At 67.2% G+C, this 55,029-nt stretch carries 59 protein-coding genes and 1 pseudogene (2 of these 60 only partly in view); 41 read left to right on the top strand and 19 right to left on the bottom strand.

Annotated elements, in window-relative coordinates; genetic code table 11:
- Positions 1-103, bottom strand: the 5' portion of a protein-coding gene (locus tag HBE64_RS19965) for a cupin domain-containing protein (protein WP_167106102.1). The gene continues 248 nt to the left of window position 1, outside the view; only the first 103 of its 351 coding nucleotides appear in the window; it begins with the start codon at positions 101-103; its stop codon lies off the left edge, out of view.
- Positions 104-153: 50 nt separating this feature from the next.
- On the opposite strand from HBE64_RS19965, the gene HBE64_RS19960 reads away from it, so the two are divergent.
- From HBE64_RS19960 to HBE64_RS19945, 4 genes are all read left to right on the top strand, one after another.
- Positions 154-1,782: an acyl-CoA dehydrogenase family protein gene (locus tag HBE64_RS19960; protein ID WP_167106099.1), complete on the top strand. Its 1,629-nt coding sequence runs from the start codon at positions 154-156 to the stop codon at positions 1,780-1,782.
- A 103-nt stretch (positions 1,783-1,885) separates the two neighbouring features.
- Entirely contained in the window at positions 1,886-2,776 is an 891-nt protein-coding gene (locus tag HBE64_RS19955; RefSeq protein WP_243841698.1) for a crotonase/enoyl-CoA hydratase family protein, read from the top strand.
- 2 nt (positions 2,777-2,778) lie between these two features.
- Positions 2,779-3,516 carry a PaaX family transcriptional regulator C-terminal domain-containing protein gene (locus HBE64_RS19950; protein WP_243841392.1) on the top strand — a complete coding sequence of 246 codons (738 nt, stop codon included), beginning with the start codon at positions 2,779-2,781 and terminating at the stop codon, positions 3,514-3,516.
- Positions 3,513-4,370, top strand: a complete 858-nt coding sequence (locus HBE64_RS19945) for a crotonase/enoyl-CoA hydratase family protein (RefSeq protein WP_167106093.1) — start codon at positions 3,513-3,515, stop codon at positions 4,368-4,370. Before HBE64_RS19950 ends, HBE64_RS19945 begins: the two co-directional genes overlap by 4 nt.
- On the opposite strand, the gene HBE64_RS19940 is transcribed toward HBE64_RS19945, so the two are convergent.
- From HBE64_RS19940 to HBE64_RS19930, 3 genes are all read right to left on the bottom strand, one after another.
- Positions 4,367-5,494, bottom strand: a complete 1,128-nt coding sequence (locus tag HBE64_RS19940; RefSeq protein WP_243841391.1) for a glycosyltransferase — start codon at positions 5,492-5,494, stop codon at positions 4,367-4,369. The two genes, HBE64_RS19945 and HBE64_RS19940, sit on opposite strands and share 4 nt — an antisense overlap.
- Complete coding sequence (locus HBE64_RS19935) at positions 5,491-6,081, bottom strand: TetR/AcrR family transcriptional regulator (RefSeq protein ID WP_167106090.1); 591 nt, start codon at positions 6,079-6,081, stop codon at positions 5,491-5,493. The genes HBE64_RS19940 and HBE64_RS19935 overlap by 4 nt, the downstream gene beginning before the upstream one ends.
- A gap of 83 nt (positions 6,082-6,164) precedes the next feature.
- Entirely contained in the window at positions 6,165-6,569 is a 405-nt protein-coding gene (locus tag HBE64_RS19930; RefSeq protein ID WP_167106087.1) for a DUF3060 domain-containing protein, read from the bottom strand.
- A 119-nt stretch (positions 6,570-6,688) separates the two neighbouring features.
- On the opposite strand from HBE64_RS19930, the gene HBE64_RS19925 reads away from it, so the two are divergent.
- The 5 genes from HBE64_RS19925 to tuf all read left to right on the top strand — a co-directional run bounded on the left by HBE64_RS19925 (position 6,689) and on the right by tuf (position 11,960).
- Complete coding sequence (locus HBE64_RS19925; RefSeq protein WP_167106083.1) at positions 6,689-7,321, top strand: TetR/AcrR family transcriptional regulator; 633 nt, start codon at positions 6,689-6,691, stop codon at positions 7,319-7,321.
- A gap of 319 nt (positions 7,322-7,640) precedes the next feature.
- Positions 7,641-8,015, top strand: coding sequence for a 30S ribosomal protein S12 (gene rpsL, locus HBE64_RS19920; protein WP_036343468.1), 375 nt, complete (start codon positions 7,641-7,643; stop codon positions 8,013-8,015).
- Complete coding sequence (rpsG, locus tag HBE64_RS19915; RefSeq protein WP_167106080.1) at positions 8,015-8,485, top strand: 30S ribosomal protein S7; 471 nt, start codon at positions 8,015-8,017, stop codon at positions 8,483-8,485. The genes rpsL and rpsG overlap by 1 nt, the downstream gene beginning before the upstream one ends.
- 140 nt (positions 8,486-8,625) lie before the next feature.
- The gene (gene fusA / locus HBE64_RS19910; protein WP_243841697.1) at positions 8,626-10,677 is read left to right on the top strand and encodes an elongation factor G; all 2,052 of its coding nucleotides are present in this window, start codon (positions 8,626-8,628) and stop codon (positions 10,675-10,677) included.
- 92 nt (positions 10,678-10,769) lie between these two features.
- Entirely contained in the window at positions 10,770-11,960 is a 1,191-nt protein-coding gene (tuf, locus tag HBE64_RS19905) for an elongation factor Tu (RefSeq protein ID WP_167106073.1), read from the top strand.
- 77 nt (positions 11,961-12,037) lie between these two features.
- Here the strand turns inward: tuf and HBE64_RS19900 are convergent, their stop codons facing one another.
- The gene (locus HBE64_RS19900) at positions 12,038-12,184 is read right to left on the bottom strand and encodes a hypothetical protein (protein WP_167106070.1); all 147 of its coding nucleotides are present in this window, start codon (positions 12,182-12,184) and stop codon (positions 12,038-12,040) included.
- A gap of 146 nt (positions 12,185-12,330) precedes the next feature.
- On the opposite strand from HBE64_RS19900, the gene HBE64_RS19895 reads away from it, so the two are divergent.
- From HBE64_RS19895 to HBE64_RS19885, 3 genes are all read left to right on the top strand, one after another.
- The gene (locus HBE64_RS19895; protein WP_167106067.1) at positions 12,331-13,191 is read left to right on the top strand and encodes an SHOCT domain-containing protein; all 861 of its coding nucleotides are present in this window, start codon (positions 12,331-12,333) and stop codon (positions 13,189-13,191) included.
- Positions 13,192-13,295: 104 nt separating this feature from the next.
- Complete coding sequence (locus HBE64_RS19890; RefSeq protein WP_167106063.1) at positions 13,296-14,741, top strand: basic amino acid/polyamine antiporter; 1,446 nt, start codon at positions 13,296-13,298, stop codon at positions 14,739-14,741.
- An 18-nt stretch (positions 14,742-14,759) separates the two neighbouring features.
- Positions 14,760-16,007 (top strand): arginine deiminase, encoded by a 1,248-nt coding sequence (locus tag HBE64_RS19885; RefSeq protein WP_167106060.1) that lies wholly within the window; start codon positions 14,760-14,762, stop codon positions 16,005-16,007.
- Positions 16,008-16,054: 47 nt separating this feature from the next.
- On the opposite strand, the gene HBE64_RS19880 is transcribed toward HBE64_RS19885, so the two are convergent.
- Positions 16,055-16,420 (bottom strand): DUF2834 domain-containing protein, encoded by a 366-nt coding sequence (locus tag HBE64_RS19880; RefSeq protein WP_167106057.1) that lies wholly within the window; start codon positions 16,418-16,420, stop codon positions 16,055-16,057.
- A 125-nt stretch (positions 16,421-16,545) separates the two neighbouring features.
- Between HBE64_RS19880 and HBE64_RS19875 the strand changes: the two genes are divergently transcribed.
- Positions 16,546-17,400 carry a mycofactocin-coupled SDR family oxidoreductase gene (locus HBE64_RS19875; protein WP_167106055.1) on the top strand — a complete coding sequence of 285 codons (855 nt, stop codon included), beginning with the start codon at positions 16,546-16,548 and terminating at the stop codon, positions 17,398-17,400.
- A 10-nt stretch (positions 17,401-17,410) separates the two neighbouring features.
- Here HBE64_RS19875 and HBE64_RS19870 read toward each other — a convergent pair whose 3' ends face one another.
- Genes HBE64_RS19870 through ddaH form a run of 4 tightly spaced genes read right to left on the bottom strand, consistent with a single transcriptional unit; the run spans position 17,411 to position 21,908 of the window.
- Positions 17,411-18,292 carry a universal stress protein gene (locus HBE64_RS19870; RefSeq protein WP_167106052.1) on the bottom strand — a complete coding sequence of 294 codons (882 nt, stop codon included), beginning with the start codon at positions 18,290-18,292 and terminating at the stop codon, positions 17,411-17,413.
- The gene (locus tag HBE64_RS19865) at positions 18,289-19,785 is read right to left on the bottom strand and encodes an amino acid permease (RefSeq protein ID WP_167106050.1); all 1,497 of its coding nucleotides are present in this window, start codon (positions 19,783-19,785) and stop codon (positions 18,289-18,291) included. Before HBE64_RS19865 ends, HBE64_RS19870 begins: the two co-directional genes overlap by 4 nt.
- 36 nt (positions 19,786-19,821) lie before the next feature.
- Positions 19,822-21,036, bottom strand: coding sequence for an ornithine--oxo-acid transaminase (rocD, locus tag HBE64_RS19860; protein WP_167106047.1), 1,215 nt, complete (start codon positions 21,034-21,036; stop codon positions 19,822-19,824).
- 23 nt (positions 21,037-21,059) lie between these two features.
- Positions 21,060-21,908 carry a dimethylargininase gene (gene ddaH, locus HBE64_RS19855; RefSeq protein ID WP_167106044.1) on the bottom strand — a complete coding sequence of 283 codons (849 nt, stop codon included), beginning with the start codon at positions 21,906-21,908 and terminating at the stop codon, positions 21,060-21,062.
- A 123-nt stretch (positions 21,909-22,031) separates the two neighbouring features.
- On the opposite strand from ddaH, the gene HBE64_RS19850 reads away from it, so the two are divergent.
- On the top strand, positions 22,032-22,478 hold the full coding sequence (locus HBE64_RS19850; protein WP_167106041.1) for an Lrp/AsnC family transcriptional regulator: 447 nt from the start codon (positions 22,032-22,034) through the stop codon (positions 22,476-22,478).
- 71 nt (positions 22,479-22,549) lie between these two features.
- A complete protein-coding gene (locus tag HBE64_RS19845) occupies positions 22,550-23,728 on the top strand; it encodes an NAD(P)/FAD-dependent oxidoreductase (RefSeq protein ID WP_167106038.1) in 1,179 nt (392 codons plus the stop codon).
- A 13-nt stretch (positions 23,729-23,741) separates the two neighbouring features.
- Here HBE64_RS19845 and HBE64_RS19840 read toward each other — a convergent pair whose 3' ends face one another.
- Genes HBE64_RS19840 through mftR form a run of 3 tightly spaced genes read right to left on the bottom strand, consistent with a single transcriptional unit; the run spans position 23,742 to position 26,191 of the window.
- Complete coding sequence (locus HBE64_RS19840; RefSeq protein ID WP_167106035.1) at positions 23,742-25,001, bottom strand: VOC family protein; 1,260 nt, start codon at positions 24,999-25,001, stop codon at positions 23,742-23,744.
- Positions 24,998-25,513 (bottom strand): RNA polymerase sigma factor, encoded by a 516-nt coding sequence (locus HBE64_RS19835; protein ID WP_167106032.1) that lies wholly within the window; start codon positions 25,511-25,513, stop codon positions 24,998-25,000. The genes HBE64_RS19840 and HBE64_RS19835 overlap by 4 nt, the downstream gene beginning before the upstream one ends.
- Before the next feature lie 48 nt (positions 25,514-25,561).
- The gene (gene mftR, locus HBE64_RS19830) at positions 25,562-26,191 is read right to left on the bottom strand and encodes a mycofactocin system transcriptional regulator (protein WP_167106029.1); all 630 of its coding nucleotides are present in this window, start codon (positions 26,189-26,191) and stop codon (positions 25,562-25,564) included.
- Between the two features lie 92 nt (positions 26,192-26,283).
- On the opposite strand from mftR, the gene mftA reads away from it, so the two are divergent.
- The 8 genes from mftA (at position 26,284) to HBE64_RS19790 (ending at position 33,519) form a co-directional block, all read left to right on the top strand.
- Positions 26,284-26,379 (top strand): mycofactocin precursor MftA, encoded by a 96-nt coding sequence (mftA, locus tag HBE64_RS19825; protein ID WP_167106026.1) that lies wholly within the window; start codon positions 26,284-26,286, stop codon positions 26,377-26,379.
- Positions 26,380-26,381: 2 nt separating this feature from the next.
- Entirely contained in the window at positions 26,382-26,696 is a 315-nt protein-coding gene (gene mftB / locus HBE64_RS19820; protein ID WP_243841390.1) for a mycofactocin biosynthesis chaperone MftB, read from the top strand.
- A complete protein-coding gene (gene mftC / locus HBE64_RS19815) occupies positions 26,693-27,862 on the top strand; it encodes a mycofactocin radical SAM maturase (protein ID WP_167106020.1) in 1,170 nt (389 codons plus the stop codon). The genes mftB and mftC overlap by 4 nt, the downstream gene beginning before the upstream one ends.
- A gap of 2 nt (positions 27,863-27,864) precedes the next feature.
- The gene (gene mftD / locus HBE64_RS19810; RefSeq protein WP_167106017.1) at positions 27,865-29,055 is read left to right on the top strand and encodes a pre-mycofactocin synthase MftD; all 1,191 of its coding nucleotides are present in this window, start codon (positions 27,865-27,867) and stop codon (positions 29,053-29,055) included.
- Positions 29,056-29,181: 126 nt separating this feature from the next.
- Positions 29,182-29,928, top strand: a complete 747-nt coding sequence (mftE, locus tag HBE64_RS19805) for a mycofactocin biosynthesis peptidyl-dipeptidase MftE (protein WP_167106014.1) — start codon at positions 29,182-29,184, stop codon at positions 29,926-29,928.
- Positions 29,925-31,337, top strand: coding sequence for a mycofactocin biosynthesis glycosyltransferase MftF (gene mftF / locus HBE64_RS19800; RefSeq protein WP_167106011.1), 1,413 nt, complete (start codon positions 29,925-29,927; stop codon positions 31,335-31,337). Before mftE ends, mftF begins: the two co-directional genes overlap by 4 nt.
- Before the next feature lie 16 nt (positions 31,338-31,353).
- The gene (mftG, locus tag HBE64_RS19795; protein ID WP_167109462.1) at positions 31,354-32,784 is read left to right on the top strand and encodes a mycofactocin system GMC family oxidoreductase MftG; all 1,431 of its coding nucleotides are present in this window, start codon (positions 31,354-31,356) and stop codon (positions 32,782-32,784) included.
- A 78-nt stretch (positions 32,785-32,862) separates the two neighbouring features.
- Complete coding sequence (locus tag HBE64_RS19790; RefSeq protein ID WP_167106008.1) at positions 32,863-33,519, top strand: TetR/AcrR family transcriptional regulator; 657 nt, start codon at positions 32,863-32,865, stop codon at positions 33,517-33,519.
- On the opposite strand, the gene HBE64_RS19785 is transcribed toward HBE64_RS19790, so the two are convergent.
- Positions 33,485-34,735, bottom strand: a complete 1,251-nt coding sequence (locus tag HBE64_RS19785; protein ID WP_167106005.1) for a cytochrome P450 — start codon at positions 34,733-34,735, stop codon at positions 33,485-33,487. The two genes, HBE64_RS19790 and HBE64_RS19785, sit on opposite strands and share 35 nt — an antisense overlap.
- 189 nt (positions 34,736-34,924) lie before the next feature.
- Between HBE64_RS19785 and HBE64_RS19780 the strand changes: the two genes are divergently transcribed.
- Positions 34,925-36,487, top strand: coding sequence for a carboxylesterase/lipase family protein (locus HBE64_RS19780; protein WP_167106001.1), 1,563 nt, complete (start codon positions 34,925-34,927; stop codon positions 36,485-36,487).
- Here the strand turns inward: HBE64_RS19780 and HBE64_RS19775 are convergent.
- Genes HBE64_RS19775 through HBE64_RS19755 form a run of 5 tightly spaced genes read right to left on the bottom strand, consistent with a single transcriptional unit; the run spans position 36,484 to position 39,914 of the window.
- Complete coding sequence (locus tag HBE64_RS19775; protein ID WP_167105998.1) at positions 36,484-37,083, bottom strand: TetR/AcrR family transcriptional regulator; 600 nt, start codon at positions 37,081-37,083, stop codon at positions 36,484-36,486. The genes HBE64_RS19780 and HBE64_RS19775 overlap by 4 nt on opposite strands.
- Positions 37,080-37,871, bottom strand: coding sequence for an SDR family NAD(P)-dependent oxidoreductase (locus HBE64_RS19770; RefSeq protein ID WP_243841389.1), 792 nt, complete (start codon positions 37,869-37,871; stop codon positions 37,080-37,082). Before HBE64_RS19770 ends, HBE64_RS19775 begins: the two co-directional genes overlap by 4 nt.
- The gene (locus tag HBE64_RS19765; RefSeq protein WP_243841695.1) at positions 37,858-38,271 is read right to left on the bottom strand and encodes a VOC family protein; all 414 of its coding nucleotides are present in this window, start codon (positions 38,269-38,271) and stop codon (positions 37,858-37,860) included. Before HBE64_RS19765 ends, HBE64_RS19770 begins: the two co-directional genes overlap by 14 nt.
- Before the next feature lie 53 nt (positions 38,272-38,324).
- On the bottom strand, positions 38,325-39,386 hold the full coding sequence (locus HBE64_RS19760) for a dihydrodipicolinate reductase (RefSeq protein ID WP_167105992.1): 1,062 nt from the start codon (positions 39,384-39,386) through the stop codon (positions 38,325-38,327).
- A gap of 33 nt (positions 39,387-39,419) precedes the next feature.
- A complete protein-coding gene (locus tag HBE64_RS19755) occupies positions 39,420-39,914 on the bottom strand; it encodes a hotdog fold domain-containing protein (RefSeq protein WP_167105989.1) in 495 nt (164 codons plus the stop codon).
- Between the two features lie 438 nt (positions 39,915-40,352).
- Between HBE64_RS19755 and rpsJ the strand changes: the two genes are divergently transcribed.
- The 17 genes and pseudogenes from rpsJ to HBE64_RS19670 all read left to right on the top strand — a co-directional run.
- Complete coding sequence (rpsJ, locus tag HBE64_RS19750; RefSeq protein WP_003883485.1) at positions 40,353-40,658, top strand: 30S ribosomal protein S10; 306 nt, start codon at positions 40,353-40,355, stop codon at positions 40,656-40,658.
- A gap of 14 nt (positions 40,659-40,672) precedes the next feature.
- On the top strand, positions 40,673-41,326 hold the full coding sequence (gene rplC / locus HBE64_RS19745) for a 50S ribosomal protein L3 (protein WP_167105986.1): 654 nt from the start codon (positions 40,673-40,675) through the stop codon (positions 41,324-41,326).
- A complete protein-coding gene (gene rplD / locus HBE64_RS19740; protein WP_167105983.1) occupies positions 41,326-41,979 on the top strand; it encodes a 50S ribosomal protein L4 in 654 nt (217 codons plus the stop codon). Before rplC ends, rplD begins: the two co-directional genes overlap by 1 nt.
- The gene (rplW, locus tag HBE64_RS19735; protein ID WP_167105980.1) at positions 41,979-42,281 is read left to right on the top strand and encodes a 50S ribosomal protein L23; all 303 of its coding nucleotides are present in this window, start codon (positions 41,979-41,981) and stop codon (positions 42,279-42,281) included. The genes rplD and rplW overlap by 1 nt, the downstream gene beginning before the upstream one ends.
- Before the next feature lie 30 nt (positions 42,282-42,311).
- Positions 42,312-43,151, top strand: coding sequence for a 50S ribosomal protein L2 (rplB, locus tag HBE64_RS19730; protein ID WP_167105977.1), 840 nt, complete (start codon positions 42,312-42,314; stop codon positions 43,149-43,151).
- A gap of 17 nt (positions 43,152-43,168) precedes the next feature.
- Positions 43,169-43,450 carry a 30S ribosomal protein S19 gene (gene rpsS, locus HBE64_RS19725; protein ID WP_010908582.1) on the top strand — a complete coding sequence of 94 codons (282 nt, stop codon included), beginning with the start codon at positions 43,169-43,171 and terminating at the stop codon, positions 43,448-43,450.
- A 2-nt stretch (positions 43,451-43,452) separates the two neighbouring features.
- Positions 43,453-43,884, top strand: a pseudogene (gene rplV / locus HBE64_RS19720) (50S ribosomal protein L22); the annotation flags it as partial.
- Positions 43,885-43,916: 32 nt separating this feature from the next.
- A complete protein-coding gene (rpsC, locus tag HBE64_RS19715; RefSeq protein WP_167105971.1) occupies positions 43,917-44,744 on the top strand; it encodes a 30S ribosomal protein S3 in 828 nt (275 codons plus the stop codon).
- 2 nt (positions 44,745-44,746) lie between these two features.
- Positions 44,747-45,163: a 50S ribosomal protein L16 gene (rplP, locus tag HBE64_RS19710; RefSeq protein ID WP_115321961.1), complete on the top strand. Its 417-nt coding sequence runs from the start codon at positions 44,747-44,749 to the stop codon at positions 45,161-45,163.
- Entirely contained in the window at positions 45,163-45,396 is a 234-nt protein-coding gene (gene rpmC / locus HBE64_RS19705; protein WP_167105968.1) for a 50S ribosomal protein L29, read from the top strand. The genes rplP and rpmC overlap by 1 nt, the downstream gene beginning before the upstream one ends.
- Positions 45,396-45,704, top strand: coding sequence for a 30S ribosomal protein S17 (rpsQ, locus tag HBE64_RS19700; RefSeq protein WP_167105965.1), 309 nt, complete (start codon positions 45,396-45,398; stop codon positions 45,702-45,704). Before rpmC ends, rpsQ begins: the two co-directional genes overlap by 1 nt.
- Positions 45,705-45,890: 186 nt before the next feature.
- Positions 45,891-47,840 carry a cellulose biosynthesis cyclic di-GMP-binding regulatory protein BcsB gene (locus tag HBE64_RS19695; protein WP_243841388.1) on the top strand — a complete coding sequence of 650 codons (1,950 nt, stop codon included), beginning with the start codon at positions 45,891-45,893 and terminating at the stop codon, positions 47,838-47,840.
- 32 nt (positions 47,841-47,872) lie between these two features.
- On the top strand, positions 47,873-49,360 hold the full coding sequence (locus HBE64_RS19690) for a hypothetical protein (RefSeq protein WP_167105962.1): 1,488 nt from the start codon (positions 47,873-47,875) through the stop codon (positions 49,358-49,360).
- Complete coding sequence (locus tag HBE64_RS19685) at positions 49,357-50,832, top strand: glycosyltransferase (RefSeq protein WP_371744017.1); 1,476 nt, start codon at positions 49,357-49,359, stop codon at positions 50,830-50,832. The genes HBE64_RS19690 and HBE64_RS19685 overlap by 4 nt, the downstream gene beginning before the upstream one ends.
- Entirely contained in the window at positions 50,829-52,502 is a 1,674-nt protein-coding gene (locus HBE64_RS19680; protein ID WP_167105959.1) for an ABC transporter, read from the top strand. The genes HBE64_RS19685 and HBE64_RS19680 overlap by 4 nt, the downstream gene beginning before the upstream one ends.
- A gap of 72 nt (positions 52,503-52,574) precedes the next feature.
- A complete protein-coding gene (locus tag HBE64_RS19675; protein ID WP_167105956.1) occupies positions 52,575-54,923 on the top strand; it encodes an arylsulfatase in 2,349 nt (782 codons plus the stop codon).
- 21 nt (positions 54,924-54,944) lie between these two features.
- On the top strand, positions 54,945-55,029 hold the 5' end (the start) of the coding sequence (locus HBE64_RS19670) for a hypothetical protein (protein WP_167105953.1). It continues 623 nt past the right edge of the window; the window shows 85 of its 708 coding nt (coding positions 1-85); it begins with the start codon at positions 54,945-54,947; the stop codon falls past the right edge of the window.

Raw genomic sequence — 55,029 nt, 5'->3', positions numbered from 1 at the left:
TGTGCGGGGTACCGGCCAGCGCTTGCTCGGCCGGCACCGGCTGGTGCTCGAGCCACTGGGTGGACGCGTGGACGGCGGTGTTCGGCTGCACGGCTAGCAGCATGCCATATTACGTATCTTGTGCAGTTGTCCAGAAAGTGTAACAGTGGAGGTATGTCGGACACCCACGTCGTCACCAATCAAGTCCCGCCGCTGGTCGATCACAATCCGGCGAGTTCGCCGGTGCTGATCGAGGCGCTGATCCGCGAAGGCGGCCAATGGGGCCTCGACGAGGTCACCGAACTCGGGGCGCTCTCGGGCAGCGCCACGGCCCAACGCTGGGGTGACCTGGCCGACTGGAACCGGCCGGTGCTGCACACCCATGACCGGTACGGCCACCGCGTCGATGAGATCGAGTACGACCCCGCCTACCACGAACTGATGCGCACGGCGATCGCGCACGGACTGCATGCCGCCCCGTGGGCCGACCCGCGTCCCGGCGCCCACGTGGTCCGCGCCGCGAAGATGTCGGTGTGGACGCCCGAACCCGGTCATGTGTGTCCCATCTCGATGACCTATGCCGTGGTTCCGGCGCTGCGCCACAACGCCGAGCTGGCCAAGGTCTACGAGCCGCTGCTCACCAGCCGCGAATACGACCCGGAGCTGACGGTGCCCACGTCCAAGGCAGGGATCACCGCCGGGATGTCGATGACCGAGAAACAGGGCGGCTCCGACGTTCGGGCCGGCACCACCCAGGCGGTGGCCGCCGGGGACGGCAGCTACCGGATCACCGGGCACAAGTGGTTCACCTCGGCAGCGATGAGCGACATCTTCCTGGTGCTCGCCCAGGCACCGGGTGGGCTGAGCTGTTTCATGCTGCCCCGGGTTCTGCCCGACGGCACCCGCAACCGGATGTTCATCCAGCGGCTCAAGAACAAACTGGGCAACCACGCCAACGCCTCCAGCGAGGTCGAGTACGACGGCGCACACGCCTGGCTGGTCGGCGAGGAGGGCCGCGGCGTGCCGACGATCATCGAGATGGTCAACCTCACTCGGCTGGACTGCACGCTGGGCAGCGCCACCTCCATGCGCAGCGGCCTGACCCGGGCCATTCACCACGCCCAGCATCGAAAGGCGTTCGGCGCCTACCTGATCGATCAACCCCTGATGCGAAATGTGCTGGCCGATCTGGCCGTCGAGGCCGAGGCCGCCACCATCGTGGCGATGCGGATGGCCGGTGCCACCGACGGCGCGGTCCGCGGCGACGAACGCGAGACGCTGCTGCGCCGCATCGGCCTGGCGGCATCCAAGTACTGGGTATGCAAGCGTGCTACCCCGCACGCCGGTGAGGCGATGGAATGCCTGGGCGGCAACGGGTACGCCGAGGACTCCGGCATGCCGCGGCTCTACCGCGAGGCGCCGCTGATGGGTATCTGGGAGGGCTCAGGAAACGTCAGCGCGCTGGACACGTTGCGCGCCATGGCAACCCGGCCGGAGTGCGTGGCGGTGCTCTTCGACGAACTCGGCACCACCGCTGGGCAGGATGCCCGACTCGACGTTCACGTCGCGACGCTGCGGGCGGAGCTGGAAGACACCGACGCTGTGGAGTACCGGGCCCGCAAGGTCGCCGAGGACATCTGTCTGGCACTGCAGGGTTCGCTGCTGGTACGCCACGGCCACCCCGCGGTCGCCGAGGCGTTCCTGGCCACCCGGATGGGCGGCAACTGGGGCGGCGCGTTCGGCACCCTGCCCACCGGGCTGGACCTCGCCCCGATCCTCGAGCGCTGCCTGGTGAAGGGATGACGTCCGCGCCTCGAGTGTGCGATCTGATCCGCTTCGGGCGGCGCGTTGCGGATGAATCCGCACAGTGGACGGGGAGGTCGGCGTGACCGACGACCTGAAGACGATGACCTACGAGGTCACCGACAGGGTCGCCCGAATCACTTTCAACCGCCCCGAAAAAGGCAACGCGATCGTCGCCGACACTCCACTGGAGCTGGCTGCCCTGGTCGAGCGGGCCGATCTGGATCCGAAGGTCCACGTGATCCTGGTGTCCGGCCGCGGCGACGGCTTCTGCGCGGGCTTCGATCTGAGCGCCTACGCCGACGGCACCGGGTCGGCGGGTGGCTGCGACCGCGCAGGTACCGTGCTCGACGGTAAGGCCCAAGCCGTCAACCACCTGCCGAACCGGCCGTGGGATCCGATGGTCGACTACCAGATGATGAGCCGCTTCGTGCGCGGCTTTGCCAGCCTGATGCACGCCGACAAACCCACGGTGGTCAAGATCCACGGCTACTGCGTGGCCGGCGGCACCGACATCGCCTTGCACGCCGACCAGGTGATCGCCGCGGCCGACGCGAAGATCGGCTACCCCCCGACGCGGGTGTGGGGAGTGCCTGCGGCGGGGCTGTGGGCGCACCGGCTGGGCGATCAGCGCGCCAAACGCCTTCTGCTGACTGGAGATTGCATCACCGGTGCGCAAGCCGCCGAATGGGGGCTCGCCGTGGAGGCGCCGGATCCGGCCGATCTCGACGAGCGCACCGAACGTCTCGTCGAGCGAATCGCCGCGGTTCCGGTCAACCAGCTGATCATGGTCAAGCTCGCGATGAACACCGCGCTGTACCAGCAGGGCGTGGCGACCAGCCGGATGGTCAGCACCGTCTTCGACGGCATCGCCCGCCACACCCCCGAGGGCCATGCATTCGTCGCCGACGCCCGCGAACACGGCTTCCGTGACGCGGTGCGCCACCGCGACGAGCCGTTCGGCGACCACGGCCGCCGGACATCCGGGGTGTGACGATGACGCCGTCGCTGTCCCGGATGACCGCGCGCTCGGTGGTGCTCTCCGTCATGCTCGGTGCCCATCCGGCGTGGGCGACATCAGCCGAATTACTGCGTCTGACATCGGATTTCGGTATTCGTGAGCAGACGCTTCGGGTCGCCCTGACGCGGATGGTCGGCGCCGGTGACCTGGTGCGTTCCGAAGACGGCTACCGGCTCTCGGACCGTCTGCTGGCCCGGCAACGCCGACAGGACGATGCGCTCGACCCTCACATCCGGGAGTGGGACGGAACCTGGACGACCCTGGTGATCACCGCCGTCGGCCGCGACGCCCGTGCCCGCGCGTCCCTGCGTCATGCTCTGCAGGGCAACCGCTTTGGGGAACTTCGGGAAGGGGTGTGGCTGCGGCCCGACAACCTCGACCACCGGCTGCCCGCCGAGATCGTCGACAGGGGGCGGATTCTGCGGGCCCGCGATGACGACCCGAGCCAGCTTGCCGCGCGGCTGTGGGACCTCGCTGCTTGGTCGGAGACCGGCCGTCAACTGCTCGGCGATATGGCGATCGCCGGTGACATACCCGCCCGCTTCGTCGCGGCCGCGGCCATTGTGCGCCACCTGCTCACCGACCCGGTGCTTCCCGGAGAACTGCTGCCGCCGGACTGGCCCGGCGCCCAATTACGCACGGCTTATGTGGATTTCGCCGCCGAACTGGTGGCACGGCGCGACGAGGGACGACTGGTGGAGGCGATACGATGAGTGGTGTTCCGGAGGGCAGGAGCGAAGCGACCCGGGAAGGGGTACGGATCGAACGCAACGGCCCAGTGACGACGGTGATTCTGGACCGCCCACATGCCCGCAATGCTGTCGACGGACCGACGGCCTTGGCGCTGCGCGACGCCTTCGAGCAGTTCGACAACGACGACAGTGCATCGGTTGCGGTGCTCTGGGGTGACAACGGAACATTCTGTGCCGGAGCCGATCTCAAGGCGATGGGCACCGCGGATTCCAATCCGCTGCACCGACCGCGGGCTGGATCTGATGTCGCCGGCCGGGCGGCTCCGGGTTCTGATGTCGCCGGCCGGGCGGCTCCGGGCCCCATGGGGCCCACCCGGATGGTGCTGTCCAAACCGGTGATCGCCGCGGTGAGCGGGTACGCGGTGGCCGGCGGCCTGGAGCTGGCACTGTGGTGCGATATGCGGGTCGTCGAGGAGGACGCCGTGTTCGGGGTGTTCTGCCGGCGCTGGGGGGTGCCGCTCATCGACGGCGGCACGGTCCGGCTGCCGCGGCTCATCGGGCACAGCCGGGCGATGGACCTGATCCTGACCGGCCGGGCCGTGCAGGCCGACGAGGCGCTGGCGATCGGCCTGGCCAACCGAGTGGTCCCGGCAGGGCACGCCCGCCAGGCTGCCGAGGAACTGGCCGCTGAACTGGCGGCGCTACCGCAGGGATGCCTGCGGTCTGACCGGCTCTCGGCTATCCACCAGTGGGGTCAATCTGAAGCCGAAGCCATCGACGTCGAGTTCGGCAGCCTGTCCCGGGTGGCCGCGGAATCCCTTGCCGGCGCCGCGCGCTTCGCCAAGGGCGAAGGGCGGCACGGCGCGAAAGCTTAGAGCTTGACGACCTGTGCTGATGTCCTGACGTGCTCGTCGATGATGTCGGCCGCCACGACGGCCCCGTCTCGACGCCGGATGTCTTCGCCCAGCCGAGCGGCGCTTTCCCGATATGAAGGATCGCGCAGCACCGCTTCGATTGCAGCCCGGATTTTTCCGGGCTTGGCGTGTTTGGCGAGCAGGATCCCCGCGCCCTGCTCACGTAGCGAGGCCCCGACGCGTTTCTGGTCGATCATCGGGTTGGCGGGCATGATCAGCTGCGGTACTCCGAAGGACAGTGCGCGCATCGCGGTACTGTGCCCACCGTGGCCCACCACCAGTGATGCCGTGGCGAGTACCTCGTCGTGGTCGAGCCACGCGTGCACGTCGGCGTTGCCCGGGACGCGAAGCCCTGAGGCGTCGATACTCGGTCCGACCGTCACGGTTGCCGCGACCGGCAGCGGTGCCAGCGCGTCGAGGATGTTTTGCAGCATCCGACGTTGACCGGCAAAAGCGTTGGTGCTCAAGCTGATCAGGATTCGCGGTACGGTTTCAGCAACGGCGACCGACGGCGGTCCCTGCCAGGTCACCCCGATGTGACTCACCGGCGGCGCACCGCGTAGCGGGTCCAAATCCTCACGTGCCGAGACGATCTGGAGTAGTCCGCGGCGTTCGGCGTATAACGGGTCGATTCCCCGAGCGCGAAGAAACCAGCCCACCGGCCCCGCCGCCAGATCCTGAACCGTCCGGTAGAAGCAGTGGACGAAGGCGATGGTCGGAACACCGGTGCGTTCGACCTCGGGGAGTGCGCCGATCAGCATCATGTCGACGACCACGGCATGGGCACCGTGGCGCCGTGCGGCCTCACCGATGCTGCGTCCCAGATTGCGGTCTGCTGCCATCTGCGCGAAGTCGAGCATCATGGCGGGCAGCGGCCGTGGGGTGGTGGGGTCGAAATGCCTTCCTGTCGAGAAGGTTTCGAACGGCAAGCCGGCATTCTGCACTCGTCCGGCGATGCCGCTGTGGCCGATGATCCGGACGTCGACACCGCGTTTGTGTAACTCCCGCGCGACCGCCAGCTGGGGTGGCACATTGCCGCCGCCGTCGACGATGGCGAACAGGACTCGCATCCCAGGGCCGCTCATGCCGATGCCCCGACCAGCAGTGCGTCAGTCATCAGAACAAATCGGTCGTGGACGTCGTCGGCCGACAGGCCGCGGTCCAGCCGCAACAGTTTCCATGCGTAGACGTCGGTGGCGACGACGAGCACATCGACCGCCCGGGACCGTGCCGAGGCGTCGGCAGGCAGTCGCGCCTCGAAGACGTCCTGCACCCACTCGCGATGCGCCAGGCGGCCGGTGCTGTTCGCGTGAGCCGCTCGGGGATCGTGCTCGTTGGCCAACATCGCCAGGACCACTTCGCCCCGACTCTCGTAGTGCGCGATCAACACCCGTAGCGCTTCGTCGGAATCGCCGGCCGGCGGTGTGCGTTCGTCGACAATCTCGCGGTAAGCCTGCGACCACGCATCGTCGATCAGGGCCTCGCGATTCCCGAAGTGACGGAGCACGGTCTTGACCGTCACGCCGGCGCGGTCGGCCACTGACGGCAAGGTGATGTCGAAGGTGCGCTCGGCCATGAACGCGTCGATTGCGGCCCTGAGAATGGCCTCGCGGGTGGCGTCCTTGGCTATTTGCCGTGCGCCCATGGCATAGCTGCGGGTATCCGATTTCATGTCCACATATGTGTACACGAAATCTAGATTTGGCGTCAATGCCAATGGACATCAATAGCATCGCCGCCGCCGGGCGGTGCAGCTCAGCCCTTGTTGATGGTGTTTCCGGTGCCGAGGTTGTTGACCTTCGGTTCACCGCCCTTGTAGGTGACGGTGTTGTTGAGCCCGACGACGGACAGCTCGTTGTTGATCTTGTCGAAGACGATCTTGTTGTCCGCGCCGCCGATGTTGACTGACGCGCACGAACCCTTGACCGTCAGGGTGTTGTTCGACCCACCGACGTTGAGCGACTTGCCGTCGGCGCAGTCGATCTCGGTCGTGGTGCCGAACGAGCCGTAGTTGATGGTGTTACCGACCTCTACCTGGGCACCCGACTTGCCGGCCGTCGCGGTGGGCGAGTTGGTGTCGGTGCTGCTGGATCCGCAGCCGGCAAGGACCATCGCCGCGGCCAGCGTTCCGATTCCGGCCACCAGGGTGGGGGTATGCATCGGTGCCACTTCCTAACTGATCTCGTCGTCCACGATCACTGCTCGACGCTTGGAGCCTACGTGGAGGTCTCCACGTCAACTAGAGTTCTTCGCTGATCAGAGAACTGAAGGGCGAACGCATGACATCAACACCGGAATCGGCGGGCGGTCGGTCGCGCGCCGGGGCCCGGTCGTCGGCGCGGTCGGCCAAACTCAGCCGCGACATCATCGTCAACGCCGCCCTGAACTTCTTGGATCGGGAGGGGTGGGACGCGCTGACGATCAACGCGCTGGCCACCCAGCTCGGCACCAAGGGCCCCTCGCTCTATAACCACGTGCACAGCCTCGAGGACCTGCGCCGCACCGTGCGCATGCACGTCATCGACGACATCCTGCAGATGCTGAGCACGGTCGGGCAGGGCCGTACCCGGGACGACGCGGTGATGGCGATGGCCAGTGCCTACCGCAGCTACGCCCACCACCACCCCGGCCGCTATTCGGCCTTCACCCGGATGCCGCTGGAGGGCGACGACCCCGAGTTCACCGCCGCTTCGCACGCCGCGGCCGCCCCGGTCATCGAGGTTCTGGCGTCGTATGGCCTCGGCGGGGAGGACGCCTACTACGCGTCGCTGGAGTTCTGGGCCGCCCTGCACGGATTCGTGCTCCTGGAGATGACCGGCGTCATGAACGAGGTGGATACCGATGCGGTGTTCTCCGATATGGTGCTCCGGCTGGCGGTCGGGATGGCGCACCGCAAGGGCGCCACCGGCTGACGCAGTTCAGGGGAGTTCGGGAACCAGTGCCGACATTCCCGCGTTGACCTGCGGTAAGGCCCTCGAAAAGCCCCGTACACCGAGTTTGGAGGGGCGTGCGGAGCCTGGTATTGTGGAAGCTCGTGCCTGGCCAAATAGGGGCGCAAGCGGGGACGCATGCGCGCACGCCGGGCAAATTCGCATGTCCAGTATGCATCGGATTCTCACCGGTGCGCGGTGCGTGCGACACGCCCGGTCGCGGGGTACGCGGCGGGGTGAAAACTGCAGTACAGAGACTTGAAGAACGCTGAAAGACGACGAGAGAACAGAAAGCCGGTACATGCCAACCATTCAGCAGCTGGTCCGCAAGGGTCGCACCGACAAGGTCGCGAAGGTGAAGACCGCGGCACTTAAGGGCAGCCCGCAGCGCCGCGGCGTGTGCACCCGCGTGTACACGACCACCCCGAAGAAGCCGAACTCGGCGCTTCGCAAGGTCGCGCGCGTGAAGCTGACAACCGGCGTCGAGGTGACCGCCTACATCCCCGGTGAGGGCCACAACCTGCAGGAGCACTCGATGGTGCTGGTGCGCGGTGGTCGTGTGAAGGACCTCCCCGGCGTCCGCTACAAGATCATCCGCGGCTCGCTGGACACCCAGGGTGTCAAGAACCGCAAGCAGGCACGCAGCCGTTACGGCGCGAAGAAGGAGAAGAGCTAATGCCGCGCAAGGGCCCCGCTCCCAAGCGTCCCCTCGTCAACGACCCGGTCTACGGGTCGCAGCTGGTCACCCAGCTGGTCAACAAGGTTCTCCTTGATGGGAAGAAGTCGCTGGCCGAACGCATTGTTTACGGTGCGCTCGAGCAGGCCCGCGACAAGACCGGCACCGACCCGGTGGTGACCCTCAAGCGCGCCATGGACAACGTCAAGCCGGCCCTCGAGGTGCGCAGCCGCCGTGTCGGTGGCGCCACCTACCAGGTGCCCGTCGAGGTTCGGCCCGAGCGGTCGACCACGCTGGCCCTGCGCTGGCTGGTCAGCTTCTCCAAGCAGCGCCGCGAGAAGACCATGGTCGAGCGGCTGGCCAACGAGATCCTCGACGCCAGCAATGGCCTGGGTGCCGCCGTCAAGCGACGCGAGGACACCCACAAGATGGCCGAGGCGAACCGGGCCTTCGCGCACTACCGCTGGTGACACCGGGCGCCCGGCCCCAGGGCTGGACGCCTCGGCGCACCGGGCGCAACTGACAGCAATCACGCAAGCGAAAGAGTGGGAAGACTTCTGTGGCACAGGACGTGCTGACTGACCTGAACAAGGTCCGCAACATCGGGATCATGGCGCACATCGACGCCGGCAAGACCACGACGACTGAGCGCATCCTCTACTACACCGGGATCAGCTACAAGATCGGCGAGGTGCACGACGGCGCCGCCACGATGGACTGGATGGAGCAGGAGCAGGAGCGGGGTATCACCATCACCTCGGCTGCCACCACGTGCTTCTGGAACGACAACCAGATCAACATCATCGACACCCCCGGTCACGTCGACTTCACCGTCGAGGTGGAGCGCAGCCTTCGCGTGCTCGACGGCGCCGTTGCCGTCTTCGACGGCAAGGAAGGCGTCGAGCCGCAGTCCGAGCAGGTCTGGCGGCAGGCCGACAAGTACGACGTCCCACGCATCTGCTTCGTCAACAAGATGGACAAGCTGGGCGCGGACTTCTACTTCTCGGTGCAGACCATGAAGGACCGCCTCGGCGCGAATGTCGTCCCGATCCAGCTCCCGATCGGCTCCGAGGGTGACTTCGAGGGCGTCGTCGACCTGGTCGAGATGAAGGCCAAGGTCTGGAGCGGCGAGACGAAGCTCGGCGAGAAGTACGACGTCGTCGACATCCCGGCCGATCTGCAGGAAAAGGCCGAGGAGTATCGCACCGCGATGATCGAGGCCATCGCGGAAACCGATGACGACCTCATGGAGAAGTATCTGGGCGGCGAAGAGCTCACGACCGCCGAGATCAAGGCCGGTCTGCGCAAACTGACCGTCACCAGCGCCGGCTATCCGGTGTTGTGTGGTTCCGCGTTCAAGAACAAGGGCGTGCAGCCCATGCTCGACGCGGTCATCGATTACCTGCCGACCCCGCTGGACGTCGCGGCTGCCGAAGGCCACCGCCCGGGCAAGGAAGACGAGATCGTATTGCGCAAGCCCTCAGCGGACGAGCCGTTCTCCGGGCTGGCATTCAAGGTTGCCACCCACCCGTTCTTCGGCAAGCTGACCTACGTCCGGGTGTACTCGGGCAAGGTCGACTCCGGTGCGCAGGTCATCAACTCGACCAAGGGCAAGAAGGAGCGGCTGGGCAAGCTGTTCCAGATGCACTCCAACAAGGAGAACCCGGTCGAGACGGCGTCCGCCGGCCACATCTACGCCGTGATCGGTCTCAAGGACACCACCACCGGGGACACCCTGAGTGATCTGAACGACCAGGTTGTGCTGGAGTCGATGACCTTCCCGGATCCCGTGATCCAGGTCGCCATCGAGCCCAAGACCAAGAGCGACCAGGAGAAGCTGTCCCTGGCGATCCAGAAGCTGGCTGAAGAGGATCCCACCTTCAAGGTCAACCAGGACCATGAGACCGGCCAGACCATCATCGGCGGCATGGGCGAGCTGCACCTGGACATCCTGGTGGACCGGATGCGCCGCGAGTTCAAGGTCGAGGCCAACGTCGGCAAGCCGCAGGTGGCCTACAAGGAGACCATCAAGCGCGCGGTCGACAAGGTCGAGTTCACCCACAAGAAGCAGACCGGTGGTTCCGGCCAGTTCGCGAAGGTCCTCATCGCCATCGAGCCGTTCGTCGGCGAAGACGGCGCGACCTACGAGTTCGAGAACAAGGTCACCGGCGGTCGCATCCCCCGGGAGTACATCCCGTCGGTGGACGCCGGTGCGCAGGACGCCATGCAGTACGGCGTGCTGGCCGGCTACCCGCTGGTGAACCTGAAGGTCATCCTGCTCGACGGCGCCTACCACGACGTCGACTCGTCGGAAATGGCGTTCAAGATCGCCGGTTCGCAGGTGCTGAAGAAGGCTGCCGCGCAGGCGCAGCCGGTCATCCTGGAACCGATCATGGCCGTCGAGGTCACCACACCCGAGGACTACATGGGTGATGTGATCGGCGACCTGAACTCCCGCCGTGGTCAGATCCAGGCCATGGAGGAGCGCAGCGGTGCGCGCGTCGTCAGGGCGCAGGTCCCGCTGTCGGAGATGTTCGGCTACGTCGGCGACCTTCGGTCGAAGACGCAGGGCCGGGCGAACTACTCCATGGTGTTCGACTCGTACGCCGAAGTTCCGGCGAACGTGTCGAAGGAGATCATCGCCAAGGCGACGGGTCAGTAGTAGAAGAAAGCCTGGCCCGCCGACCTGGCGGACCACAACTGAAAACAAACAAACTGCTTTAACAGCACCAACAAGTCCAGGAGGACAGAGAAGTGGCGAAGGCGAAGTTCGAGCGGACGAAGCCGCACGTCAACATCGGGACCATCGGTCACGTTGACCACGGCAAGACCACGCTGACCGCAGCGATCACCAAGGTTCTGCACGACAAGTACCCCGATTTGAACGAGTCGCGTGCATTCGACCAGATCGACAATGCGCCCGAAGAGCGTCAGCGCGGTATCACCATCAACATCTCCCACGTGGAGTACCAGACCGAGAAGCGTCACTACGCGCACGTCGACGCCCCCGGCCACGCTGACTACATCAAGAACATGATCACCGGTGCCGCCCAGATGGACGGCGCAATCCTGGTGGTCGCCGCCACCGACGGTCCGATGCCGCAGACCCGCGAGCACGTGCTGCTGGCCCGCCAGGTCGGCGTCCCCTACATCCTGGTGGCGCTGAACAAGGCCGACATGGTCGACGACGAGGAGCTCCTGGAGCTCGTCGAGCTGGAGGTCCGCGAACTGCTGGCCGCCCAGGAGTTCGACGAGGACGCCCCGGTGGTCCGCGTCTCGGCGCTCAAGGCTCTCGAGGGCGACGAGAAGTGGGTCAAGAGCGTCGAAGAGCTCATGGACGCCGTCGACGAGTCGATCCCGGACCCGGTCCGCGACACCGACAAGCCGTTCCTGATGCCCGTTGAGGACGTCTTCACCATCACCGGCCGCGGCACCGTGGTCACCGGTCGCGTCGAGCGTGGCGTGATCAACGTGAACGAAGAGGTCGAGATCGTCGGCATCCGCCCGGGTGTCACCAAGACCACGGTCACCGGCGTCGAGATGTTCCGCAAGCTGCTCGACCAGGGTCAGGCCGGCGACAACGTCGGTCTGCTGGTTCGTGGCGTCAAGCGCGAGGACGTCGAGCGCGGCCAGGTCATCGTGAAGCCCGGCACCACCACGCCGCACACCGAGTTCGAGGGCAGCGTCTACATCCTGTCCAAGGACGAGGGCGGCCGGCACACGCCGTTCTTCAACAACTACCGTCCGCAGTTCTACTTCCGCACCACGGACGTGACCGGCGTCGTGACCCTCCCCGAGGGCACCGAGATGGTGATGCCCGGTGACAACACCGACATCTCCGTCAAGCTGATCCAGCCTGTCGCCATGGACGAGGGCCTGCGCTTCGCGATCCGCGAAGGCGGCCGTACCGTCGGCGCCGGCCGGGTTACCAAGATCAACAAGTGATCTGATCTAGCTCTGCTGCGAAGCGGCGCTCACCTTCGGGTGGGCGCCGTTTTCGTATTTCGGACATCGGCCGGGTGCTAGGCTGCGGCAACTCTCGAGGTGGGGGAGACGACGTGGACGATGACGTCCGGGAACGGATCTACTCGGTGCCGGTCATGATCGGCGGTGCCGGTCTGGTTGCCGTGCTGGCCGCGATCGTCACCGCAGTCGTAGTCGTCAGCCACTCCAGTGCCGACGCCGCTGCCGCCGATGCCTGCTGTGGGGCAACTTCTGGCCCCGTAGTTGGGAGCTTCCTGCCGGGGAGTAGCAAACCCGTCGCAGCCGGTGAGATGGCGTTACTCTGTCTCCCGACACAGGAGGACATCGCGAAATGTTGGCGCGCTACATCAAGGCACAGCTCACGGTTCTGGTGTGCGGCGGGCTGGTGGGCCCGATCTTCCTCATCGTCTACTTCGCGCTGGGTGCGATGGCGCAGCCCTATCTCAACTGGATGTTCTGGGTGGGACTTCTCATCACCGCGGCTGACGTCCTGGTCGCCCTGTGGTTGACCAACGCCGGCACCAAGACGGCCGCCAAACACGAGCAGCTGACCCAGACCGGCGTTCTCACCTTGGTGCAGATCAACGGAATCTCCGATACCTCCTGGTTCGTCAACGACCAGCAGATGATCAAGGTCAACCTGCACTTCGAGGTGCCCGGCTACCCCGGGTTCGACGCGCAGGAGACCATGGCCTCCAGCCCGGCGCGAATGCAGATCATCAACGCCCACCACCTGGTGGCGTTGGTCGACCCTGCCACCCAGAAGTACGAAATCGACTGGAATGCAAGCGCATTGATCGCCGGTGTGGTTCCGGCCCAGTTCTCCTCCACCAGCGACAACCGAACCTACGACCTGCGCGGCCAGGTCGGCCCGCTCATGCAGATTCTGCAGATCCTGCGGGCCAACGGAATACCGATGGACGGCACCATCGACATCCGGTCCAATCCGGTGGTCCGTCAGCAGGTGATGGACGTCGTCCGGCGGGCCGCGGCCGACCACCCGGCGCCTGCCGCTCCCGCCGCGCCGACGCCCGCCCCGGCCGCGCCCCCGATGCCCGCGGCGTTCATGCCGCAATCCCCGGAGCCGACGACCGCCCAGCGGCTGCAGGAGCTGGAGACCCTGCGTGCCACCGGAACCATCACCGATGCGGAGTACACCGCCAAGCGCCAGCAGATCCTGTCCGAACTCTGACCGCCTTCTCCGAACCCTGATGCGGCACTTTCGACGCCGTTAGTATCGGGGGCGCTCTGACGGCGGTGCCCGCCGCCTCGGGGCGAAGCGGGAAAGGAGTCGCGATGGCGACCACCGAGACTGCGGCCGTGCAGAGCGACAAGGTCAGCCTGCCGACTCTGACCGCCATGGTGGTCGGGTCGATGATCGGCTCGGGCGTATTCCTGTTACCACGCCGGTTTGGCACCGAGACCGGCGTGCTCGGCGCCGTGATCGCCTGGACGATCGCGGGCAGCGGAATGTTGATGCTAGCGTTCGTCTTTCAGCGGCTGGCCACCCGAAAGCCTGATCTCGATGCGGGTATCTACGCCTATGCCAAGGCCGGTTTCGGCGACTACGTCGGCTTCAACTCGGCGTTCGGGTTCTGGGCGTCGTCCTGTGCGGGCAATACGTCCTATTGGGTCGTCATCATGACCACCACCAGCACGCTGTTCCCCGCGCTCGGTGCCGGTGACACCGTTATCGCCGTGGTGGCCTCATCAGTTGGGGTGTGGCTGTTCTGTGTTCTGATCCTGCGGGGGGTCAAAGAGGCGGCGGTGATCAACCGCATCGCGACGATCGCCAAGGTCGTCCCGATCGTCGTGTTCATCCTGATCGCGCTCGTCGCCTTCGAGGGCGGTGTTTTCGCCGACAACTTCTGGGGAGGTGACGGGAACTACTCGCCCAGCTCGGTGTTCGAACAGGCCAAGGGCACCATGTTGATAACGGTGTTCGTCTTCCTCGGCATCGAGGGCGCCAGCGTGTACTCGCGGTTCGCGAAGAAGCGCGAGGACGTGGGGCGAGCCACGGTCATCGGCTTCCTCTCCGTCCTCAGCGTTTTCGCGCTGGTCACGTTGTTGTCCTACGGCGTGCTGCCGCAACGGGAGTTGGCCGGCGTCTCCCAGCCTTCGATGGCCTCGGTGCTGGAATCGATTGTGGGGCCGTGGGGTTCGACCCTAATCCGGGTCGGCGTCGTACTGTCGGTCCTCGGCGCGTACCTGGCGTGGTCGCTGATGGCCGCAGAGGTCCTCTACATTCCGGCCAAAGCCGACGATATGCCCCGCTTCCTTGCGCGTACCAACGGCAAGGGAGCGCCGGTGGTGGCGCTGGTGCTGGCCGCGGGTCTGGTGCAGCTGTTGTTGATTCTGCTGCTGTTCACCTCCGACGCACTGAACTTCATGTTGGACCTCACCGCGGCGTTGTCGCTCATTCCCTACCTTCTCGCGGCCGCATACGCGGTCAAGCTGACGGTGACCAGGGAGACCTACGACACCGGTCGAGGACGGCGCAGCGATGCCCTCGTCGCGGGTATCGCCACGTTCTATACCGTGTTCCTGATCTATGCGGCAGGCCTCGACAAGCTTCTCCTGTCGTGCATCCTGTACGCGGTGGGGGCCGGGCTCTACGTCATTGCACGCCGGGAACGTCATCTTCGGGTGTTCACCCCTGCCGAGGCCGTGTTGTTCGCGATCATCGTGGCCGGAGCGATCACGGGCGTGGTGTCGCTGGCCGCCGGCACCATCGGAATCTAGCCATCGAGAGGGATCGACATGTCTCAACCGTCCGCCGCCTACGGCGTGCACTCCGAGGTAGGTCAACTGCACAAGGTGCTGGTCTGTTCGCCCGGCCTGGCCCATGAGCGTCTCACCCCATCGAACTGTGACGACCTGTTGTTCGATGACGTGCTGTGGGTGCAGAACGCCCGCCGCGACCACTACGACTTCGTCTCCAAGATGGCTGACCGCGGGGTGGAGGTCGTCGAACTGCACGACGTCCTCGCCGAGACCATGAACATTCCGGCGGCCAAAGCCTGGCTGCTGGATCGCGAGATCGTGCCCAACGAGGTCGGCCTGGGTCTGGTCACCGAGACGCGCGCGTATCTGGAGTCGTTGGAGCCCAGGCAACTTGCCGCGTTCCTGATCGGCGGGATGTCCACCCGCGACCTGCCCACCGAACTCGGGTCTGGGTTCCGCGATTTGGCCGGCGAGGCCGCGGGGGTCACCGAATATCTTCTGCCGCCACTGCCGAACACGCTCTACACCCGCGACACCACCTGCTGGATCTACGGCGGTCTCACGCTGAACCCGTTGTTCTGGCCGGCCCGGCATGACGAAACCATGCTCATGAAGGCGATCTACGAGTTCCACCCTGACTTCGTCGGTTCCAAGGTGTGGTGGGGTGACCCCGAAAAGACTTGGGGGATGGCCACTATCGAGGGTGGCGACGTTCTGGTGCCGGGCAATGGTGTGGTGCTGATCGGCATGAGCGAGCGCACCTCGCGGCAGGCCATCACGCAGGTGGCCGCGACCTTGTTCGCCGAGGGCGCTGCGGAGAAGGTCATCGTCGCCGGAATGCCGAAACTGCGTGCCGCGATGCATCTGGACACCGTGTTCACGTTCGCCGACCGTGACGTGGTGACGATTTACCCCGACATCGTCGACAACATCCAGACGTTCACCCTGGTGCCCAGCGATTCCGCACCGGGTCTCGAGGTCATCGCGGCCACCAAGCCGTTCGTGGAGGTGGTGGCCGACTCGCTCGGTTTGCCCGAGCTGCGGGTGGTCGAGACGGGTGGCTCGGCCTACGACTCCGAACGTCAGCAGTGGGACAGCGGCAACAACCTGGTGGCCGTGTCACCGGGGGTGGTGTTCGCCTACGACCGCAACACCCACACCAACTCGCTGCTGCGCAAGGCCGGCATCGAGGTGATCACCATCGTCGGCGCCGAGCTGGGTCGCGGACGGGGCGGCGGCCATTGCATGACCTGCCCCATCATCCGCGACGGGATCGATTACTGAGATTCAGCTCGGCCGTTGAGTGTGTGATGTCATCCGCGACACGCCGGTCAAGGCGTATGGGGATGCACGCTCGCGGCGGCGCTGGCGGCCAGTGTGCGCTCGCGGGCGATCAGGAACAGCGGGAACGTCACGCTGATCGCGATCAGCATCCCGCCGATGATGTAGGCCCAGACATACGGGATGCCGAGCTTGCGCGCCTCGATCACCATGAAGATGATCGCGGCCAGAGCGAACAGCAGGATATCTGCGGTGATCGAGCGCGACGCGGCCGTCACGTTGAGGTCCCGAAGGAACTCGGTCAGGAAGCTGCCGCGGCTGCCGATGTAGGCCGCGTTCTGGGTCCACGTCGCCACCAGCGCGACGACGGCGATCGCTGCGTAGACACCGCACAAGATCTTTCGGCTGGTCGTCACTGCACACTCCTGGTCGGGGGATCGGCCCGGGGGATGGGCACTGTGCCAACCGTATCCGCGGGGGATCTAGAACACGTTCCAATTGGCTTTGCTAGCCTGACGTGGGCTGATCGAAAGGACCACTGATGGTTGCAGGGACGGGCACCCTCGAAGGACGAGTGGCATTCGTGACGGGCGCCGCCCGGGGGCAGGGCCGCGCACACGCAGTGCGGCTGGCCCGTGAGGGCGCCGACGTGATCGTCTCCGACATCTGCGCGACGGTCTCCGACACCATTCCGTACCCGGGCACCACGGCCGAGGACCTGGCCGAGACCGTGCGGCTGGTGGAGGCCGAGGGCCGCAAGGTGCTCGCCCGCGAGGTCGACGTCCGCGACGACGCCGCCGTGCGCCAGCTGGTGGCCGACGGCGTCGAGCAGTTCGGCCGGCTCGACATCCTGGTGGCCAACGCGGGCGTGCTGTCCTGGGGCCGGCTGTGGGAGCTCACCGACGAGCAGTGGAACTCCGTCATCGACACCAACCTCACCGGCACCTGGCGCACCCTGCGCGCGGTGGTCCCGGCGATGATCGAGGCGGGCAACGGTGGATCGATCATCGTGGTCAGCTCGTCGGCAGGTCTGAAGGCCACCCCGGGCAACAGCCACTACGCCGCCTCCAAGCACGGGCTCACCGCGCTGACGAACTCGCTGGCGCTGGAGGCCGGCGAGTACGGCATCCGGGTCAACTCCATCCACCCCTACTCGGTGGCGACCCCGATGACCGAAAACGACGCGATGCTCGGCGTTTTCGGCGCACACGGCAGCTACCTGAACGCGTTCGCGCCGATGCCCTACCTCCCGGTCGGCCAGAACGCGACCGGCAAGCGGTCGGACTTCATGAGCGTCGACGAGGTCGCCGACGTGGTGGTCTGGCTGGCCGGCGACAGCTCCGCGACCCTGTCCGGTTCGCAGATCAGTGTCGACCGCGGCGTGATGAAGTACTGAGTCGCCGGACTCAGCCCGGTAGCACCAGCACCGGAACGGGGCTGTGCCGCATGATCTTCGTGCCGCGCGAGCCGAGGAACACCCGGGTGATGTCACCGCGCGGTGAGGTACCCAGGGCCAGGATGTCGCCGTCCTGCCACTCGGCGGCGTCGAGTGCCTGATCCCAACCGTTGCCGCTGACCACAGCCAACACGGCGTCATTGCCGACCACACCGTCGGTGCGCAGCTTGGCCAGCATCTCGCGGGCACTGGTCTCCCATGCGGCGAGGATCGAATCCTCGGCGTGCAGGCCGACTTCCGGCGGATACATGGTGCGCCCGCGAACCGCGAACGTGATCACCCGCAGCGGAACGTCGAGCCGGGCGGCCAGGTCGGCGATCCGCTTCACCACGTGAACCGACTCCGGGGTGCCGGGGTAGCCGCACGTGATCCGGGTCAGCACCCCGGTGCGGGCGGCGCGGTAGCCGCGCGGCGCGATCGCCAGCGGCACCGGCGACGAATGCAGCAGCCGGTCGGCGGTCGACCCGACCACCACCTGTCCGAGCTGGCCGTTGGACGACGACCCGAGCACCAGCACCTCGGCGCCGACCTCGGCGATCACGTCGACCAGCCCACCGGACACCGATCGGTGCGCGTGGCTGTGGTAAGCGATCTCGATGCCGTCGGCGACCGTCGCCAGATACCGCTGTGCCTCTTTGGCCGAGTCGGCGCCGAGTTGGTCTGCCCACGAGGCATATTCGGCGTCGATGCGCGCCGGCGACGGTGTGGTCCACGGTTTAGGCACGATGGTCGCGACTGTCAGCGACGTGCGCAGGGTCCGGGCGGCGCCGAGCGCCAGGTTCAGCGGGGCGGTGCCGCTCTTGCCGGCCAGGTAGCCGACGACAACGGTCATGACGCGTCCCTGGGCGGGTTGATGATCTCGACGTCGTCGCCGGGCGCCGCGCCGGCGATCACCCCGTCACCGCCGTCGTTGAGTGCGCTGTGGTGCCGGCCCCACAGCAGGTAGTAGACCAGTGCGACCGCTACCCAGATGCTGAACGCGATCCAGGTGTACCAGTGCAGGCTGTAGAGGATGTAGCCGCAGGCCAGGATGGCCAGTACCGGTGTGACGGGGTAACCGGGAACTTTGAAGCCGCGCGGCAGATCCGGTTCACGTACGCGCAGGATGATGACGCCGAGCGAGACGATCATGAACGCGACCAGGGTGCCGATCGACACCATGTCGGCCAGTTTGTCCAACGGCACGAACCCGGCGAGGATCGAGACCACCACCGCGACGATGACGGTATTCCCCACCGGTGTCATGGTTTTCGGGTTCACCTTGGCGAACCGGGCGGGCAGCAGGCCGTCGCGGCCCATGGCGAACAGGATGCGGGTCTGGCCGTACATCACCACCAGTGTCACCGAGAAGATCGAGATGACCGCTCCCGCAGCGAGAACCGTGCTAGCCCAGGTGCTTCCGGTGACGTTGTCCAGAATGGTGGCCAGCCCGGCCTCCTCCTGGTTCGCGAACTCCTGCCAGGGTTGGGTGCCGAGGGCTGCCACGGCCACCAGGACGTACACGCTGGTGACGACCAGCAGTGCGGCGATGATCGCCTTGGGCATCGTGCGCTGGGGGTCTTTGACTTCGTCGCCGGCGGTCGAGACCGCGTCCAGGCCGATGTAGGAGAAGAAGATGGTGCCCGCCGCCGAGCCGATGCCCGCGACCCCGAACGGCGCGAAATCGGCGAACCGGTCGGCCTGGAAGGCGGTGAACGCGATGATCGCGAACATCGCCAGCACGCCGAGCTTGATCACGACCATCACGGTGTTGACGGCCGCGGACTCGCTGGCGCCGCGAATGAGCAGCAGGGCGCACATCACGATCAGCACGATGGCGGGCAGGTTCACCCAGCCCGGATCGGAATCCCACGGTGCCGCGGTCAGCATGTGCGGGATCTGAATGCCGAAGAGGTTGTCCAGCAGCTTGTTGAGGTAGCCGCTCCAGCCGACGGCGACCGCGGCGATCGACACCCCGTACTCCAGCAGCAGGCAGGCGGCCACACCCATCGCCACGAACTCGCCGAGTGTGGTGTAGGCATAGGAGTACGTCGAGCCGGAAACCGGTACCGCAGAAGCGAGTTCGGCGTAACAGATCGCCGCGAGCCCGGCGGCGATGCCCGCGATGATGAACGAGATGACCACCGCCGGCCCGGCACCCGGCACGGCCACCGACAGCACGAAGAAGATGCCGGTGCCCACGGTGGCCCCGACGCCGAACATCGTCAGCTGGAAGGTTCCGATGGTTCGTTTGAGGTGATCGGACGCGCCGTGCGCGACGGGCGCCCCGATGACGGGCCGCCTGCGCAGCATCTGCTCGGTGAGGGAAATCGACGGGGCCGTCATAGGTGCCTCCTGAGTTGCGGCCGAATCAGCCGATTATCAGCCCGCTTCGCTCAGTGCGCATGCGAACTGCTCAACGGCCCAATCGATCTCTTCGGCGCTGATGACCAGCGGTGGGGCGAAGCGCAGTGTGGACCCGTGGGTGTCCTTGACCAGCACACCACGGTCGGCCAGCGCGAGGCTCAGCTGCTTGCCGGTGCCCAGGCGCGTGTCGATGTCGACGCCGGCCCACAGCCCCATACCTCGCACCCCGAGTACGCCATGACCGATCAGCGAGCGCAGCCGGGCATGCAGATGAAGGCCCAGTTCGGCTGAGCGGGTTTGGAATTCGCCGCGCTGCAGGATGCCCACCACGGTGGTGCCGATGGCCGCTGCCAGCGGGTTGCCGCCGAACGTCGACCCGTGTTCACCGGGGTGCAGCACACCGAGCACATCACGGTCGGCCACCACGGCTGACAGCGCGACCACACCGCCACCGAGCGCCTTGCCCAGCAGGTAGATGTCGGGAACCACGCCCCAGTGGTCGCAGGCGAAGGTGTGACCGGTGCGGGCCAGTCCGGACTGGATCTCGTCGGCGATCAGCAGCACGTTGCTGTCGGTGCACAGCCTTCGCAGCCGCGGCAGATAGTCGTCGGGCGGGACGATGATGCCGGCCTCACCCTGGATCGGCTCGACCAGGACCGCCACGGTGTGCTCGTCGATCGCGGCGGCCACCGCGTCGGCGTCGCCGAAGGGAACCGAGCGGAATCCCGGTGTGAAGGGCCCGAATCCGCCGCGCGCGCTCTCGTCGGAAGAGAAGCTGACGATGCTGATGGTGCGGCCATGAAAGTTGTTGTCGGCGACGATGATGTTGGCCATGCCCTCGGGGACGCCCTTGACATCGGCGCCCCACTTGCGGGCCACCTTGATACCGCTCTCGACGGCTTCGGCGCCGCTGTTCATCGGCAGCACCATGTCCTTGCCGCACAACTGCGCCAGTGCTGCGCAGAACGGTCCCAGCTGGTCGGAGTGGAATGCACGGCTGACCAGGGTCACCGCGTCGAGCTGGCGGTGCGCGGTGGCGATGATCTCGTCGTTGCGATGGCCGAAGTTCACCGCCGAATAGGCGGCCAGGCAATCGAGGTAGCGGCGCCCCTCGACATCGGTGATCCAGGCGCCCTCCGCACTGGCCGCCACGATCGGCAGCGGTGAGTAATTGTGGGCGGCGTAGGTGTCGTCGAGCGCGATGGCGGCCGCGGTCGAGGATGGCAGCATGCTTGCAACGGTATCGGCCACGGTCACGAAAACACCTCCAGTGTGCAACATTTGACTGAGCCGCCGCCCTTGAGCAACTCGGAGAGATCGACACCGATCGGATGGAATCCGGCGTCGTAGAGCTGCTGGGCGAAGCCGGTGGCCTGCGCGGGATGTACGACGTGCTTGCCGTCGGACACCGCGTTGAGTCCCAGTACGTAGGCGTCGGTGCTGCAGACCTCGATGGCATCGGGGAACAGCTGCTGCAGTCGGCTGCGGGCGGCGTCGGTGAACGCCGGCGGGTAGTAGGCGATCGTGGTGTCGTCGAGAACCGTCAGCGCGGTGTCGAGATGGTAGAACCGCGGATCGACGAGTTCCAGCGACACCACCGGCATGCCGGTGTGTGCGGCGACCTCGTGATGCGCCTGCGGGTCGGTGCGAAAGCCGGTGCCTGCCAGAATCATCGAGCCGACGACGAGCAGGTCGCCCTGGCCCTCGTTGACGTGGCGGGTGTGGACCGGGGCGTGTCCGCGCTGGCCCATCCAGTCGGCGTAGGCCGCGGACTCGCCGTGGCGCTCGGCGTGCTTGAAGCGGGCGACGATCGCGGCACCGTTGATGATCAGGCCCGCGTTGGCGGTGTAGACCATGTCGGGCAGGCCGGGCACCGGGTCGACGAGATCGACGGTGTGGCCGAGGTTGCGGTAGGTGTCACGCAGGTTCTCCCACTGGTCGACGGCGCGCTCGACGTCGACCGGGGTGGTGGTGTCCATCCACGGGTTGATCGCGTACTCGACGGTGAAGAACGTCGGTCGGGTCATGACGTAGTGGCGGAGGCGTTGGGTCCGTGCGCGCGGCGCCACGGTGGTGGCGGCGATATCGGGGGACATCGTCATGAATCAACGATATGGTGGCCCTCTTGCGCAATCAATCGATACCTATTGCGTGTACAGGGTGTTTTTCTTGCGCCACAGCTACGATGGTGGCGATCTATTGCGTAGACGGGGAGGAGCGGGCTGATGGACCGTCTCGACGACACCGACGAGCGGATTCTCGCCGAACTCGCCGAGCATGCGCGGGCGACGTTCGCCGAGATCGGCGCCCGGGTGAATCTGTCGGCGCCCGCGGTCAAGCGGCGGGTGGACCGGATGCTCGACAACGGCGTCATCCGCGGCTTCACCACCGTCATCGACCGCAGCGCGATCGGCTGGAACACCGAGGCCTACGTTCAGGTGTACTGCCACGGCACGATCGCGCCAGATCAGTTGCGGGCGGCCTGGATTGACATCCCCGAGGTGATCAGCGCCGCCACCGTCACCGGCACCTCGGATGCGATCCTGCACGTGCTGGCCCGCGACATGCGCCACCTGGAGGCGGCGCTGGAACGGATCCGCTCGAGTGCCGACATCGAGCGCAGCGAGAGCATCGTGGTGCTGTCCAACCTGATCGACCGGTCACCGGCCTGATCAGCTAACCGGTCGGTCGGCAAGGCCGGGCTGGCTGACACATTGCGGCGCTGATCATGTAAGAACAGCACGTGAGCAGTAGCGAGAATGGCATCGTCATCGTCGGCGGCGGACTGGCCGCCGCCCGGACCGCCGAACAGTTGCGTAAGTCGGAGTACGCCGGCCCGGTCACCATCGTCAGCGACGAGGTGCACCTGCCCTACGACCGGCCGCCGCTGTCCAAGGACGTGCTGCACGCTGATCTCGACGACGTCGCACTCAAGCCCGCATCGTTCTACGAGGACAACAACATCACGGTGCGCCTGGGCAGCGCGGCCCAGACGCTGGACACCGCGGCGCGCACCCTCACGCTGGCCGACGGCTCGGTGCTGGCTTACGACGAGCTGGTGATCGCCACCGGACTGATCCCCAAACGCATTCCGTCGTTCCCCGACCTCGATGGCATCCGGGTGCTGCGCAACCTCGACGAGGCGCTGGCGCTGCGCACCCATGCGGCCTCGGCCCGCAACGCGGTGATCATCGGCGCCGGCTTCATCGGCTGCGAGGTCGCGGCGAGCCTGCGCAAGCTGGGTGTCGAGGTGGTGCTGGTCGAGCCGCAGCCGGCGCCGCTGGCGTCGGTGCTCGGCGAGCAGGTCGGCAATCTGGTGACCCGCCTGCACCTTGCGGAGGGGGTCGACGTCCGTACCGGTGTCGGGGTCGCCGAGGTTCGGGGCGAGGGCCATGTCGACACCGTGGTCCTCAGTGACGGCAGTGAGCTGCCTGCCGACCTGGTGGTGGTGGGCATCGGCTCGCGCCCGGCCACCGACTGGCTGGCGGGCAGCGGCGTCGAGGTGGACAACGGCGTGGTCTGTGATGCGGCCGGGCGCACCAGTGCCGCGAATGTGTGGGCGCTCGGCGATGTCGCCTCTTGGCGCGATGCCACCGGACATCAAGCGCGCGTGGAACATTGGAGCAATGTCGCCGAGCAGGCGCGGGTGGTCGTGCCGGCACTGCTGGGTCAGGACCCGCCGGACGTCGTCGTCGTGCCGTACTTCTGGAGCGATCAGTACGACGTGAAGATCCAGTGCCTCGGTGAGCCGGAGGCCACCGACGTCGTGCACATCGTCGAGGACGACGGCCGTAAGTTCCTGGCGTTCTACGAGCGCGACGGGGTGGTGGCCGGCGTGGTCGGTGGCGGTATGCCGGGCAAGGTCATGAAGACCCGCGCCAAGATCGCCGCCGGCGCACCGATCGCCGACGTCCTGGGCTGAGCTGAACCGGCCGCTAGAACTGCCCGAGGTAGAACCGGCCACCTTGATCGTCGGTGCATTCGGCCATCAATCCGTAGGGCTGCTGCGCCGGTTCGCTGATGACCTCGCCGCCGCCCTCGCGGACCCGTCGCACCGCGGCGTCGATGTCGGCCACCGTCCACATCGGGACGGTCGACGGGCGGCGTGCGCCGCCTGCGACACCGGCCATCGGCTGGGTCTGGCTGATCTGCCACCCGTCGGAGACCCGACCCGGCTCGAAGGACCAGCCGAACACTCCCGCGTAGAAGTCCCGGAACCCTGCCGAATCGCCGACCTCGTAGGTGACGTAGGACAGCTCACCCGGTCCGGCACCGTTGAGTGACGGCCGGCGCTGGCCCGGATCGGCGGCGTACACCCCGAACGGGTTGCCGGCCGGATCGGTGGCGCTGAACCCCTCGCCGACGGGGAATCGGCGGTGCTCACCGACCCGGCCACCTGCCGCCGTCACCTGCGCCCGGGCCGACGCCAGGTCGGCCACCGCATAGCAGCAAAACAGGGTGCTGCGTTCGCCGGCCGACAGGCCAACGCGCTCAACGGTATTCGTCACCTCGGAGTGGGAGTCGAACGTCCAGCCCAGGACATGGCCGTAGAACACCGCGGCCCGGTCGACGTCGGGGGTCCACAGGCTGGCGTAGCCGATGTCGCCGGGACGGATCAGCTCGGCCACGGGTCCGCTGATCATCCAGCGATGACCGAACGGGTCACGGATGGTCGCCGAGCGCGACCCGTGCGCCTGGTAGGGCTCGCGCTCCACCCGGGCACCGTGGCTGCGAGCGCGGGTCAGCGCCGCGTCGGTGTCACGCACGTGCAGCATCAGGCTCACCGATGTCCACCCGGGCTCCGGCGCCCGCAGTCCCATCTCGGTGAACTCGTCGGCCAGGTAGAGGACGCCGCCGCCGATCGCCAGCTCGGCATGCCCGATGCGGCCGTCGTCCATCACGATCGGGTCGACGAGCAGTTCGGCGGTTAGTGCGTCGCAGTACCAGTCGATGGCGGCGCGCCCGTCGGCGACCGTCAGGTACGGCAGCGCCGCGGGCCGGGGCGGCTCGCTGGCCGCCGGGGCGTTCTCGGTCAGCGCGGTCAGTGCCGAGGTGGTGGCGCTCATGTCGACTCCTTGTGATCCGGGTGGCAGTGACAGTGCCGACTCCAGCCGTGCCCGCAGCCGCGCGGCGAAGGCCGGATTCGGTGCTACCGGAGGGTCTTCGGCGTTCAGGACTTCCAATGGATCGGTCACCGGTCGCCTCCTTCCGGATAGAGATTTCGGAAGGCCCGGCGAGCCCGGACCAACAGCGCTTCGGTGGCGTGCACGGTGCGCCCCATCAGTTGGGCGCACTCGGGCACCGAGCAGTCGTCCATGTAGCGCAGGGCCAGCACCGTGCGGTGGACGTCCGGGAGCCGGGCGAGCACGCTCTCGGCGACGAGCCGGTCCAGCTCGGCCTCCCAGCCGTCGTCGGCCGCGTTGTCGGGCACGTCGGCGACGGTGATCGTCGGGCGGGTCTGGCGCCGCCGGTAGTGGTCGGCCAGTTTGTGCCTGGCCACGCCGAGCAGCCAGGGCACCGCGATAGGCGGCGGCTGCGGCCGGCGCGCGGCGTCCATCGCGGCCAGGAACGTCTCGGAGGTGAGGTCCTCGGCGGTGGCCCGGTCGGGGCAGCGGCGCACAAAGTAGCCGTACACCACCGGAAGTGCGTCGTCGTACAACTGCAGCAGCCGGCGCGGGGCATCGGTGACGTCCGGATCCGCGCTCACACCTCTATCGTCGTCGCGCGGGGCCGAACTCCGACGGGTCCAGCGCGATTATTTCGGCGAGGGCACCCGGTCGAGGCCGCCGAGGCCGTGTGCCACCGCGTCGAAGGCGTCGCCGAGTGCCCGCGGCAGCGCCACCGACTCGTCGGCCAGCCAGTACTCGTAGGCCGACAGCGCCACCCCGAGCATCAGCCAGGCCACCGACTGTGGCACCAGATCGCCGGCCTTGGCGCCGGTGCGCTCGGCGACGTAGGCCGCGACCACCCCGCGCCAGCCGGCGTACATGGTCATCGAATACGCCTGCAGTTCGGCGGTCCGCAGGATCACCCGCATCCGCTGGCGGTGGCGCTGCGTCTCGGACTCGTCAAAAGTGTTGAACGCCAGCAGGGCTGAGCGCAGCGCGTCGCCGATGGGGGTCTCGGGGTCCACGGCGTCCAACAGACTGCGGAAGTGCTGCAGGTGGGAGTCGAAGTCGCCCCACGGGATGGCGTTCTTCGACGAGTAGTAGCGGAACAGCGTGCGCCGCGCGATGCCCGAGGCCTGTGCGACGTCGTCGACGCTGACCTCGCCGAAGCCGTAGGTGGCGAACAGGTCCAGCGCTACGTCGGTGATGTGGTCCTGGGTGGTGGAGCGCCGACGACCGACCCGGGTCCCCGGCTCACCTGCCGAACCACCCGCCATCAACACACCTCTTCCGTTTCGGCACTCGATGCCATATTCTGGCGACCTCGATCACAATTGTCGAGAACCCAGGCAGAGAAAGGGTGCTTTTGATGGAGCCGAGCCAGAACACCGAGGTTGAGAACGAGCTGGTGACCGAGACTCTCGTCGAAGAGGTCTCGATCGACGGGATGTGCGGGGTCTACTGACCGTGCCCGCCCACGCCGTGGGCGATCCGGCTGTGGCCGGGTCGAGCTTCGACCCGGCCCGCAGCTGGCGTCTGCATCCTCAGGTGGCAGTGCGCCCCGAGCCGTTCGGGGCGCTGCTCTACCACTTCGGCACCAGGAAGCTGTCCTTCCTCAAGAACCGGACCATTCTGGCCGTCGTCGAGTCGCTGTCCGAACATCCGGACGTGCACTCGGCCCTGCGCGCCGCCGGCGTCGAACCCGACGCCGAAGCGCCGTATCTGCATGCCCTCGGCGTCCTCGCCTCCTCGAACATGTTGACCTGCAAGGAAACCCAATGACCTCGGTGGCTCCGGTACCCCGGCTGATCGAGCAGTTCGAGCACGGCTTGGACGCGCCCATCTGCCTGACCTGGGAACTGACCTACGCCTGCAACCTGGCCTGCGTGCACTGCCTGTCCTCGTCGGGCAAGCGTGACCCGCGCGAGCTGTCGACCGACCAGTGCAAAGCGATCATCGACGAGCTCGAGCGCATGCAGGTGTTCTACGTCAACATCGGTGGCGGCGAACCCACGGTGCGGCCGGACTTCTGGGAGCTGGTCGACTACGCCACCGCCCATCACGTGGGAGTGAAGTTCTCCACCAACGGCGTTCGCATCACCCCCGAGGTGGCTGAGAAGCTGGCCGCCAGTGACTACGTCGACGTCCAGATCTCCCTGGACGGCGCGACCGCTGAGGTCAATGACGCCGTCCGCGGCCCGGGTTCGTTCGCGATGGCCATCCGCGCGCTGGAGAATCTCGCCGACGCCGGCTTCGCTGACGCCAAGATCTCGGTGGTCGTCACACGGCACAACGTCGACCAACTCGACGACTTCAAGGCACTCGCCGACCGCTTCGGCGCAACCTTGCGCATCACCCGCCTGCGCCCGTCGGGCCGCGGCGCCGATGTGTGGGACGAGTTGCATCCCACCGCCGACCAACAGGTCCAGCTCTACAACTGGCTGGTGGCCCGCGGCGACGGGGTCCTCACCGGGGACTCGTTCTTCCACCTGTCGGGCCTGGGTGCGCCGGGCGCGCTGGCGGGGCTGAACATGTGCGGTGCCGGCCGCGTGGTCTGCCTGATCGATCCGGTCGGCGACGTCTACGCGTGCCCGTTCGCCATCCACGACCGCTTCCTGGCCGGAAACATCGTCTCCGACGGTGGTTTCGATAACGTGTGGAAGAACGCCCCGCTGTTCCGGGAGCTGCGCGAGCCGCAGTCCGCCGGAGCGTGTGGCAGCTGCGGGCACTACGACAGCTGCCGTGGCGGATGCATGGCGGCCAAGTTCTTCACCGGTCTGCCGCTGGACGGTCCGGACCCGGAGTGCGTCGAAGGCTATGGCGCCTACGGGCTGGCCGCCGAGCGGGACAAGCCCCGCCCCAGCGCCGACCACTCCCGCGGTAAGCCGATCATGCTGACGCTGGCCACCCGCCCCCCGGCCAAGCCCTGCAACGAAAGTCCGATCTAGACATGGCACGTGACACCTGGTTCGAAACCGTCGCAATCGCGCAGGAGCGCGCTAAGAAGCGGCTGCCCAAGTCGGTCTACGCCGCACTGATCGCCGGCAGTGAAAAGGGCCTGACCATCTCCGACAACGTCGAGGCGTTCGGCGAGCTCGGTTTCGCCCCCCACGTCATCGGCGCATCCGCCAAGCGTGACCAGGCGACAACCGTTATGGGACAGGATATTTCGCTTCCGGTCTTGATCTCGCCGACCGGTGTGCAGGCGGTGCACCCCGACGGCGAGGTGGCGGTCGCCCGCGCGGCAGCTGCCCGCGGCACGGCGATGGGGCTGTCCTCGTTCGCGAGCAAGCCCATCGAAGAGGTGGTCGCCGCCAACCCCAAGACCTTCTTCCAGATCTACTGGCTGGGTGACCGCGACGCCATCGCCGCACGGGCCGAGCGGGCCCGGGCCGCCGGTGCGGTCGGGCTGATCGTCACCACTGACTGGAGCTTCTCGCATGGCCGGGACTGGGGCAGCCCCAAGATCCCGGAGAAGATGAACCTGGCCTCCATCGTGAAGCTGTCGCCCGAGGGCCTGGTCCGGCCCCGGTGGTTCCTGGAGTGGGCCAAGACGCTGCGCCCGCCGGCACTGAGCGTGCCCAACCAGGGCCCGCGCGGCGAGAGTGGTCCGCCGTTCTTCCAGGCCTACGGCGAGTGGATGGGCACGCCCCCGCCGACCTGGGAGGACATCGCCTGGCTGCGTGAGCTCTGGGGCGGACCCTTCATGCTCAAGGGTGTGACGCGCGTCGACGACGCCAAACGTGCTGTCGATGCCGGCGTTTCGGCGATCTCGGTGTCCAATCACGGCGGCAACAACATCGACGGCACCCCGGCCGCCATCCGTGCGTTGCCCGCGGTGGCCGAGGCGGTGGGCGACCAGATCGAGGTCCTGCTCGACGGCGGCATCCGCCGGGGCAGCGACGTGGTCAAGGCGCTGGCACTTGGCGCCCGCGCGGTGATGATCGGCCGGGCCTACCTGTGGGGCCTTGGCGCCGCGGGGCAGGCCGGCGTGGAGAACGTCCTGGACATCCTCTCCGGTGGGATCGACTCGGTCCTGCGCGGGCTGGGGAAGGCCTCGATCCACGACCTGACCGCAGAGGACGTCTTGATGCCTCCTGGTTTCGCCCGAGCCCTGGGTGTGCCGCCGACCGCGGACTGAGGCTGCGGGGAGCCGGCCCGGTGTGGCTGGCGTGACGGACGGGACGGCGGTGACCCCGCCGGGCCCCTCCAGACTCTCCAAAGCGAAAGAAATCCGTATCTCTCGCGAACAATTGGCGCATACCAGGTGAATTCGGCCTACCATCGGCGCGTGGCGCTGCGGAGCGAGTTGGGCAACTCGACATCGGGACAACTCCGCGGCATGGCTCCGACGATCTTGATCCCGGTCGGCTCCACCGAACAGCACGGGCCGCACCTGCCGTTGGACACCGACACCCGGATCGCGACGGCAGTAGCGTCGGCCGTCGCCGACGGGCTCGACCGCGAGGCTGCCCCCGGGGAGTATCTGCTGGCTCCCGCGATCGCCTACGGCGCGTCCGGCGAGCACGAGGGTTTCCCGGGCACCGTGTCGATCGGTACCGAGGTCCTGACCTCCGTTCTGGTCGAGTATGGCCGCTCGGCGTGTGGCTGGGCCGATCGGATCGTCTTCGTCAACGGTCACGGCGGCAACCTGGAGGCCCTGCGGTCCGCGGTCACGCTGCTGCGGCGTGAGGGGCGCGATGCGGCATGGAGCCCGTGTGTCGCGCAGGACGGCGATGCTCATGCCGGTCACACGGAAACATCTGTATTGCTACATATTTCGCCGGCCGACGTGCGGACCGAGGCCTGGTGTAGCGGTAACCGGGAGCCACTGGCTACCCTGTTGCCCCAGATGCGCAACGGGGGAGTTGCCGCGGTGAGTGAGGTGGGCGTGCTCGGTGACCCGACGACGGCGACTGCGCTGGACGGCGAACGCATCTTCAGCCAGATGGTGGCCGACTGTCGCCGGCGCGTCCAGGGGTGGAACCCGGCTCCCGACGGAATGCTCTTATGAGTCAGCACCGGCTGCCTGACGGCTTCGCCGTCCAGGTCGATCGGCGGGTGCGCACCCTGGGGTCGGGATCGGCGTTGCTGGGCGGTTCGCCGACCCGGTTGCTGCGGCTGGCCCCCTCGGCGCAGACCCTGCTCGACGGTGGACGGCTGGAGGTTCGCGACGCGGTCAGCGCGCAGCTGGCCCGTACCCTGCTGGATGCCACCGTGGCTCATCCCCGGCCCGCGGGTGGGCCCTCGCATCGTGACGTGACCGTCGTGATCCCGGTGCGCGACAATGCGTTCGGCCTGTACCGACTGGTGATGTCGATGCGCGCCATGCGTGTGGTCGTCGTCGACGACGGTTCCCAGACTCCGGTATCGGCCAGTGATTTCGACGGTGCGCGCTGTGATGTCGAGGTCGTTCGGCATCACCGCAGCAAGGGCCCGGCGGCCGCCCGCAATACCGGATTGTCGCTGTGCACAACTGATTTCGTGGCATTTCTGGACTCCGATGTGGTGCCGCACCGGGGGTGGCTCGAAGCGCTGCTGGGTCACTTCTGCGATCCCGCGGTCGCCCTGGTCGCCCCCCGCATCGTGGGGCTGGGCCACAGCGATCAACTGATCGCCCGCTACGAGGCGGTGCGATCATCGCTCGACCTCGGTGAGCGCGAGGCGCCGGTGATGCCCTACGGGCCGGTGTCCTACGTTCCGAGTGCGGCCATCATCTGCCGACGCTCGGCGCTGCTGGAACTCGGCGGCTTCGACGAGACGCTGCAGTCGGGCGAGGATGTCGACCTGTGCTGGCGACTGATCGAATCCGGCTCGAGGTTGCGTTACGAGCCGATCGCCCTGGTGGCTCATGAGCACCGCACCCAGATGCGAGACTGGTTGGGGCGTAAGGCATTCTACGGCAGCTCGGCAGCCCCGCTGTCGATCCGCCATCCGGACAAGACCGCCCCGGTGGTGATCTCGGCCTGGAGCCTGCTGGTCTGGCTGCTGATGGCCCTGGGCTCCTCGTCGGGCTACCTGGCGTCGCTGGCGTTCGCCGGATTCACCACCCGGCGGATGGCCAAGACCATGCAGAACACCGACGCCGGCCCGCGCGATGTCGTGATCCTGACCCTGCGGGGGATCGGTGCGGCGGCCCGCCAGCTCGCCGCCGCGACCTGCCGGCACTATTGGCCGCTGGCGCTGGTCGCCGCGCTGTGCTCCCAACGTTGCCGGCAGGCGGTTCTGGTGGCTGCGGTTCTCGACGGGGTGCTGGACTGGTTTGCCCGCAACCGCGGCGGCGACGGCGAGGGCAAGCCTGTGGGGCTGCTGGCCTACGTGCTGCTCAAGCGCCTCGACGACCTCGCCTACGGGGCGGGACTGTGGACCGGCGTCGTCCGCGAGCGGACACTGCGGCCGCTGCGGCCCCAGATCAAGACCTGACCCGCGGGCCGAGGTCATCGACATCACCCACCGTGACGTTCTCATCGTCGGCGCCGGCAGCGCTGGATCCGTTCTGGCCGAACGGCTCTCGGCCGATCCGTCCTGCCACGTCACGGTGGTCGAGGCCGGCCTCGGCCAGGCCGAACCCGGTGTCCGGGCGCTGACAGCCAACGGGCTGCAACTGCCGATCGGCGCCGCCAGCACCGTGGCTCGCCGCTACCGGACGACGCTCACCGAGACCCCGGTCCGGATGGCCGACATCGTGCGGGGTGCCACGGTCGGCGGCTCCGGTGCGGTCAACGGCGGCTACTTCTGCCGGGCCCTGCCCGACGACTTCGACGGCCCCGCGATACCGGGCTGGTCGTGGGCGGAGGTGAGCAGCCACTACCGGGCCATCGAGACCGACCTCGACCTCCCGCAGGACCGTGACGGCGGTCCGATCGCGATCCGGCGCACCCACGACTTCATCGGCAGCACAGCGGTATTCGTGGACGCGGTCCGCTCTGCCGGGTATCGATGGCTGCCCGACCTCAACGCCGAACCGGTGGGTGCCAACACCCCGCCCGGAATCGGGGCCGTTCCGCTGAACATCGTCGACGGCGTCCGCACCGGCCCCGGCGCGGCGTTCCTCGAGCCGGCCCTCGGCAGGTCCAACCTGACGGTGCTGGCTCGGCACCGGGTGCTGCGTCTGCGCCTGAGCGGAACACGGGTGACCGGAGTCGAGGCGATCGGGCCGGACGGGCCGATCGACCTGTCGGCCGACCGGGTCGTGTTGTCGGCCGGGGCCATCGAGTCGGCGCACCTGCTCATGGTCTCGGGGATCGGACCCGCGGCGGCGCTACGCGGCGCCGGGGTCCCCGTCGTCGCCGACCTTCCGGTCGGCCTGCGCACCTGGGATCACCCCGAGTGGGTGATCCCGACCACCTGGGCGGTCGCGCCGGGGCGCCCGGTTCTCGAGGTGTTGCTCATCGACGGCGACGTCGAGATCCGGCCCTACACAGGGGGTTTCATCTCGATGGTGGGTGACGGCAGCGCGGGAACGCCCGACTGGCCGCATCTCGGGGTGGCACTGATGCGGCCGCACTCGCACGGGCGCGTGACGCTGCTCTCCGCTGACCCCGCGCAGGCCCCGCTCATCGAGCACCGCTACGACAGTGAACCGCGCGATGTCGACGAACTGCGGCGCGGACACCAGCTGGCAGCCGAGATCGCCCGCACCACAACCACCCTCGGCGAACCGATGTGGTCGACGTCGCAGCACCTGTGCGGCACGGCGCCGATGGGCCTCGACGACGACGAGTACGCCGTCGTCGACCCGCGCTGCCGGGTCCGTGGTCTCGACGGGCTGTGGGTGGTCGACGGATCCATCCTGCCGAGGATCACCAGCCGCGGTCCGCATGCCACCATCGCGATGATCGGCCACCGAGCCGCGGAGTTCGTCTGCTGATCGCAGGCGGTGCCACCGGCTATCGGTACCCTGGTCAGGCTGGATCGGGGCAGCACGAGCCGGGGAAGGAGGGGCGCCATGACGGGCCAACGCAGCGATCCGCGGCCGGCGCGCTCCCGCGCGCGGCTGCTCGATGCGGCGACCGCTCTGCTGCGCACCGGCGGGCCCAGCGCGGTGACGGTGGATGCGGTGACCCGCGGTGCCAACGTAGCCCGGGCGACCCTCTACCGCCACTTCCCCAGCGGCAACGATCTCTTGGCTGCGGCGTTCAACAGCCTGATCCCGCCCGCGCCGATGCCGCCGGAGACCGGCTCGCTGCAGGAGCGGCTGGTGGCCCTGGTGCAGGCGCAAGCCGAGCTGATCGCCGACACTCCGGTGCTGCTGACCGCCACCTACTGGCTGGCGCTCGGCCCCGACATGGAACGGATTCCCGGCACCGCCGACACGGACAGCACGGAGATCAGCACCCTGCGGGAACGGATCGCCCAGCAGTACGGCGCCCCGTTCGACGCGATCTTCGACAGTCCGGAGGCCGCGGCCGAACTCGGCGAAGTGGACCGGGCACAGGCCATCATGCTGCTGATCGGACCGCTTGTCGCCGGACGGATCAGTACCCTGACCGACTTCGACTACCGCGCCTGCGCGCGCAAAGCGGTGGAAGGCTTCCTGGCGGTCCACCGCAAGCCCGCGGCACCCGAGGTCACTTCAGCTCGACCCGAATCGGCAGGTGCTTGAGGCCGCCGACGAAGGTGGTGGCCATCAGTTCCGGTTTTCCGGCCAGCTCAATGGATTTGATCCGCGGGATGAGTTCGGTGAAGAAGCTGTTCATCTCCATGCGGGCCAGTGAGGCGCCGAGGCAGAAGTGCACACCGTAACCGAACGACAGATGCTTGTTGGGGTCGCGGCCCACGTCGAACTTGTCGGGATTGACGAAGACCTCTTCGTCGCGGTTGGCCGAAACATATGTCAGGTGCACGGCTTCGCCCTTGGCGATCCTCACCCCGCGCACCTCGGTGTCCTCCTGAGCGGTGCGCATGAACTCCTTGACCGGCACCACCCAGCGGATCATCTCCTCGACCGCGGTGCCCATCAGTGACATGTCGTTCTGCAGCCGGGCCAACTGGTCGGGGTGCTCCAGCAGGGCCCGCATACCGCCGGCGATGCCGGCGCTGGTGGTGTCGTGCCCGGCGCTGGCCACGATGACGTAATAGGACAGGGTGTCCATGTCCGACAGCGGCTCACCGTTGATCTTCGCGTTGGCGATCGCGGACGCCAGGTCGTCGGTCGGGGTTTCGCGGCGCGAGGCGGTCAGCGCCGAGAAGTAGTTGAAGAAGTCCATCAGAACCGCCAGCATGTCGTCGACGTCGCCGCCGCGCTGGAACTCCTCGTCGTTGCCGCCGAACATCTCCTGGGTCAGCTTGAGCATGCGGGGGAAGTCCGAGTCCGGCAGGCCCAGCATGGTCAGGATGATGTAGAGCGGGTAGTTGACGGCGATCTCGGTCATGAAGTCGAGTTCCGGGCCCTTCTCGGCCATCTTGTCGACCCAGATCTTGGCCAGCTCGTCACAGCGGGCCTTGAGTGACTTGAGCACCGAGGGCCGGAACCAGTCGGCGCCGACCTTGCGGACGTCGCGATGATGCGGATCGTCCATGTGGATCAGGGTCCGCAGACCGGTGCCGGCTTCCAGGTCGCGCAGCAGCTTCTCGTCGGCCTCGGTGATCGCCAGCAGCGGCCGAGGGTAGTTCGTGAACAGGTCGTTCTGCCGTTCGATGTCCATGATGTCGGAGTGCTTGGTGATCGCCCAGAACGGCCGGTACCCCTCGACGTCGACCCAGGACACCGGCGCATGCGCCCGCAGGTGGGCCAGCGCTTCGTGCAGCCGCTTCTCGTCGGTGTAGGCCTGCGGGTCGGCCAGAACACGGGCTGCGGGGTCCATGATCCGGGTGGTCATACGGGTCTCCTCGCTCACTGATGCGCAAAACTTGACGGGTGTCAGGTTAGTAGTGTGGGCGATGCTCGCCGATAGCGGAAGTCCTTTCGGACGATTGAGGACCGAAGGCCCTGTCCCGGCTTCCGCGTAGGCTCGACTCCCGTGCCGCACCGATCGCTTCGCCCACTCCGGTCGGTCGTTGCGGCCCTGATGAGCCTCGTCCTGGTCGCCGGGTGTGCCCGGGGCGGCAGTGAATCCGAATCCGCGGCGTCACCTCAACCGACGGTGGTGCACACCACCGGCGGAGAGGTTCGCGGCGTCGCCGCACCGGGATACCGGGTGTTCGACGGCATCCCGTACGCGGCGTCGCCCGTGGGCGAGTTGCGCTGGCAGCCGCCTGCGCCGGTGCCGCCGTGGCAGGGCGTGCGTGACGCCACCAGGCCGGGCCTGCGCTGCCCGCAGGACACCCGCACCGATCCCGACTACGGTCGCCCGACCGGTGAGGATTGCCTGAGTCTCAACGTCTGGACGCCCGACGGAGCCACCCCGACCACCCCGCGACCGGTGATGGTCTGGATCCACGGCGGCGGGTTCCTCAACGGCAGCGCCGATATCTACGACGCGCGGTGGATGGCCACCCAGGGCGACATCGTCGTGGTCACCGTGAACTACCGGTTGGGCACACTCGGCTTCCTGGCTCACCCGGCGCTGAGCCCAACCGGCGACGCGGGCAACTACGGACTGCAAGACCAGCAGGCCGCACTGCGCTGGGTGCAGGACAACATCGGTGCCTTCGGCGGCGATCCGGCCAAGGTCACCATCGCGGGGGAGTCCGCAGGGGCGATGTCGGTGTGTGACCACCTCGTCGCACCCGAATCGGCCGGGCTGTTCCGCGCGGCGATCCTGCAGAGCGGGCCGTGCCAGACCCAGTCCGACCGTCCCACCGCCCAGCGCGTCAGCCTGGACTACGCGCGGCGGGCCGGCTGCCCGGATCCGGGCAGCGTCGCGCAATGCCTGCGCGCCATGCCCGTCGACCGCCTGCTGCGTCCGCCGCTGTACGTCGGATTCGGCGCGGACTGGCTCACCGGCCCGGTCACCGGCACCGACAAGCTGCCGGTCGACCCGATGACCGGGTTCGCTCTCGGCAAGGTCCCGCGGGTTCCCGTCCTCATCGGCACCACCACCGACGAGTTCACCCTGTTCGTCGCCATCCAGTACCTGCGTGGGCACGGATTGCCACCGTATTCGAAGCTGCTGGCCGACACGTTCGGTGCCGACGCGGCGGCGGTGGGCGCGCACTATCCATTGCAGCGCTACGGCGGCAGCGCCGGGCGAGCATACTCGGCCGCCGTCACGGACAGTCAATTCGCCTGTCCTGCAGACAAAATGGCGAGCAACCTGGCGCACAGCGGCCCGGTGTACGCCTATGAGTTCAACGACCGGAACGCTCCCGCGCCCGACCCGTTCCGGCTGGTTCCGTTTTCGGTCGGCGCCAGCCACGGGCTCGACCTGCGCTACCTGTTCGACATCGGTGGGGCGCCACCGCTGAATCCCGCGCAGCGCCAGCTCTCCGACCAGATGATCGGTTACTGGAGTCAGTTCGTGAAGACCGGCACCCCAGACGTCGTCGGCCAGCTGCAGTGGCCGCAGCTGGGGGCCGACTCGACCACCGGTCCTCGGTTGTCGCTGCAGACCGGGGCGCTGTCCGTCGTCACCGATTTCGCCGCTCGCCACCAGTGTCAGTTCTGGGCGACGCTGAAAGGTACCCGCTAGCCCCGCCACCGGGGATGTTCGACGACGGCGAGGGCGTCCTGCACGTCGCGCGACAGCGACCGGCGCCGGGTGTTGCCGTCGCGCACCCAGCGTTGGAACGCGAAATCAGCTGCCGCCAAAGACAATTGGACCAGCAGCCCGGGCCTGCTGTCCTGGGCGGAATCAAGCCCCATCCGGTCAGCGATCAGTTCGACCAGGCGGTTGCGGTCCTGACCGGCGAGCAGGGTCACGCGGTCGAGCAACTCCGGTGCGGTCAGGATCACCGCCAGCCAGTTCTGCAGGTCGGCGTCGTCGAACGACCCGACCCGCCCGATGATGGCTGCCGAGAGCGCCAGATCGGGCGGCTCGTCCGGCGGCCGGCGCTGCAGCAGCGCCGCGATCGCCGCGCCACCGCGCTGGACCGCGCCGAGCAGCAACTCCTCCTTGGTGGCCACGTGACGGAAGAACGTCCTAGGCGACACCGCCGCCTCGGCCGCGATGTCCTCGGTGGTCACGTTGGCGTAGCCCCGCGCGGCGAACAGGCGGTAGGCCGCGGCGTGGATGTCTGCGCGCACCTGGGCCCGTTGCCTGTCCCGCAGCGAGGGCGTGTCGGTCACCGGAAGGTTCCCATCCCGCCGTCGACGTGGATGGTCTGCGCGGTGAGGTAGGACGCATCGGCGCTGACCAGGAAGGCGACCATCGCGCCGATGTCGTCGTGGGTATCGCCGACCCGTTGCAGCGGAATGCCTTTCACGACCTTGCCGTAAACGTCGGGGAACGCCTCGCTCCACCCCCGCACGCCGTCGGAGTTGGCGAATGGGCAGATCACGTTGACCCGGATGTTGTCGGATCCCCATTCCAGGGCGGCGACCTTCGACATGCCGCGGATCGCCTCCTTGGCCGCGGCGTAGGCTCCGAACCAGGTCTGCCCGCCGGTGCCGCTGCCAGAGCCGAGGTTCACGATCGATCCGCCGCCTGCGGCCTTGAGCACCGGGTGGGCCGCCTGCATCAGAAAGAAGGTGGCCCGCGGCCCGATGTCGAAGACCAGGTCATAGTCGGCCATGGTGATATCGCCGAACGGCTTTGGCTCGTTGCTCGCGATGGCGTTGTTGACCAGCGCATCGAGCCCGCCGAGGTGCTGGACCGCGGTGTCGACGATGTGAGCGTAGCTGGCGCGGTCGCACAGGTCGGCGACCAGTGCGACGGCCCGGTGTCCCTCGGTCGCGAACTGGTCGGCCACCTTGTTCACCGCTGGGTTGCGGTCGACCAGCAGCACCGAAGCGCCGCGTTCCAGCAGTGCCGCGGTGATGCCGCGGCCGACACCCAGGGCCGCACCGGTGACGATCGCCCGCAGGCCGGCGAGGGATTTCGGATGCCAGTACGGCTGCGCGTCATCCAGTGCCACGGTGTAGTTCCTCCGATGTCCTTGCCGGCGTTGGGAATTCGATGAATTCAACGGAGGTGCCGTCGGGGTCCTTGACGAAGAACATCCGCACCCCGGCGATCTCGAAGGGCGCCTGGTCGGGTTCGTAGCCGGCGGCACGGACCCGGCGATAGGTGTCGTCGAGGTCGGCCACCGACAGGGAGATGTTCTGATTGCCCACGATCGACCTGCGGGCCGGGCGGGCCGGGCCGCCCAGTGACAGCAGTTCGAGCATCACCCCGCCGACCAGGCCGCCGACGACACGGCCCTGGTGCCCGGCGGAGCCGCCGAGCGCGGCGTCGAAGGGTTCACCGGACATGGCCTGGTCGAACACGACGTCCATGCCGAGCAGACCTCGATAGAAGGACAGCGCCCGGTCCATATCCGTCACGCCCACCACCAGGTGCGAGAACCTCAGGTCGGCAACCGGTTCCATCAGCGGGCCAGGCCGGGGGCGGCCCGGCCGGCGATGAGCGGCAGGTCCAGGTAGGTCTTGATGCCGGGCGCGGCCTCGCACACATAGGGGATGGCGCTGACGCAGTGGTTGGCGGTGGCGACGACCCCCGGATTGCGGATGAGCCCTTCGGCAACCGATTCCGGTTGCAGCCCTTTGAACGTCAGAGAGACGTCGGGGTCGCCGGTGATCTCGACCTCGAAGCGCTCACCCTGCTCGCCCAGAGTCCACGGCGGATCGAGTTCGACCTCGCACATCAGCCAGTTCACCGCGGCGGTGACTACCGGGGTGTCGTCGACGATGGCCTGCCAGCGGAATCGCCGGGCGGCCACGGTGCCCGCTTCCATCGGAACCACGAGTTCGTCGGTGCCGGTGACGGCGACCGCGACCTCCTGGGTCGAGCGGATACGGGGTTCGGCGCGAAAGCCCAACTGGTCGGTGACCATCCGGACCGAGGCCTTGAAGCCGGCCTCCAGCAGCGCGGCGATCGGCCCGCTCATCGCCTGCTCCGGGGTCAGTCCGAAGCCCATCACCTCTCGCACCACCAGGGGAGCGTTGTAGGTGCGGATGTCGGAGAACTCCTCGGCGCGGACGTGGGTGATCGCCGAGGACAGCGACGACACCATCAACGGAAAACGTTCGGTGATGCCGCCGGGGTGGATGCCCGAACCGTGCAGTGTCACGCCGCCGACCAGACACGCCTCTTCGATGGCCCGCACCGGCGGGCTCTGCGGATCGGGGTACACCCAGCCCACCGGCGTGACGACGTTCTTGCCCGACCGCAGGATCCTGGCGACCACCTGTTCGTCGGGCAGCAGCGGTGAGTACATGACGCAGTCGGCGTCGAGGGCGAGCAGCGCGTCGATGTCGGTCGTGGCGGCGACACCGATCGGCTCCTGACCGATCAGCTCGCCGACGTCGCGGCCGTTCTTGTCGTCGCTGTGGACCCAGCAGCCCACGAGTTCGAGTTCGGGATGGCGCAGCACGCCCTGGATCGCCGCCTTGCCGACACCGCCGGTCGCCCACTGAATGACTCGGTACATGCCCGGCATGCTATGCCGTTATGGCAGTAACTGTCAGGAAATCCGGGCCGGTGTGACCCAGGTGGTGATCTCGGCACGGAACACCTCGGTGCCGGCCCGGTCGTAGGCGCTGACCGGCACGACGATCTCGGCGCCCTCGGTGATCGCGGCGAAGTCCGGCGGATCGAGCCGGGCGCAGGCCCGCAGCGAGGTCGTCGCCTTGTGCAGGTACTGCACGTCCATCGCCTTCGGGATCCAGCGATGGGTGGTCGGGACCGTCGCCTCCATCAACATCCCCATCGCCATCTCGGCGGCGTTGCACATCGCGATCGCGTGCACGGTGCGCAGGTGGTTGTAGGTCAGGATCCATTTGCGGATGCTGACCTCGGCGTAGCCGGGCTCCATGCGGACGATGTGGGGCAGGACCGTCGCGAAGAAGGGCACCCGCGCGGCCGCCGCGGCGGAGAACACCAGGCTGCCCCCGGGGTACCGGGACAGCCGCTGCCAGATCCGGTACGTGCCGGTCGTCAGCCCGGGGGTCGCAGCCATGAGGGCCGACCTTACTCCGCAGTAAGATCAGCCTCCCGGCCGGATCGGCGCAGCACCGGTGCACGTACGCTGAGCAGGCAGTGCAGTGATTTGGCCGGCGCTCCAACCTGATTTGGCTGGTGCTCGACCGAATTTGGCTGGTGCCGCGATCTAAGGCATACTGTTCGGGTTGCCTTGAGCCGGGTTCGCACCCTGTCGGGAGCGTGCCGCTCAAGGTGTACGACCGGCGCCCAAACGGGCGCGTCCGGTCCCATCCTCGGAGTGCGACGGATTTCACCGCGCCTTCGGGGCCGCGTGAGGGCGACACACCCGACCGCGGGGGCCGGAGCACCAGGACAGGTAAAGAGCGGCGGCGACAGCCAGCGCGACGCTTCAGGGCGTAGCGCAGACCACCGTGTCCCCTTGCGGGGACCAAGCAGGAGTGAAGGTAGGAGAAGCGTGGCGGGACAAAAGATCCGCATCAGGCTCAAGGCCTACGACCATGAGGCCATTGACGCCTCGGCGCGCAAGATCGTGGAAACGGTCACTCGAACCGGCGCCAGTGTGGTCGGGCCGGTGCCGCTGCCGACGGAAAAAAACGTGTACTGCGTCATCCGCTCCCCGCATAAGTACAAGGACTCGCGGGAGCACTTCGAGATGCGTACTCACAAGCGGCTCATCGACATCCTCGACCCGACGCCGAAGACGGTTGACGCGCTCATGCGCATCGACCTGCCGGCCAGCGTCGACGTGAACATTCAGTAGGAGTCGGCGGACAGATGGCTAGAAAAGGAATCTTGGGTACGAAGCTGGGCATGACCCAGGTCTTCGACGAGAACAATCGCGTGGTCCCGGTGACGGTCGTCAAGGCCGGCCCGAACGTGGTGACCCGCATCCGTACGCCCGAGCGTGATGGCTACAGCGCGGTGCAGCTCGCCTACGGTGAAATCAGCCCCCGCAAGGTCAATAAGCCGGTCACCGGTCAGTACGCCGCCGCCGGGGTCAACCCGCGCCGGCACCTGGCCGAGCTGCGCCTCGACGACGAGGCCGCGGCCGCGGAGTATGAGGTCGGCCAGGAACTGACGGCGGAGATCTTCGCCGACGGTGCCTACGTCGATGTCACCGGCACCAGCAAGGGCAAGGGTTTCGCGGGCACCATGAAGCGCCACGGCTTCCGTGGCCAGGGCGCCAGCCACGGCGCCCAGGCGGTGCACCGCCGGCCGGGTTCGATCGGTGGCTGCGCCACCCCGGGCCGTGTCTTCAAGGGCACCCGCATGTCAGGCCGGATGGGTAGCGACCGCATCACCACGCAGAACCTGCTGGTGCACAAGGTCGATGCCGAGAACGGCGTCCTGTTGATCAAGGGTGCCGTCCCCGGACGCACCGGCGGCCTGGTGATGGTTCGCACCGCGGTCAAACGAGGTGAGAAGTAATGAGTCTCAAGATTGACGTCCATACTCCGGGCGGCAAGAAGGACGGCAGCGTCGAGTTGCCTGCCGAGCTGTTCGACGTGGAAGCCAACGTGGCGCTGATGCACCAGGTTGTCACCGCGCAGCTGGCCGCCAAGCGTCAGGGCACCCACGCGACCAAGACTCGCGCTCAGGTCTCCGGCGGTGGCAAGAAGCCGTACCGGCAGAAGGGCACCGGCCGCGCCCGTCAGGGCTCGACCCGCGCGCCGCAGTTCACCGGTGGTGGTGTGGTGCACGGCCCGCAGCCGCGCGACTACAGCCAGCGCACCCCGAAGAAGATGATCGCCGCCGCACTGCGCGGCGCATTGTCCGACCGGGCCCGCAACGAGCGCATCCACGCGGTCACCGAACTGGTCGAAGGCCAGACGCCCTCGACTAAGAGTGCCAAGACGTTCCTGGGCACGCTGACCGAGAACAAGAAGGTGCTGATCGTCATCGGCCGCAGCGACGAGGTCGGTGCGAAGAGCGTGCGCAACCTGCCCGGTGTGCACGTGATCTCGCCCGATCAGCTCAATACCTATGACGTGCTCAACGCCGACGACGTGGTGTTCAGCGTGGAGGCCCTCAACGCCTACATCGAGCACGCCGCGAAGGCGAAGCAGGAGGTGTCCGCCTGATGGCTATCCAGACTGATCCCCGCGACATCATCCTGGCTCCGGTCATCTCGGAGAAGTCGTACGGACTGATCGAGGACAACGTCTACACGTTCATCGTCCACCCGGACTCGAACAAGACGCAGATCAAGATCGCCATCGAGAAGATCTTCGCCGTGAAGGTCGACTCCGTGAACACCGCCAACCGGCAGGGTAAGCGCAAGCGCACCCGGACCGGCTTCGGCAAGCGCAAGAGCACCAAGCGCGCGATCGTGACCCTGGCCCCCGGCAGCAAGCCGATCGACCTCTTCGGAGCACCGGCCTAAGCCGGCACGAAAGAACTCAGGAACCAGAACATGGGAATTCGCAAGTACAAGCCGACGACCCCCGGTCGCCGCGGTGCCAGCGTCTCCGATTTCGCCGAGATCACTCGCTCGACTCCGGAGAAGTCGCTGATCCGCCCGCTGCACAGCACCGGCGGCCGCAACGCGCACGGCCGAATCACCACCCGGCACAAGGGTGGTGGCCACAAGCGTGCCTACCGCGTCATCGACTTCCGTCGTAATGACAAGGACGGCGTCAACGCCAAGGTCGCGCATATCGAGTACGACCCGAACCGCACCGCGAACATCGCGCTGCTGCACTTCCTCGATGGCGAGAAGCGCTACATCATTGCCCCGCAGGGACTTTCGCAGGGTGACGTCATCGAGTCGGGTCCGAACGCCGACATCAAGCCGGGTAACAACCTGCCGCTGCGCAACATCCCGGCCGGTACCGTCATCCACGCTGTCGAGCTGCGTCCCGGCGGCGGTGCCAAGCTGGCCCGCTCGGCCGGCTCGAGCATCCAGCTGCTGGGCAAGGAAGGCGCCTACGCCTCCCTGCGTATGCCCTCAGGTGAAATCCGCCGCGTCGACGTGCGCTGCCGCGCCACCGTCGGCGAGGTCGGCAACGCCGAGCAGGCGAACATCAACTGGGGCAAGGCCGGCCGCATGCGCTGGAAGGGCAAGCGCCCCACCGTCCGTGGTGTCGTGATGAACCCGGTCGACCACCCGCACGGCGGCGGCGAGGGCAAGACCTCCGGTGGCCGCCACCCGGTCAGCCCGTGGGGTAAGCCCGAGGGCCGTACCCGCAAGCCAAACAAGCCGAGCGACAAGCTCATCGTCCGACGCCGGCGCACCGGCAAGAACAAGCGCTAGGCAGGGAGTAGCCAAAGATGCCACGCAGCCTTAAGAAGGGTCCGTTCGTCGACGACCATCTGCTCAAGAAGGTCGACGTCCAGAACGAGAAGAACACCAAGCAGGTCATCAAGACCTGGTCGCGTCGTTCGACCATCATCCCGGACTTCATCGGTCACACCTTCGCCGTCCACGACGGCCGCAAGCACGTGCCGGTGTTCGTCACCGAGGCCATGGTCGGTCACAAGCTGGGCGAGTTCGCCCCGACGCGGACGTTCAAGGGTCACATCAAGGACGACCGGAAAGCGAAGCGTCGATAACCATGACAACGACGACTGAATATCCGTCTGCCACAGCTGTTGCGAAGTACGTCGGTATCTCGGCGAGCAAGGCGCGCCGGGTGATCAACCTGGTCCGCGGCAAGTCGGTTGAAGAGGCGCTGGACATCCTGCGCTGGGCGCCGCAACAGGCGAGCGAGCCGGTCGCCAAGGTGATCGCCTCGGCCGCTGCCAACGCGCAGAACAACAACGGCCTCGACCCGGCAAGCCTGGTGGTCGCCACCGTGTACGCCGACGAGGGTCCGACGGCCAAGCGAATCCGTCCGCGCGCCCAGGGCCGCGCGTACCGGATCCGCAAGCGCACCAGCCACATCACCGTGATCGTGGAGAGCCGTCCGAGCAAGAAGAAGGACGCAGGCACCTCGGCCAGCGCCACCCGCGCCCGCCGTGCGCAGGCCAGCAAGGCTGCGAAGAAGACGGCCGAACAGACGAAGGAGGGCTCGGAGTAGTGGGCCAGAAAATCAATCCCCACGGCTTCCGGCTCGGTATCACCACCGATTGGAAGTCCCGGTGGTACGCCGACAAGCAGTACGCCGACTACGTCAAGGAAGACGTGGCCATCCGGCGACTGCTGGCCACCGGTCTGGAGCGCGCCGGCATCGCCGACGTGGAGATCGAACGCACCCGTGACCGGGTTCGTGTCGACATCCACACCGCGCGTCCCGGCATCGTCATCGGACGTCGCGGCACCGAAGCCGACCGCATCCGCGCCGACCTGGAGAAGCTGACCGGCAAGCAGGTTCAGCTGAACATCCTCGAGGTCAAGAACCCCGAGGCGCAGGCGCAGCTGGTCGCCCAGGGCGTGGCCGAGCAGCTGAGCAACCGCGTGGCGTTCCGCCGCGCGATGCGCAAGGCCATCCAGTCGGCCATGCGGCAGCCCAACGTCAAGGGCATCCGCGTGCAGTGCTCGGGCCGTCTCGGCGGCGCCGAGATGAGCCGGTCGGAGTTCTACCGCGAAGGCCGTGTGCCCCTGCACACCCTGCGTGCCGACATCGACTACGGGCTGTACGAGGCCAAGACCACCTTCGGCCGTATCGGCGTGAAGGTGTGGATCTACAAGGGCGACATCGTCGGTGGCAAGCGTGAGCTGACCGCCGCCGCGCCTGCGGCCGACCGTCCGCGTCGTGAGCGTCCGACGGGCACCCGCCCGCGTCGCAGCGGCGCGTCGGGCACCACCGCGACGAGCACCGAAGCCGGCCGCGCGGCCAGCGAAGGTCCGGCGGAAACGGTCGAGGCTTCGGCCGTCGAGCCCGCCGCTGAGAGCACGGAGAACTAATCATGTTGATTCCCCGTAAAGTCAAGCACCGCAAGCAACACCACCCCAGGCAGCGTGGTATCGCCAGCGGTGGAACGTCGGTGACGTTCGGTGACTACGGCATCCAGGCACTGGAGCACGCCTACATCACCAACCGGCAGATCGAGTCCGCTCGTATCGCCATCAACCGGCACATCAAGCGTGGCGGCAAGGTGTGGATCAACATCTTCCCGGACCGTCCGCTGACCAAGAAGCCCGCCGAGACCCGCATGGGTTCGGGTAAGGGTTCCCCGGAGTGGTGGGTGGCCAACGTGAAGCCGGGCCGCGTGCTCTTCGAGCTGAGCTACCCCAATGAGCAGATTGCGCGCGAAGCACTGACCCGCGCTATCCACAAGCTGCCGATCAAGGCACGCATCGTGACCCGAGAGGAGCAGTTCTGATGGCTGTTGGCGTCAGCGCCGGCGAACTGCGCGAACTGACCGACGACGAGTTGGCCGAAAAGCTGCGTGAGTCCAAGGAAGAGCTGTTCAACCTGCGCTTCCAGATGGCCACCGGGCAGCTGGACAACAATCGTCGGCTTCGCTTGGTCCGGCAAGAAATCGCACGCATCTACACGGTGCTGCGCGAACGTGAACTGGGTCTGGCCTCCGGACCCGCTGGTGAGGAATCGTGATGGCAGAAAACCCTTCAAAATCGGCTGGACCCAACTACACCCCGGCCGCCGAGAAGCCCCGCGGCCGGCGCAAGACCGCGATCGGCTACGTGGTCAGCGACAAGATGGAGAAGACCATCGTCGTCGAGATCGAGTCGCGTGCCCAGCACCCCAAGTACGGCAAGATCATCCGGACGACCAAGAAGGTCAAGGCCCACGACGAGGAAGGTCTCGCCGGTATCGGCGACCGGGTCTCGCTGATGGAGACCCGTCCGCTGTCGGCCACCAAGCGCTGGCGGCTCGTGGACGTTCTGGAGAAGGCCAAGTAGGCCACCCACCTTTGCACAGTGCCCATCACCTCATCAGGTGGTGGGCATTGTCATTTGGGGACGGGGTCGGACCGCAGCGTGAAGCGACGGGTGACTGAGTGGTTTGCCTCCGGGATCGCACGCCAGTGACCTAAGTTGTATGTGAGACTGTTGGGAATTGACGGCCCCGTTAGCAAGGCGACCCCCATGCTTCAGGTGCAGAACAGATCACCGCGCTGGTCGGCTTTGGCCGCCGCGTTGGTCGCGCTGGCCATGTGGACCGCTCCCGCGGTCATTGCCGAACCGGGCGACCCTGTCCCGCTATCGAATTCACCCACCATCGCCCTGGTCGACATGGGCTCCGGCGCGCCGCTGGCCTTCTACGGTGACCAGGGCACCGCGACCCTGACCTTCCCGGTGCCGCAGGGCCTGGTGCCGGTGGCGCTGAACGCGACCATTGAGCTTCCGATCAACGTCGCGTCCGGCACGCTCAGCGTCACTCAGGACGACCGCACGATCGCCCGCATCCCACTCCCCCCGGTCGACCAGGCGCCGATCGTGATCCCGCTCGCCGGCGCGGAGATCATCGACAACTCGGTGACCGTCACGCTGCGCACGTACCTGGTCCCGGTCCAGGGCTACTGCCTGGACCCGACAAACCCGCTGCGGCTGGTCAACGGTTCGGTCACGTTCGACGGCGTCGAGCTGCCGCCCACCACCGTTGCCGAGTTCCTCCCGCCGGTGCTCCGCAAGCTGACGATCGCGATCCCGGCCAACCCCAGCAAGGTGGAGTCCGAAGCCGCGGTCCGGTTGGCCGCCGCCACCGTAGCCCACTACGGCACCCAGGCCACCACCGTCGCGGTGACCACGATCGGCTCCGGGCCGGCTGCGCCCCAGTTTCCCTTCGAGCGGGGAATCGTCATTCAAGAGGGTCCCGATGCCGGACTGTCGCTGCAGACCGGTGACGGCGTCGTCCCCGCTCTGCGAATCTCGGGGCGGGCCAACGAACTGACCAATCAGACGCGGTTGTTGTCCTCGGACATCTCGAGGCTGGCGCTGAGCTCCAAGGCGGTTGCCGGTCCGCTGAGAACCACCGCGCAGCTGCCCGGCAACGTCACGACGTTGCGCGAGCTGGGCCAGAACGGGGTGACCGCCGTGGCGCTCGCCCCTCAGGTCACCGTCGGTCTGGACCAGACCCGGCTGGGCCGCTCGGCGCACAACGTGCGCGTGCACCTGATGGGCTCCTACACCCCGGTTCCGGCCTCCGTCAGCGCCCGACTGGTCGCCCTCGTCGGGGGAGAGACCATCGACAGCTGGTCCACCGACAGCGGCGGCGTGCTCGACCGCTGGGTGAACGTGCCCGATCGGCTGTTGCAGCGCTACACCAATCTCGGAGTGGCACTGAACATCGCTGGCAACACCGGACGGTGCGGTGAATTCCAGCCGCTCACGCTGACCATCGACGGCGGCAGCGTGGTGCAGAGCACCCCCGCCACGCCGCCGGTGCCCGCCGGGTTCCAGTCATTGCCGCAGTCGTTGATGCCCCGAGTGCAGGTCGGGATCGGCGTGAACGCCTTCGACGACACGGTGCGGGCCACCACCATCATCACCGGTCTGCAACGGCTCAGCTCCCTACCGATCGACGTCGCCGTCACCGACGTGCAGACGGCCGTGAACAGCAAGTTGCCGGCAGTGATCGTGGCCGCCGACGGCTGGAAGTTCACCCAGGTCACCCTGCCTGTCAGCCCCACCAACGGCAGGCTGTCGCTCGAGGGGCTCGACAGTGCGGGTGAGCCGACCACGTTGACCCTCGATCCGGCCATCATGTTCGGGTCCCTTCAGACGGTGTTCGACGGACAACGCTCGATCCTGGTCGCCACGTCCAGCGGCGCACCCGAACAACTCGACGAGCTGCTGCGCTGGCTCAGCAGCGACCCACGCCGGTGGTCGAGGCTCACCGGCACCGCCCTCGTCGCCACACCGGGCCACAGTCCGGTCACCGTTGGTCCGCAGCCTGGAATCGCCGAGCCGGCGCCGGCCGGCACCGAGGACCGCAAGACCTGGGCGTGGGCATTGGGTGGCGGCATCGTCGCCGTGGCCGCTGTCGGAACCGCGTTGATCCTGGTGCGTTCCCGCAGAGGCGAATCCGGCGGCTGACGATGACGGCGACGGCAGCGACACCGCCGCACGTGGCGGAACCACCCACGCCGTGGCTGCATGGGGTCCGCCCCGTCTATCGGCTGGTGTTCCGGTGGGCGTTCATCGCGGTGCTGACCGTGGTCGCGTTCCGCCAGTCCCTGGAATCACTGCTGGAGTCCAGCCGGGCGGGCAGTCTCAACGGCTACATCTGGGTCGTGCCGATGGCCGGCATCATGGCCGCCATCGGGGTGGCTCGTCGCGAACGCACCGAACTACCCATCCACGACCGTCAGACCGACATCATCGTCGGCATCATCGGAATGGGTGCGGCCCTGATGGTGCACGGCGTTCTGCTGCAACGGTATGCAAGCTATTTCCAGCTGCTGCGGCTCGACCTGCTGGCCATGTGGTTCTTCGTGGTCAGCGCCAGCGTGGTGTTGTTCGGACTGCGGCCGGTGACCCGATTCGCGTGGGTGTGGCTGCTGCTGCTGGCCGTGTTTCCGCTGCCGTACCAGATCGTGGTCATCCTCCTCGGCGGCAGCCGGGTGGCCGCCGGCGCGGCGGTGTTGATCATCGCCGCCGCCGCCACCGCGATCGCCGTCGGCCGCACGAGAAGCCGGGCGGTGGTCGGTGCCGTCGGCTCCTGGGGCGTGGGCATGATCGTCTTGATGGTGATGGCCGTCGTGCGGCCCAGCGCACCGGTTTTCGCGTTCCAGATGATTCCAGCGGTCACCGCGATCGCCCTGGTCGGGTTGGCTCTGTACTTCCTCGCCCGCCGCGGGGCACCCAAGCGCGTCCTGGACCGCCGGATGGAACCCCTTGCCGCCAAAGACGTCTGGTCCGGCCTGCCGCTGGTGCTGGCCGTCGCGATCGCCCTGTCGCTGGTGACGCTGCCCGGCCCGACGAGTCCACCGACCACCCAGGTGTCCTGGATGACGTTCGGGCGACCGCTGGACGCACCGGTGGGCTGGCACACCACCGAACAGACCGAGTACAACTGGGTCCGCAGACTGTTCGGTCACGACTCCACGCTGCTGCGCCAGACGATGATCGCCGATACGGGAAATCCCAAGTGGGACAAATTCTCCCGACCGCGCAAGGTGATCGTGGACTCCACCAACACCTGGCGGCCGTTCTCCTTCAACGTCTACTCCTCGGTCGTGCTCTACGACGTCGCGTCCAGTCGGCTCAGTGAGCCGCGCCCGGTCGAACTCGGCCACGGCGTCACCGGTTTCATGTTCAGCGTCGTCGACGACCAGCTTCTGGTGACCTGGAACATCCTGGTGTTCCAGTGGCGCAACGAAGACTCGGCGCAGCGGGTGCTGATCGGCGCGGTGGACAACCACGAGGCCGAAGCGCCGTTCCCGGAACCCAATGGGGCATTGCTGCCGACGTTGGGCACGCTGTTCACCGTGCTGTTCCGCGGCAACTCCGTCACGACCAACAAGGACCCGGAGTTCAAGGACGCCGAGATGCTCACCCAGTTCGGCCGGGGTCTGGTCGATGCCCAGCTCAAGGGCTCGGAGACCCTGGGATGAGCGGGCGGATGGTGCGCAGCCACGACGACGCGACCGACGAGGAGAAGCAGCGGGCGCTGCATCGCGCGGTCGACGGTCTGCGCGACGACGATCCGATGCGTTCGGCGGCCAATCCGGTGATGGGCTGGCAGCGCGCGGTGCTCTGGGCGCTGCTGGTGGTGACCGTCGGCTTCGCGATCTGGGTACCGATGCCGACCGCGGTCGCGCTGATCGGGTTGTGCACCTTCGGTTACGTGTTCACGATGCTCGACCGGGTGCTCATCTTCAAGCAGGGCCTGGCGTCGGCGGCCCTGGTGATCTCCGACGAGAAGGCCCGGGCCATCCCCGACGATGAGTTGCCTGCCTACACGATTCTGGTTCCGGCCTACAACGAACCGGAGGTGGTGGCCGACCTCCTCGGCGCCATGGCGGCCCTGGAATACCCGGCCGAGAAGTTGCAGGTGCTGCTGCTGCTCGAAGCCGACGATGACGTCACCATCCGGGCGGCCGAGAGCTGCGCCGACTCCGAGACGATCACCATCGTGCTCGTGCCGCCCGCAGAACCCAGGACCAAACCCAAGGCCTGCAACTACGGGCTCGAATTCGCCTCCGGTGAGATCGTCACCATCTACGACGCCGAAGACCTTCCCGAGCCGCTGCAGCTGCGCCGGGTGGCGGCGGCATTCCGGGAACTGCCCGACAACACCGCCTGCGTGCAGGCCAAACTGGCTTACCACAACGGGCATCAGAACCTGCTGACCGGATGGTTCACCGCCGAGTACGGCTTGTGGTTCGGCTATCTGCTGCCCGGCATGATGCGCAGCAATTCCCCGATCCCGCTCGGCGGCACGTCCAACCACTTACGCCGCGACGTACTGGACCGCATCGGGGCATGGGATCCGTTCAACGTCACCGAGGACGCCGATCTCGGACTGCGGATCGCCGCATCCGGTTACCAGACGGCGGTGTTGGACTCGGTGACGCTCGAGGAGGCCAACAGCGACCCGATCAACTGGATCCGGCAACGCTCGCGGTGGTACAAGGGCTACCTGCAAACCTGGCTGGTCCACATCAGGCGGCCCCGGCAGTTGTTGCGCACCATCGGTATCCGAAGTTTCATCCGGTTCAACCTGGTCATGGCGGGCACCCCGATCATCGCGGTCCTCAACCTGCTGTTCTGGTTCATCACGGCGCTGTGGTTCCTGGGCCAGCCGGCCGTCGTCGAAGCGGTCTTTCCCTGGTACATCTACTTTCCCGCGCTGGCGGCCCTGATCCTTGGCAACGGGGCAACCCTCTACATGAACCTGATCGCGCTGCGCGAGGACGACCGCGCCGACCTTCTCGTCGCCGGGCTGACCGTGCCGGTGTTCTTCGTCATGATGAGTATCGCCGCGGCCAAGGGCACCTATCAGCTGATCCGCAATCCGTCCTACTGGGAGAAGACGTTTCACGGTCTGTCCCAGAAGCCGGATGCCGAGCCCGCGGCCTCATGACCGTGCTCACCGATCGACGCCTCAAGACGATGGCGTGGCTGGCGTCGTTCGTGGTGTACGTGTTGGTCGGTTACTGGCTGCAGGTGGACAACGGTTTCATCCTCGGTGACGCACTGTCGAGGGTGTCGGCCGCCCAGAGTGTATTGTTCAGCCGCTCACCGCATTTGGCCGCAATCGGGTTCATCTTCACACCTCTGACCGCGATGGTGCAGATCCCGGTCATCGCGGCGAGCCCGATCTTCCCGGACCTGGCGGCACGGGCCTTCGCCGGGTCGATCATGTCCGCGGCCTTCATGGCCGGCGCGGTGGTGCAGATCCTGTCGATGGGCACCGACCGCGGCCTGCCCCGCTGGTATGCGCTGACGATCGCAGTTCTGTTCGGCCTCAATCCCATGATCATCTTCTACGGTTCCAACGGCATGAGCGAGGCGCCGTTCATCTTCTTCATCTCCTGGGCGGTGCACCGGCTGATCCTCTGGATGGTCGACGACGACGTGCACCACCTCGTCGTCGCCGGCGGCATCGCGATGGGACTTGCCTACCTGACCCGCTACGACGCCGTCGCGTGTGTGGCCGCCGCCGGATTCGTCGTCGGCACCACCACCTACCTGCGTGCGCGGCGTCCGCCGAGGGTTCGCCGCGCCCTGCTCGACCTCATGCTGGTCAGCGCTCCGGGGTTCGTCGCATTCATCGGCTGGGCGGCCGCGAGCTGGTTGATCACCGGTGAGGCATTCGCCCAATTCACCTCTCAGTATGGCAATTCGGCGATCCTGCGACAGTCCGGCGCCGAGCAGTCCGGGGCGGCCAGCGGGCTGCTGTTCGCGGCCACCTGCACGCTGCTGCTTGCGCCCACGCTGATCCCGATCGGGGTGTGGGCCGGGCTCATCCGCTGGCGAAGGCCGAACTGGACCATGCTGGTTCCGCCGCTCGCCATCTACGGTGCGGCGCTGTCGTTCCAGGCGCTCACCTTCGCGGCCGGCTCGACGTTCCCGTTTCTGCGCTTTTACATCATCGCGATTCCATTTTCGGCGTGCCTGGCGATGCTGGCCGTCCCCGACGGCGCCTTCGTGACACCGAAACGTCGCGGCCGCAACGCCGTGGCGCCCTCGCCGACGCGCTCGACTCGCACCCGCACCGGATACGCGGTAGTAGCGCTGGCTCTCGCGATCAGCGTGCCGGTTGCCGGGTGGGGGATGAGCCTGCCGCAGTACGCGCCCCAGGAATACGCGCTGGGAGCGGTGATCAACCCCGCCCCCGACAGCATCAGCCCGCAGAAGGCCGTCGAACATCGCATCGCCCGCACCTTCTCGACCGAACGGGCCATCGCCGCCTACCTCGACGACCTCGACCTCCCGCACAGTTCGGTCATCACCGACACCGTCTACGGTTTCGCGGTCGTCGCCGCCTCGCGGCACCCGCGCACCTTCGTCGTGCCGTCGGACCCGGACTTCGTCCGTCTGCTCAACAATCCGTCGGGCAACGGCGTCAGATACCTCCTCGCCGTGCCACCGACCGGCCGCGGGGTGTCCGACGCTCTCAACCAGCGATACCCGACGCTGTATGACACCGGCGCCGATGTCGCCACCCTCGAGCTGGAGATCCCCAATGACGGGGTCGGCCAACCGAACTGGCGACTCTACCGGGTCAACGAACCGGTCCCCGAAGCCTGAGGACACGACCGAGGTTCCACAGGTGATTCCTACCCGACACAGGTAGTGTCGCCTCGACGATAGGGGCAGCTGATGGCAGCGGAATTCAAGGGCAAGATCGAACTCGACATTCGTGACTCCGAACCCGACTGGGGCCCGTATGCCGCACCGACGGCACCGGAGAACGCGCCCAACGTCTTGTACGTGGTGTGGGACGACATCGGGATCGCCACCTGGGACTGCTTCGGCGGGCTGGTGGACATGCCTGCGATGTCGCGGATCGCGGAGCACGGTGTCCGGTTCTCGCAGTTCCACACCTCCGCGCTGTGCTCGCCGACACGGGCCGCGCTGCTGACTGGACGCAACCCAACGACGGTTGGCATGGCGATGGTCGAGGAGTTCACCGAAGGTTTCCCGGGTAACAGTGGGCGCATCCCCGAAGACACCGCACTGATCTCCGAAGTGCTCGCCGAACGTGGCTGGAACACCTACTGCGTCGGCAAGTGGCACCTGACCCCGATCGAGGAGTCCAATCTGGCCGCGACGCGGCGCCATTGGCCGCTGTCGCGAGGGTTCGAACGGTTCTACGGATTCATGGGCGGAGAGACCGACCAGTGGTATCCCGAACTCGTCTACGACAACCATCCGGTGGAGGCCCCCGCGACGCCGGAGGAGGGCTATCACCTGTCGAAGGACCTCGCGGACAAGACAATCGAGTTCATCCGCGACTCGACGATGGTGGCGCCAAACAAGCCGTGGTTCACCTATCTGTGCCCGGGTGCCGGTCACGCCCCGCACCACGTCTTCACCGAGTGGGCCGACAAGTACGCCGGCCGATTCGACATGGGCTACGAGCGCTACCGCGACATCGTGCTGGAGAACCAGAAGAAGCTCGGCATCGTGCCGCCGGACACCGAACTGTCGGGGGTCAATCCCTACGCCGATGTCACCGGACCCAATGGCGAACCGTGGCCGCTGCAGGACACGGTGCGGCCATGGGATTCGTTGTCGGACGACGAGAAACGGCTGTTCGCCAGGATGGCTGAGGTGTTCGCGGGCTTCCTGTCCTACACCGACGCCCAGATCGGCCGGGTGCTCGACTACCTCGAGGAGTCGGGGCAGCTGGACAACACCATCATCGTGGTGATCTCCGACAACGGCGCCAGCGGCGAAGGTGGTCCCAATGGGTCGGTCAACGAAGCCAAGTTCTTCAACGGCTTCATCGACACTGTCGAGGAGAGCCTGCCATACCTGGACGAATTAGGTTCTCCCACAACGTATAACCACTACCCGATCGGGTGGGCGATGGCGTTCAACACGCCATATAAGCTCTACAAGCGCTACGCCTCACATGAGGGCGGTATCGCCGACACCGCAATAGTGTCCTGGCCCAACGGAATCAAAGCCCACGGTGAGGTGCGGGACAACTACGTCAACGTCGCCGACATCACCCCGACCGTTTACGAGCTGTTGGGAATCGAACCGCCGCAGACCGTCCGGGGTATCCCCCAGAAGCCGCTCGACGGAGTGAGTTTCAAAGCCGCCCTTGACGATCCGAACGCCAATACCGGTAAGGACACCCAGTTCTACACGATGCTGGGCACCCGGGGTATCTGGCACGACGGCTGGTTCGCCAACACCGTGCACCCGGCCGCCCCGTCGGGCTGGTCGCATTTCGCCGATGATCGCTGGGAGCTCTACCACATCGAGTCCGACCGCAGTCAGTGTCACGACCTGGCCGTCGAGCATCCGGAGAAACTCGAGGAACTCAAGGCGTTGTGGTTCGCCGAAGCGCACAAGTACAACGGTCTGCCCCTGGCGGACCTCAACGTCTTCGAGATGGTTGGGCGCTGGCGGCCGGGCCTGGCCGGCGACCGGTCGAGCTACATCTACTACCCGCACACCGCCCCGGTGGCGATGGGCGCCTGCGTGATGATCGGGGGCCGCTCGTTCTCCGTGCTGGCCGATGTGACCATCGACAGCCCTGATGTCGAAGGGGTGCTGCTCAAGCAGGGCGCCGGCCACGGCGGCTATGTGCTCTTCGTCGCCGACGGGCGGTTGCAGTTCGTCTACAACTTCTTCGGCGAAGAGGAGCAGCGGGTGATCGCCCCCGATCCGCTGCCGCTCGGCCACCACATCCTGGGGGTCGGCTACTCCCGCACCGGGGTGGAGGGCACCCACACGCCCGTCGGGGACGCGACCCTCTACGTCGACGGCGCCCCGGTGGCGACACTGCCGGGGGTGAAGGCACATCCCTTCACGTTCGGGCTCGCCGGCGGTGGGGTCAGCGTCGGCCGCAACCTGGGGCAGCCGGTGTCGACGGCCTACCGGGCGCCGTTCGAGTTCAGCGGTGGGGGAATCCACCGTGTGGTCGTGGACGTCTCCGGCACCGCGTACGTCGACGCCGAGCGTCAACTCGCCGCGGCTTTCGCCCGGGACTGACGCCCACGTCATACTGGACAGGTGACTCGGCTGGTGTGGGCCGCCTCGGCGGTGGTGATGCTGGCCGTACCGGTTGTTGCCGGCTGCGACCGCGACAGTGCGGGAA

The organism is Mycobacterium sp. DL592 (genome assembly GCF_011694515.1).
GTDB lineage: Bacteria > Actinomycetota > Actinomycetes > Mycobacteriales > Mycobacteriaceae > Mycobacterium.
Note: the sequence above shows the minus strand (reverse complement) of the source record. Positions and strands in the feature narration are given on the sequence as shown.

What these genes read in the sequence shown, in the direction of transcription:
- HBE64_RS19960 (WP_167106099.1), top strand. Translation starts at nt 154, where the DNA reads ATGTCGGACACCCACGTCGTCACCAATCAAGTCCCGCCGCTGGTCGAT.
- HBE64_RS19955 (WP_243841698.1), top strand. Translation starts at nt 1,886, where the DNA reads ATGACCTACGAGGTCACCGACAGGGTCGCCCGAATCACTTTCAACCGC.
- HBE64_RS19950 (WP_243841392.1), top strand. Translation starts at nt 2,779, where the DNA reads ATGACGCCGTCGCTGTCCCGGATGACCGCGCGCTCGGTGGTGCTCTCC.
- HBE64_RS19945 (WP_167106093.1), top strand. Translation starts at nt 3,513, where the DNA reads ATGAGTGGTGTTCCGGAGGGCAGGAGCGAAGCGACCCGGGAAGGGGTA.
- HBE64_RS19940 (WP_243841391.1), bottom strand. Translation starts at nt 5,494, where the DNA reads ATGAGCGGCCCTGGGATGCGAGTCCTGTTCGCCATCGTCGACGGCGGC.
- HBE64_RS19935 (WP_167106090.1), bottom strand. Translation starts at nt 6,081, where the DNA reads ATGAAATCGGATACCCGCAGCTATGCCATGGGCGCACGGCAAATAGCC.
- HBE64_RS19930 (WP_167106087.1), bottom strand. Translation starts at nt 6,569, where the DNA reads ATGCATACCCCCACCCTGGTGGCCGGAATCGGAACGCTGGCCGCGGCG.
- HBE64_RS19925 (WP_167106083.1), top strand. Translation starts at nt 6,689, where the DNA reads ATGACATCAACACCGGAATCGGCGGGCGGTCGGTCGCGCGCCGGGGCC.
- rpsL (WP_036343468.1), top strand. Translation starts at nt 7,641, where the DNA reads ATGCCAACCATTCAGCAGCTGGTCCGCAAGGGTCGCACCGACAAGGTC.
- rpsG (WP_167106080.1), top strand. Translation starts at nt 8,015, where the DNA reads ATGCCGCGCAAGGGCCCCGCTCCCAAGCGTCCCCTCGTCAACGACCCG.
- fusA (WP_243841697.1), top strand. Translation starts at nt 8,626, where the DNA reads ATGGCGCACATCGACGCCGGCAAGACCACGACGACTGAGCGCATCCTC.
- HBE64_RS19895 (WP_167106067.1), top strand. Translation starts at nt 12,331, where the DNA reads ATGTTGGCGCGCTACATCAAGGCACAGCTCACGGTTCTGGTGTGCGGC.
- HBE64_RS19890 (WP_167106063.1), top strand. Translation starts at nt 13,296, where the DNA reads ATGGCGACCACCGAGACTGCGGCCGTGCAGAGCGACAAGGTCAGCCTG.
- HBE64_RS19885 (WP_167106060.1), top strand. Translation starts at nt 14,760, where the DNA reads ATGTCTCAACCGTCCGCCGCCTACGGCGTGCACTCCGAGGTAGGTCAA.
- HBE64_RS19875 (WP_167106055.1), top strand. Translation starts at nt 16,546, where the DNA reads ATGGTTGCAGGGACGGGCACCCTCGAAGGACGAGTGGCATTCGTGACG.
- HBE64_RS19870 (WP_167106052.1), bottom strand. Translation starts at nt 18,292, where the DNA reads ATGACCGTTGTCGTCGGCTACCTGGCCGGCAAGAGCGGCACCGCCCCG.
- HBE64_RS19865 (WP_167106050.1), bottom strand. Translation starts at nt 19,785, where the DNA reads ATGACGGCCCCGTCGATTTCCCTCACCGAGCAGATGCTGCGCAGGCGG.
- rocD (WP_167106047.1), bottom strand. Translation starts at nt 21,036, where the DNA reads ATGCTGCCATCCTCGACCGCGGCCGCCATCGCGCTCGACGACACCTAC.
- ddaH (WP_167106044.1), bottom strand. Translation starts at nt 21,908, where the DNA reads ATGACGATGTCCCCCGATATCGCCGCCACCACCGTGGCGCCGCGCGCA.
- HBE64_RS19850 (WP_167106041.1), top strand. Translation starts at nt 22,032, where the DNA reads ATGGACCGTCTCGACGACACCGACGAGCGGATTCTCGCCGAACTCGCC.
- mftR (WP_167106029.1), bottom strand. Translation starts at nt 26,191, where the DNA reads ATGGCGGGTGGTTCGGCAGGTGAGCCGGGGACCCGGGTCGGTCGTCGG.
- mftA (WP_167106026.1), top strand. Translation starts at nt 26,284, where the DNA reads ATGGAGCCGAGCCAGAACACCGAGGTTGAGAACGAGCTGGTGACCGAG.
- mftC (WP_167106020.1), top strand. Translation starts at nt 26,693, where the DNA reads ATGACCTCGGTGGCTCCGGTACCCCGGCTGATCGAGCAGTTCGAGCAC.
- mftD (WP_167106017.1), top strand. Translation starts at nt 27,865, where the DNA reads ATGGCACGTGACACCTGGTTCGAAACCGTCGCAATCGCGCAGGAGCGC.
- mftF (WP_167106011.1), top strand. Translation starts at nt 29,925, where the DNA reads ATGAGTCAGCACCGGCTGCCTGACGGCTTCGCCGTCCAGGTCGATCGG.
- HBE64_RS19790 (WP_167106008.1), top strand. Translation starts at nt 32,863, where the DNA reads ATGACGGGCCAACGCAGCGATCCGCGGCCGGCGCGCTCCCGCGCGCGG.
- HBE64_RS19785 (WP_167106005.1), bottom strand. Translation starts at nt 34,735, where the DNA reads ATGACCACCCGGATCATGGACCCCGCAGCCCGTGTTCTGGCCGACCCG.
- HBE64_RS19780 (WP_167106001.1), top strand. Translation starts at nt 34,925, where the DNA reads ATGAGCCTCGTCCTGGTCGCCGGGTGTGCCCGGGGCGGCAGTGAATCC.
- HBE64_RS19765 (WP_243841695.1), bottom strand. Translation starts at nt 38,271, where the DNA reads ATGGACCGGGCGCTGTCCTTCTATCGAGGTCTGCTCGGCATGGACGTC.
- HBE64_RS19760 (WP_167105992.1), bottom strand. Translation starts at nt 39,386, where the DNA reads ATGTACCGAGTCATTCAGTGGGCGACCGGCGGTGTCGGCAAGGCGGCG.
- HBE64_RS19755 (WP_167105989.1), bottom strand. Translation starts at nt 39,914, where the DNA reads ATGGCTGCGACCCCCGGGCTGACGACCGGCACGTACCGGATCTGGCAG.
- rplC (WP_167105986.1), top strand. Translation starts at nt 40,673, where the DNA reads ATGGCTAGAAAAGGAATCTTGGGTACGAAGCTGGGCATGACCCAGGTC.
- rplD (WP_167105983.1), top strand. Translation starts at nt 41,326, where the DNA reads ATGAGTCTCAAGATTGACGTCCATACTCCGGGCGGCAAGAAGGACGGC.
- rplW (WP_167105980.1), top strand. Translation starts at nt 41,979, where the DNA reads ATGGCTATCCAGACTGATCCCCGCGACATCATCCTGGCTCCGGTCATC.
- rplB (WP_167105977.1), top strand. Translation starts at nt 42,312, where the DNA reads ATGGGAATTCGCAAGTACAAGCCGACGACCCCCGGTCGCCGCGGTGCC.
- rpsS (WP_010908582.1), top strand. Translation starts at nt 43,169, where the DNA reads ATGCCACGCAGCCTTAAGAAGGGTCCGTTCGTCGACGACCATCTGCTC.
- rplP (WP_115321961.1), top strand. Translation starts at nt 44,747, where the DNA reads ATGTTGATTCCCCGTAAAGTCAAGCACCGCAAGCAACACCACCCCAGG.
- rpmC (WP_167105968.1), top strand. Translation starts at nt 45,163, where the DNA reads ATGGCTGTTGGCGTCAGCGCCGGCGAACTGCGCGAACTGACCGACGAC.
- rpsQ (WP_167105965.1), top strand. Translation starts at nt 45,396, where the DNA reads ATGGCAGAAAACCCTTCAAAATCGGCTGGACCCAACTACACCCCGGCC.
- HBE64_RS19695 (WP_243841388.1), top strand. Translation starts at nt 45,891, where the DNA reads ATGCTTCAGGTGCAGAACAGATCACCGCGCTGGTCGGCTTTGGCCGCC.
- HBE64_RS19685 (WP_371744017.1), top strand. Translation starts at nt 49,357, where the DNA reads ATGAGCGGGCGGATGGTGCGCAGCCACGACGACGCGACCGACGAGGAG.
- HBE64_RS19680 (WP_167105959.1), top strand. Translation starts at nt 50,829, where the DNA reads ATGACCGTGCTCACCGATCGACGCCTCAAGACGATGGCGTGGCTGGCG.
- HBE64_RS19675 (WP_167105956.1), top strand. Translation starts at nt 52,575, where the DNA reads ATGGCAGCGGAATTCAAGGGCAAGATCGAACTCGACATTCGTGACTCC.